Genomic DNA, 49,646 nt, shown 5'->3' on the forward strand with positions numbered 1-49,646 from the left:
CGGCGATGCTCTTGATCACGTCGAGCACGCGGCTGATGGACTGGCTGTCGTTGGCCAGTTGATTGATCACCCGCACCGATTGATCGATCTCGCTGGCCAGCGCGGCAATGCTGCCTTGCTGCGACTCCACCAAGCCGCGACCACTGATGGTTTCGTCGTTGACACTGTGGGCACTGCTCACCGCCGCGGCGGCACTGCGCGCGACCTCCTGGGAAGTGGCCGACATCTGGTTCATCGCCGCGGCAACTTGCTCGATTTGCGTGCGCTGCCCGGCGACGGCCTGGTTGCTTTGCGCGGAAACATTTTCCACTTGCCCGGCCTGACGCTCGACTTCGCTGACGGTCTGCCCCACCCGCTCGATCAGGTCATGGATTTTCTTCACGGTGCCGTTGAACACCTCGCCCAACTCCCCCAGCTCATCGCGGCTGTGGGCGCTGAAGGTCACGGTCATGTCGCCGGCCGCCACCTTGTCCATCACCGCCCCCAGGCGCTTGAGCGTGGTGCGGGTCGAGACATAGAAAGCGCCGTAGAGATAAAAGATCAATACAAATACGACTGACAACGCCATGGCCTGCAAGACCATGTGCGTACGGTTCTGGTCCAGGCGTTGCTGCAACTGCGGGCCCATATACTTCAGGGTCGCCTCGTTGAGTTGGTAGGTCTGGTCCATCAGGGCGCTGACCTGATCGTAAAAGCCCTGCCACGGCGCGTCGAGGGTATCGGCCATGACCACTTGTTCTTCAAACAGCTCGCTGGCTTTCTTCAAGGATGCCCGGCTGCTATCGGCCTGAGCGGCCAAGGTATCGCGTGCGGCTTTGCTGGAACCCAGGGCATCCTGCAGTTTCAGGCCATACTCGGCCTGGAGCTTTTCAATCTGCACCAGCAATTCATCGAAACGGGTACTCGAAGCCGAGTTGATGAAACCCTGCCCCAACGAATAGGAACCCATTGCCCGACCTTCGCCCAGGATCTGGGTAACACGTGGCGTGACGAGGGTGACCAGCTCGCTCAACTGGCGCATGTCGCTCTGATTGTCGCGACTGAGGCCGGCCTGGCTGGTGATGAGCTGGCTGAAAATCTGCGCGCTGCCGACCAGTTTGCCAATCAGGGCACTTTTGCTTTGCAGGGAGTTTTCCGTTTGCTGGGCCTTGAACGCGGCGATCATTTCATCGCGTTTGCCATCAAACACCGCGACCTGCTCCGGGTCGCTGGTCATTGCCGTCAGCCCTTGCAGGCGAGTCAGAATATTCTGCTCAAGGGCGCTGATTTTCGATTCGACATTGCTGGCCTTGCCGGACTGGCCGAGGCTGACATCGATCTGCACCAGGTTGTTCAGGGTTTCCAGATCGCGCCGCAACGTCAGGCTGCTGCCCAACAGGTCGAGACTTTGCAGTTCGATGCGCGTGCCCTGGAACTCGCGGTAGGAGTCACGTACCAGATAGAAGTTGGTCACCAGCATCGGCACCAGGAACAGTACGCTGATCAGGCTGAACTTCATGCCGAAGCTCAGGCGGTTCATCAGTGCGACAGCGGGATAGAGCAAGCTCTTCACTGGATGTCTCCCTTCGATTTCTTATTTTTTTTATTGGCAGGCGCAGACGGGCGGCAGATAGCCACTATTCAGCGCTATCTCTGTATAACTTAAATCGGCAGGGGGTTTTGTAACTTAAGGTTAACGACAGGGCGAAGCACTTCGGACAAGTGATCGCCCTGTGGCGAGGGAGCTTGCTCTGATTTCTGACTACAGCGCTAAGGCAGGACCGTCCACAGCGCAAACCCGGCATACCAGAGCACTGCGGCACGCAGCAGCAGTTCCCAGATGCGGTCCAGGTTGTTGATACCTTCTGCGCCAGCCACCGGCGCCGGAATTTCACCGGCCACCAGCCCGACTTTCACGATCAATTGCGCGGCGCTGATGTTCCAGTTCAGCAGCTCATGCAGCATGACCCGGCTGACCGCGACAAAATTGCCGACCAATGCCAGGCTCGCCGCCAGCAGACGCACCGGCACCCAGTCGAAGGCGTGACGCAGTTGCCCGGCGCGTTCGACCACCGCCGGGTTTTTTCCGTGTTCTTCGGCCAGCGCCAGCAACCGATAGCTCAGCGCGGCGACCGGACCCAACAGGAAGTACCAGAAAATCACCGCGAAAAAACTATGGTAGGCCTCCCACAGCAAATGCCCTTCGACCTGTTCCAGCAGTTGCTCGCCATTGTCGGCGCAAATGTCCAGATCGCGCTTGGCGACATGGGCTGCTGCTTGCAGGTCCTCCCGACGCCAGGCATCGCGGAACGGCCCGAGATCGCCCAGCAGATCACCGCGCCCCAGGCTGTAAATCACCACCAGCAAATGAATCGGCAACGCCAGCAACCCGTAGGCCACCGGCTCGATGATGACCAGCAGCAAACCCAGCAACGCCACCGGCAACAAGACCAGTACCGACAACACCAGCCAGGGCCGGCCCGAAAGTCGCGGGCTGGCCTCAAGCTTGTTCAGCTCCTGTGTCCAGCCACTGTCACGCTGAACCCGATGACGCAAGGCCGAGAACTTCTCGATCCACACCGCCAACAGCAACACCAGAAAACTCATCGTCCTTCCTCTTGTGCCAGGGCGGCACGATAGCGTGCCCAGTCGAACGCCGGCCCTGGATCGGTTTTGCGCCCCGGTGCAATGTCGCTGTGCCCGCAGATGCGCTCTGTGGTGATTGCCGTGAACGCCTGCTGCAACTGGCGGGTCAGGGCTGTCAACGCGCTGTATTGCGCGTCGGTGAACGGCTGATCATCCGTGCCTTCCAGTTCGATGCCCACGGAAAAATCGTTACAGGTTTCCCGTCCCTCGAAGCTCGAAACACCCGCATGCCAAGCACGCTCAAGGCATGAAACGAACTGGGTGACGGTACCGTCACGCTCAATCAGAAAGTGCGCGGACACCCGCAAATCCGCGATCCCTTCAAAATAGGGATGTTCGGTGACATCCAGACGATTCTGGAAAAACTCCTGCACCTTACCGGTGGCGAACTGCGCCGGTGGCAGGCTGATGTTGTGGATCACCAGCAGGGAAATTTCGCCTGTGGGGCGCGCATTGAAGTTGGGTGAGGGGCAGACATGCACACCCTGAATCCAACCGCTCGCGGGGTCCAACTGCATACATATTCCTTCGACATCGACTGAGTAGACACAGTATGCCGTGATAATCCCCCGGGGCGCGATCACTTGCCGCGATTGACGCGCTGGAGGTTGCCGATCTCAAACTGGCGTTTGTTCGGAATCGACGGCCTACGCCGACAACGACAGGGATTCGACCAAATGCAGGCGCCAGCACCAATGTAACGCGCTGATGCCTTGGGTTGGTCGCTGCCATGGCCCTATAATCGAGCCACTTTGTTTGTGGAGTCCGTTATGCCGAATCTACGTCTCGCCGATCTGACCGCCGAAATCGAAGCCAACGTGCGCCGTGCGTTGCGCGAAGACATTGGCAGCGGCGACATCACCGCGCAGTTGATCCCGGCTGAACGCCTGGCCAAAGCCACCATCATTACCCGCGACGCGGCCGTCATCAGCGGCACCGCCTGGGTAGATGCCGTGTTTCGGCAACTGGATCCACGGGTGGCGGTGCACTGGCAGGTTGCCGACGGTGAACGGGTGACGCCCAACCAGGTGCTGTTCCACCTCGAAGGCCCTGCACGCTCACTGCTGACTGGCGAACGCAGCGCCCTGAACTTCCTGCAATTGCTCTCCGGCGTGGCGACCCGCGCGCAATACCTGGCGGACTTCGTGGCCGAGACTCAGGTCAAACTGCTCGACACTCGTAAAACGCTACCGGGGCTGCGCCTGGCGCAAAAGTACGCCGTGACCTGCGGCGGTTGCCATAACCACCGCATCGGCCTTTATGACGCCTTCCTGATCAAGGAAAACCACATCGCCGCCAGCGGCGGCATCGCCCAGGCCATAGCCGCCGCGCACAAGATTGCCCCGGGAAAACCGGTCGAGATTGAAGTGGAAAGCCTGACTGAGCTCAAAGAGGCGCTGGCGGCCGGTGCCGACATCATCATGCTCGACGAACTGAGCCTGGACGATATGCGCGAAGCCGTGCGCCTGAATGCCGGTAAGGCCAAACTGGAGGCCAGCGGCGGGATCAACGAAAGTACGTTGCTGCCGATTGCACAGACCGGGGTGGATTACATTTCGATCGGTGCTATGACCAAGGATGTGAAGGCGGTCGATCTGTCGATGCGCTTGAGTCTCTGATCGCACGTATGTGAGTTGCCGAAACTGTAGGAGCGAGCTTGCTCGCGATGGTCGTTAACGATAACGCTTGTTTACTGGTTAAACATGGCGCTCTCGGGAACATCGCGAGCAAGCTCGCTCCTACATGAGTATCAGACCACCAGATTGTTCATCTCGCAGTACTCTTCCCACTCGACACCTAGCACCTCGGCCGCTTCTTTATGCAGCTTCAGGCGTTCTGTCTCGTACTCTTCTGGTGTCGAGGTGTATTTGAGGCTCAACTCCCACGGCTGCAAGCCCTGGGCTTCGGCTTCATCCTCAAACGCCCACTGAATCTGGTCCTTCTGATCATCGGCACTCAGGTCCTTGATCTCTTCCATCAGATCCGGCACATCCAGCACGTACTTTTTCAGTGCTTCTTCGTGTCTGGCTTCTTGGGTCAATTCTTTTATTGTCATGGCGTTCTCGTTGATCTGGGGAATGGAAGATGGATATGGATCATCAAGGATCTCTCTGACGCAAAAAAACCGTATGAAGCGCGGTTTGTCTGGCCTTCAGAACCATTCGGGATCATCTGAAAACAAGTCTTGCTGGTGCCCGAGACAGGAATCGAACCTGCGACCTTCGCGTTACGAGTGCGCTGCTCTACCGGCTGAGCTACACGGGCGGTGGGCTAAACCTAGCACTGACTTCAGGGGCAGGCAACTTCTGGAACGTCTCAATTTCCTACAGACAAAAAAATGCCCCTTCGTTTTCACGGCGGGGCATTTTTTACAACGTTGAAGCGGTCAGGCGTGAGGCGCGATTAAACGCCCGAAGCCTTGGCTGCTGCCACGTCTTTGATGGACAGCTTGATACGGCCGCGGTTGTCCACGTCCAGTACCAGCACTTCCACTTCCTGGCCTTCTTTCAGGATGTCGGTCACTTTCTCGACGCGAGCGTCGCTCAGCATGGAGATGTGAACCAGACCGTCCTTGCCTGGCAGGATGTTGACGAATGCGCCGAAGTCGACGATGCGTTCAACCTTGCCCACGTAGATCTTGCCGATTTCGGCTTCAGCGGTGATGCCCAGAACGCGCTGACGAGCAGCTTCTGCCGCTTCCTTGGTTTCGCCGAAGATCTTGATCGAGCCGTCGTCTTCGATGTCGATCGAAGCCTTGGTCTCTTCGCAGATCGCACGAATGGTCGCGCCGCCTTTACCGATAACGTCACGGATCTTGTCGGTGTCGATCTTCATCGCGATCATGGTCGGAGCGTTGGCCGACAGTTCGGTACGCGACTGGCCAATGATCTGGTTCATCTGGCCGAGGATGTTCAGGCGCGCTTCCAGGGCTTGGCCCAGAGCGATCTCCATGATTTCTTCGGTGATGCCCTTGATCTTGATGTCCATCTGCAGCGCGGTGACGCCTTTGGCGGTACCGGCTACCTTGAAGTCCATGTCGCCCAGGTGGTCTTCGTCACCCAGGATGTCGGTCAGGACGGCGAATTTCTCGCCTTCTTTAACCAGACCCATGGCGATACCGGCAACCGGCGCCTTCATCGGCACACCAGCGTCCATCAGGGCCAGGGAAGCGCCGCAAACGGAAGCCATCGAGCTCGAACCGTTGGATTCGGTGATTTCCGAAACCACGCGGATGGTGTACGGGAACACGTCAGCGGCAGGCAGCATGGCCGAAACCGAACGACGGGCCAGACGGCCGTGACCGATTTCACGACGACCAGCGCCACCCATGCGACCACACTCGCCCACCGAGAACGGAGGGAAGTTGTAGTGCAGCATGAACGGGTCTTTTTTCTCGCCTTCCAGGGTGTCCAGCAGCTGTGCGTCACGGGCGGTGCCCAGAGTCGCGACTACCAGGGCCTGGGTTTCACCACGGGTGAACAGGGCCGAACCGTGAGTCTTCGGCAGAACACCGACTTCGATGTTCAGCGGACGTACAGTCTTGGTGTCGCGCCCGTCGATACGTGGCTTGCCGTTAACGATGTTTTCGCGAACGGTGCGGTATTCGATTTCGCCGAAAGCGGCTTTGACTTCGCTGGAAGAAGGCTGGCCTTCTTCACCGGACAGCTTGGCAACGACCTGGTCCTTCAACTCGCCCAGGCGAGCGTAACGGTCGGCCTTGACGGTGATGGTGTAGGCCTGGGAGATCGCTTCGCCGAACTCGGCACGAATAGCGCCCAGCAGTTCGGTGGCTTCTGGCGCAGGAGCCCAGGTCCAGGTTGGCTTGGCAGCTTCGGCAGCCAGTTCTTTAACAGCGTTGATCACAACCTGGAACTCGTCGTGAGCAAACAGTACCGCGCCCAGCATCTGGTCTTCGGTCAGCTCTTTGGCTTCCGATTCAACCATCAGCACAGCGTCCGAAGTACCGGCAACGACCATGTCCAGGCTCGAAGCAGCCTGTTGCTCGTAAGTCGGGTTCAGCAGGTAGCCGGTGCTTTCGTGGAACGCAACGCGGGCAGCGCCGATCGGGCCATCGAAAGGAATGCCGGAGATCGCCAGGGCAGCCGAGGTACCGATCATCGCAGCGATGTCCGGATCGGTCTTCTTGCTGGTGGAAACGACGGTGCAGACAACCTGCACTTCGTTCATGAAGCCTTCCGGGAACAGCGGACGGATCGGACGGTCGATCAGTCGGGAAGTCAGGGTTTCTTTCTCGGAAGGACGGCCTTCGCGCTTGAAGAAACCGCCAGGGATCTTACCGGCAGCGTAAGTCTTTTCCTGGTAGTGAACAGACAGAGGGAAGAAGCCCTTGCCTGGATCGGCTTGTTTTGCACCGACTACGGTCACCAATACGCTGACGTCGTCGTCAACGGTGACCAATACTGCGCCGGAGGCCTGACGGGCGATACGGCCAGTCTCGAGGGTAACGGTCGACTGACCGAACTGGAATTTTTTGATTACCGGGTTCACGGTGTCCTACCTTCTTTGTGGCTCTTGGGGGAACTGGTTTCTTGCGAAATTCTTGGGCAACGCCGGGAATCGGCCCGACTGGTTTGTCCAGGTGTTACTCAGGCAAAGCAGGTATCCAGATAAAACTTGAGGCTGGGAGCCTGCCATGCACCGGCGGGAAACCCACTGGTGCACGACAGACAACCAACCTCTAGCGCAATCGCTTATTAGCGACGCAGACCCAGGCGACCGATCAGAGTCTGATAGCGACCCAGATCCTTGCCTTTCAGGTAGTCCAGCAGCTTACGACGCTGGTTAACCATGCGGATCAGACCACGACGGGAGTGGTGGTCTTTACCGTTGGCCTTGAAGTGACCTTGCAGCTTGTTGATGTTGGCGGTCAGCAGTGCAACTTGCACTTCTGGCGAACCGGTGTCACCAACAGCTTGCTGGTAGTCAGTTACGATTTGAGCTTTTTCTTGAACGTCGAGAGCCATGAGGCAATCCTTTTATCAGGAAACTGTTTCAGAAAAACAGTTTCAACAGGCCAGGGACAAATCCCTGTATCTAAAAATGAGTAGTGACCGTGCCTGTTGACAGCCACCCTCGCCAGCCTGCTTTGACACAAGCTGGTTTCCGGTCATTCTGACCGAATCAGTCGACGCGGCGCGATGCGCCCGTCTTCGCTCACTTCACCGATACCGATGAAGCGACCATTGTGATCCTGTACCCGCACCATGCCGAACTTCGGAGCATCCGGGGCACGTACCGGTTGGCCGTTGAGCCAGTAGAACGCACTCGCTTCCGAGAACTGCAACAGTGGCCAATCCAGCAGGCCGCTGTCCGATGGCATCAGGAAGCGATCGACCGCTTCGTTGCCGCCTTCGGCATGTACCGCTTCCAGCTCTTCGAGGGTAACCGTCTGCGCCAGGGTGAATGGCCCGGCCTGGATACGTCGCAGTTCTGCAACGTAAGCACCACAACCGAGTTGCTCACCGATATCCTCCACCAGGGTGCGGATATAGGTGCCTTTAGTGCAATCCACCGCCAGCCGCGCAGTATCACCTTCGAAGGCCAGCAATTCCAAGCGCGTAATAGTAACAGAACGCGGTTCGCGCTCCACTACTTCGCCTGCACGCGCCAGCTTGTACAGCGGCTGGCCATCACGCTTGAGCGCCGAGTACATCGGCGGTATCTGACTGATTTGCCCACGAAATTTCGGCAGTACCGCCTCGACATCGGGGCGACCAACGGTCACCGGGCGCTCCTGCAAAACTTCACCTTCGGCATCCGCCGTGGTGGTGGTCTTGCCCAGTTGCGCCAGGGTTTCATAACCCTTGTCGGAGTCGAGCAGGTATTGCGAGAACTTGGTGGCTTCGCCGAAGCACAGTGGCAACACGCCGGTGGCCAAGGGATCGAGACTGCCGGTATGACCGGCCTTTTCGGCGTTCAGCAACCAGCGAACCTTCTGCAAGGCCGCGTTGGAGGTGAACCCCAGCGGCTTGTCGAGAAGGATAATGCCGCTGACGTTACGACGGATACGTTTGACCTGAGCCACCGATTACTCCTTGGTGTCTTCGGCTTCTGCCGCAACCGGATGCTGATTGTCTTCAGCCACTGCGCGCTCGATCAATGCCGACAGATGCGCACCACGCACGACGCTTTCGTCGTAGTGGAAGTGCAGCTGTGGAACGCTGCGCAGCTTCATCTCGCGAGCCAGCTGCATGCGCAGGAAACCGGCGGCGGAGTTGAGCACCTTGATGCTTTGTGCGATTTCTTCGGCGCTGTCCTGCCCCATCACGGTGATGAAGATCTTGGCGTGACCGACGTCACGGCTGACTTCCACTGCGGTAATGGTGACCAGGCCGACGCGCGGGTCTTTGACTTCACGACGGATCAGTTGTGCCAGCTCACGCTGCATCTGATCGCCGATGCGTTGGGTACGGCTATATTCTTTTGCCATGTCTTGTTACCTGTTACTGCCCCACGGTGAAACCCGTGAGGTCTGAAAGCGGCAAACGCCCGGCCTGACAAAAGCCAGACCGGGCGTTGCGTTTAGAGTCCTGGTGACGAACTGCGCATTTGCATGCGACGACCCGTCACGGCTCCTGAAGTGCGCGAATTAGAGGCTGCGAGCAACCTGCACCTTCTCGAAGACTTCGATCTTGTCACCGACTTTAACGTCGTTGTAGCTCTTCACGCCGATACCGCATTCCATGCCGGCACGTACTTCGGAAGCGTCATCCTTGAAGCGGCGCAGGGATTCCAGCTCGCCTTCGAAGATAACGATGTCTTCACGCAGTACACGGATTGGACGGTTACGGTGCACAACACCTTCGATAACCATGCAACCGGCGATCGCGCCAAACTTCGGCGAACGGAACACGTCACGCACTTCGGCGATACCCAGGATGTTCTCGCGAACATCGCTGCCGAGCATACCGGTCAGGGCTTTCTTGACGTCTTCGATGATGTCGTAGATCACGTTGTAGTAACGCATGTCCAGACCTTCCTGCTCAACGATCTTGCGCGCGCCGGCATCGGCACGCACGTTGAAGCCGAACAGTACAGCGTTGGAGGCCAGTGCCAGGTTGGCATCGGATTCGGTGATACCACCGACGCCGCCACCGACCACGCGCACTTGCACTTCGTCGTTACCCAGGCCGTTCAAGGCACCGTTCAACGCTTCGAGCGAACCACGGACGTCGGATTTGAGGACGATGTTGAGCGTCTTCTTCTCTTCCTGACCCATGTTTTCGAAGATGTTTTCCAGCTTGCCGGCGTGAGCGCGAGCCAGTTTGACTTCGCGGAACTTGCCTTGACGGAACAGAGCCACTTCACGGGCTTTCTTCTCGTCGGCAACCACGCTCATCTCGTCGCCAGCATCCGGGGTACCGTCCAGGCCGAGGATCTCGACAGGGATGGCCGGACCGGCTTCCTTGATTGGCTTGCCGTTCTCGTCGAGCATGGCGCGAACGCGGCCATAGTTCGAACCGACCAGGACCATGTCGCCCTGACGCAGGGTACCGTCTTGAACCAGAACGGTAGCCACCGGGCCACGGCCCTTGTCCAGACGGGATTCAACCACGACGCCACGGCCAGGAGCCGACGGAGTTGCGGTCAGTTCCAGGACTTCGGCTTGCAGCAGAACAGCTTCGAGCAGTTCGTCGACGCCAGTACCCATCTTCGCCGAGACCGGTACGAACGGCGTGTCACCACCCCACTCTTCCGACGTCACGCCGTGAACCGACAATTCGCTACGGATGCGATCGAGATCGGCGCCCGGCTTGTCGATCTTGTTCACCGCGACGACCAGCGGAACACCCGCGGCCTTGGCATGCTGAACAGCTTCGATGGTCTGCGGCATCACGCCGTCGTCCGCCGCCACCACCAGGATCACGATGTCGGTCGCCTTGGCACCACGGGCACGCATTGCGGTAAACGCGGCGTGACCAGGGGTGTCGAGGAACGTCACCATGCCACGGTCGGTTTCAACGTGGTACGCACCGATGTGCTGGGTGATACCGCCGGCTTCGCCAGCAGCTACCTTGGCACGACGGATGTAGTCGAGCAGGGAAGTCTTACCGTGGTCAACGTGGCCCATTACGGTCACGACTGGTGCACGGGAAACTGCCTCGCCTTCAAACTTCAGGGACTCGGCCAGGGAATCTTCCAGGGCGGTGTCGCTGACCAGGGTCACTTTGTGGCCCAGCTCTTCGGCAACCAGTTGAGCAGTTTCCTGATCCAGTACCTGGTTGATGGTCGCTGGAGTACCCAGTTTGAACATGAACTTGATGATTTCAGCAGCCTTCACCGACATCTGCTGGGCGAGATCGCCAACAGTGATGGTCTCGCCGATCTTCACTTCGCGCACGACAGGGCCGGTCGGGCTCTGGAAACCGTGGGCGTTGCGCTTCTTCAGCTTGGCCTTGCCACGACCACCACGACGGAAGCCATCGCTTTCTTCGTCGGTAGTACGTGGGGCGACGCGTGGAGCCGGCGCCTTTTCCTTGACCGAAGCACGATGCGGAGCGTTTTTGCGCTCGCCATCGCCGCTACCGCGACGACTGTTATCGTCGGCACGTGGCTTGTCCGGACGACGCTGTTCGTCACGCTTGCGGGTATCGGCCGCAGGAGCTGGAGCGGCTGCCACAACCGGTGCGCTTTCGCGAACTGGCTCGGCCACCACAGCAGGCGCTGCAACAGGTACGGCTTGAGCGTTCGGCGCAGCAGCAGGCTGGCGACGCGCTTCTTCTTCGGCGCGACGCTTGGCTTCTTCTTCAGCCTTCTGACGAGCAGCATTTTCTACTGCGCGACGTTCATCCAGTTCACGCTTGCGCTCGGCTTCGATTTCTTCCGGGCTGCGCTGTACGAAGACTTTCTTCTTGCGTACTTCAACGCTGATGCTTTTACTGCCAGCAACACGCAGGGTGCTGGTGGTTTTACGCTGCAGCGTAATCTTGCGTGGTTCTTCCACTTTCGCCTTGTGGCTGCTTTTCAAGTGAGTCAGCAACGATTGCTTCTCACTGTCAGTCACATGTTCTTCGGCGGCGGTGTGCGGCAGACCTGCCTCACGCATCTGCTGCAACAGGCGCTCTACCGGTGTTTTGACCTCATCGGCCAGTTGTTTCACCGTGACTTGCGTCATGCACTTCTCTCCTCAGGCCGCGCCTAATTACTCGAACCAGTGGGCTCGGGCGGCCATGATCAACTTGCCGGCACGATCATCGTCAATGCCGTCGATGTCGAGCAGGTCGTCAATAGACTGCTCGGCCAGGTCTTCGCGGGTAATTACGCCGCGCACCGCCAGTTCCATCGCCAAATCCTTGTCCATACCCTCAAGCGAGAGCAGGTCTTCGGCCGGATGGGCGTCTGCCAGCTTTTCCTCAGTAGCGATGGCTTTAGTCAACAAGCGATCCTTGGCCCGAGCGCGAAGCTCGTTGACGGTGTCTTCGTCAAAGCCGTCGATGTTGAGCATTTCTTCCAACGGTACGTAGGCAATCTCTTCCAGGCTGGTAAAGCCTTCGTCCACCAGCACCTGCGCCAGATCTTCGTCGACTTCCAGCTCGTCGATGAAGTTGCGCAGGATGTCGCCGGTTTCTGCTTGCTGTTTAGCCTGGATGTCCGATTCGGTCATCACGTTCAGGGTCCAGCCAGTCAACTGGCTAGCCAGACGCACGTTCTGACCACCGCGACCGATGGCCTGAGCCAGATTGTCTGCGCCAACGGCGATGTCCATTGCGTGGGCATCTTCGTCAACGATAATTGCCGCAACCTCGGCCGGGGACATGGCGTTGATCACGAACTGAGCCGGGTTGTCGTCCCACAGAACGATGTCAACACGCTCACCGCCCAACTCACCCGACACTGCCTGGACGCGCGAACCGCGCATACCGATGCAAGCGCCCTGCGGGTCGATGCGTTTGTCCTTGGAGCGAACGGCGATCTTGGCGCGCGAACCCGGATCACGGGATGCAGCCATCACTTCGATCAGGCCTTCGGCAATTTCCGGCACTTCGATGCGGAACAACTCGATCAGCATTTCCGGCGCGGTGCGCGACAGGATCAACTGCGGGCCGCGGTTCTCGGTGCGGATTTCCTTGAGCAGCGCACGCAGACGCACGCCAACCCGGAAAGTTTCGCGAGAAATGATGTCTTCACGAGCCAGCAACGCTTCAGCGTTGTTACCCAGATCAACGATCACGTTGTCGCGGGTGACTTTTTTCACGGTGCCGGAGATGATTTCACCCAGGCGCTCGCGGTAAGCGTCAACCACCTGAGCGCGCTCGGCTTCGCGAACTTTCTGCACAATGACTTGCTTGGCAGTCTGTGCAGCAATGCGGCCGAACTCGATGGACTCGATTTTCTCTTCTACGACATCACCGACCTTGGCGCCAGGATGCGTTTCGGCAACCTTGCTCGGCCAGGTTTCGATGGCCGGATCGTCCAGGTCTGCTTCTTCGACGACCGTCCAGCGACGGAATGTCTCGTATGCACCCGTGTGGCGATTGATTTCCACACGCAAATCAACTTCGTCTTCGAAACGCTTTTTGGTAGCAGTGGCCAGAGCCAGCTCCAGCGCTTCAAAAATAACGTTTGCCGGTACGCCCTTTTCATTGGATACCGACTCAACAACCAGCAGTACTTCTTTGCTCATCGTACGCCTCGCCTTTCGCAAGCCATTGGATCCGCGGGATCCGCAGTATCTGGCACGCCTCAGTCAAAACTGGGAATAATGTTGGCCTTGTCGATCATATCGATCGGCAACAGGAACTCATGGTCTTCTACCTGCACCACGACATCCTGCTCTTCTACGCCGCGCAGAAGGCCCTGAAAGTTGCGTCGTCCTTCAAAAGGCGAGCGCAGCTTGATCTTCACTTGTTCACCGGCAAATTTTGCAAACTGCTCAAGAGTGAACAGCGGGCGTTCCATGCCAGGCGAGGAAACTTCAAGGGTGTATTCAACGGAAATTGGATCTTCAACATCCAGCACACCGCTGATCTGACGGCTGACGATGGCGCAATCGTCCACCAACACGCCGCCTTCTTTATCGATATAAACGCGCAACATCGAGTGACGACCCTGAGCCGAAAACTCGATACCCCAGCATTCATAGCCTAGGGCCACGACCACCGGGGCCAGCAAGGCCTGCAACTCTTCTAGCTTGCTCGACACCTGAACCCCCTAGTGCATGTATGTGCATGCTATGCAAAATAAAAAAATGGGCGAAACGCCCATCCTTGAAACGCCGTCGAACAGCGGCGTTGAAAGTGTCCAGCTAACAAAAAGCCCCTTAAAAGGGGCTCCTTAAACTGGTTGCGGGGGCCGGATTTGAACCGACGACCTTCGGGTTATGAGCCCGACGAGCTACCAGACTGCTCCACCCCGCGACAAAGCTGGGGCGGAAGTATACGACCGATCCCCTACAGGGTCAATGTAACCTTCCACCTGCAAGAAAGCCCGCAACAGCGGGCTCTCCTGACTAATTGGTACCGAGAAGGGGACTCGAACCCCTACACCCTATGGGCACAACCACCTCAAGGTTGCGTGTCTACCAATTCCACCACCTCGGCAATACTACGTTTGGAACCCTTCTTACTTCTGCTCTTGAGCTGGAGGCACGTCAGTCGCTGGGGTAGCCGACTTTTGCTCTTGAAGCACCGGGACATCATCAGAAGCCGGTTGTTGCTTTGGAACTTCCAGTACCGCTGGATTTGAGAGACCTACTTGAGTCAGCTGGTGAGCCTTCTCTTTAGCAAAGTAACCTAACCCCAAGCTGGTTATGAAAAAACCTGCGGCAAGTATAGCAGTAAACTTACTAAGAAAGGTAGAGGAACCTTGGCTTCCGAACACAGTATTTGAAGCACCTGCTCCGAAAGACGCGCCAGCATCCGCACCTTTACCCTGCTGCAGCAAAACCAGAGCTACTACGCCCAATGCACCCAGCAGATGAAAAACGACTACGACTGTTTCCAGCATTTTTTCAGTTTCCCGCGGCGCGACAAATCGCACCGAACTCATCTGCATTCAGGGAAGCCCCACCAATCAGGCCCCCATCGATATCCGGCATGCCGAACAGTTCGACCGCATTGGCCGCCTTCACGCTGCCGCCGTATAGAAGCCGCACACCTTGTGCGACCTCAGAATTCTCTGCCGCCAACTGGGCGCGAATGGCTGCGTGCACATCCTGCGCCTGTTGTGGCGTTGCAGTCAGCCCGGTGCCAATGGCCCAGACCGGCTCGTAAGCGATCACTGCCTTGGCAAAGGCACCGACACCCAGCTCCTCGATGATACTGCCCAGCTGACGCGAGACAACCTCAAGAGTCTTTCCGGCTTCACGCTGCTCAAGGGTTTCCCCTATGCACAACACCGGAATCAAGCCACATGCCTGTGCCGCTGCGAACTTGCGGATCAGCACTGCGTCCTGCTCGCCCATGATCTGGCGGCGTTCGGAGTGCCCGACAAGCGCCAGGGAACAACCTGCATCCACTAACTGACTCGGTGCAACTTCACCAGTCAACGCACCTTGTCCGGATTCCACCGCAGAATTCTGCGCGCCGACCGAAATCGACTTTCCTTCCAGGCCATCAATCACTTGATTGATATGCAGGAAAGGCGGGAATACCGCGACATCAACATCGCTCGGCAAGGCCAAGTCACGAAGGCCGTTGATCAGCTCAGCGACGCTGGCGCGGGTACCGTGCATCTTCCAGTTACCAGCTACCATAGGGCGACGCATGCTGTACCTCGTCGGTCAAAGTGGGCGCAGATGTTACCCAACACAATCATGGCTGGCAAGCCGAATTCAGGCAGAAACTTCAGTAACCAGTTTTGCCAGCTCTTCGGCATAGCCACGAACCTGCGTTTCGTCTTCGCCTTCGACCATCACACGCACCAGCGGTTCGGTTCCGGACTTGCGCAACAGCACGCGCCCCCGACCCGCCATGGCCTTGGTCACACGCTCGCTGGCTTCCTTGACCGACGGATGGTCGAGTGGGTTTGCGCCGCCACCGAATCGCACATTGATCAGCACCTGAGGGCATTTGCGCAGCGCCTGACGCGCTTCAGCCAAACCTTGCGCACGGGCTTTCAACGCCTTCAGCACCTGCAACGCGGCGATAATCGCATCACCAGTGGTGGTGTAATTGAAGCAAACGATATGACCCGAATTTTCGCCACCGACCAGCCAGTTGCGCTCCAGCAGATCAGCAATCACATAACGGTCACCAACATTGGCGCGGACAAATGGAATCCCCAGGTCGGCCAAGGCCAACTCCAGTCCCAGGTTGCTCATCAGTGTACCGACTACACCACCTTGCAGCTTGTCTCGCTCATGCAGGTCGCGAGCAATGATGAACAGCAACTCATCACCATCGACGATGGCCCCCGTGTGATCCACCATCAACACCCGGTCGCCATCACCATCGAAGGCGATACCCAGATCGGCGTGTTCAGCCAGCACAGCGGCCTGCAGTTGCCCCATATGGGTCGAGCCGCAGTTGTCATTGATATTCAAACCGTTGGGCTGCGCGGACAAGACCACGACTTCGGCACCCAACTCACGAAACACACTCGGCGCCACTTTATAGGTCGCACCATGGGCGCAGTCGATCACAATCTTGAGGCCGGTAAAGCTGGTACCGGTCGGCACACTGCTCTTGCAGAATTCGATATACCGACCCGACGCGTCATTGATTCGCGACACTTTGCCGATCTTGCTCGACTCAACCACAGTCATTGGGGTATCGAGCAGCTCTTCGATCATGTGCTCGACCTCATCCGGCAGCTTGGTGCCATTGCCGGAGAAGAACTTGATGCCATTGTCATCATGCGGATTGTGCGACGCACTGATCACGATGCCAGCTTCGGCATGAAAGGTACGCGTCAGGTAAGCAATCGCCGGGGTCGGCATAGGCCCCAGAAGCATCACATCAGCACCTGCCGACGTCAGTCCCGCTTCAAGCGCGGACTCGAACATGTAGCCGGAGATCCGGGTGTCCTTACCTACCAATACCTTGCAGGCTCCCATCTTGCGGAACGCCATACCTGCAGCCCAGCCGAGCTTGAGCATGAAATCAGGAGTAATCGGGTATTCACCGACACGCCCACGAATACCATCGGTGCCAAAATATTTTTTGCTCATAAGTGCTCCATCATTCTTATTCGGCTGATTCCACTGCGGCGATCATCCGCACCACATCCATTGTTTCGGCTACATCATGGACGCGCAATATACGCGCACCTTTCGCCGAAGCCAGCGCCGCGAGCGCCAAACCACCATACAGCCGGTCTCCCACCGGACGATTCAACGCCTGACCAATCATGCTCTTTCGCGAAACCCCGACCAACAGGGGTCGCCCCAAGGCATGCAGGGCTTCCATATGTTTGAACAAACTCAGATTGTGCTGCAAGGTTTTGGCGAAGCCAAAGCCGGGGTCAAGAATGATCCGCTCAGCCGCAATTCCCACCAATGAACACTGATGCATGCGTTCGGCGAGAAACTCACCGACTTCCCTTGTAACGTCCTGATACTGCGGATTGTCCTGCATATCGCCTGGCTCTCCAAGCATATGCATCAGGCAAACCGGTAACCCGGTGGCCGCCGCAGCATCCAGGGCACCATCGCGACGCAACGAACGTACGTCATTGATCAGCCCGGCACCCAGGCGCGCAGTTTCACGCATGACCGCTGGCGTGGAGGTGTCGACCGAGATGATGACGTCCAGTTCGCGACTGATGCGCTCGACAATGGGCGCTACGCGCTCCAGCTCTTCCAGTGGCGACACCGCCCTGGCACCAGGACGGGTGGATTCGCCACCGACATCGATCAGCGTCGCGCCGGCCACAACCATGGCTTCGGCGTGGCGCATGGCCGCGTCGAGCTGGCTGTATTGACCACCATCGGAGAAAGAATCAGGAGTGACATTGAGAATGCCCATGACATGCGTCTGGGCCAAATCAAGAACCCGGTTGCCGCAAGGCAACCGGGTCGAGGACTGAACAGAAGTCATTTCAAACCTTATACGTCAGCAGCAGGACCGCCAATCGGTGTTTCCGGACGCTCATCCTGCACCACCGGAGGGGTGCCGGAAGTACCCGTGCCACCCGACCAATCGCGCGGCTCGCGAGGCGTACGACCCGCCATGATGTCGTCGATCTGCTCGGCATCGATTGTCTCGTACTTCATCAAGGCATCGGCCATCGCATCGAGCTTGTCACGGTTGTCCGTGAGAATCTGCTTCGCCGTGCCATAGCACTGATCGATGATGCTGCGCACTTCGGAGTCGATCAGCTTGGCCGTCTCACCGGAGAAGCTTGCATTCTGACCACCGCCGCCGCGACCGAGGAATACCTCACCCTCTTCTTCGGCATACATCAACGGACCGAGTTTTTCCGAAAGACCCCACTTGGTCACCATATTCCGCGCAATCTGGCTGGCGCGCATGATGTCGTTGGAGGCACCGGTGGTCACGCCATCGAAGCCCAGGGTCATTTCTTCAGCGATACGACCGCCGTACAGCGAGCAGATCTGGCTGATCAACGCACGCTTGGACAGGCTGTAACGATCTTCTTCCGGCAGGAACATGGTTACACCCAGCGCACGACCGCGCGGGATGATCGACACCTTGTACACCGGATCATGCTCAGGTACGACGCGACCAACAATGGCGTGGCCGGCTTCGTGATAAGCGGTGTTCTGCTTTTCTTTCTCGGACATGACCATGGATTTGCGCTCGGCGCCCATCATGATCTTGTCTTTGGCCAGTTCGAACTCTTTCATTTCGACGATGCGCTTGCCGGCACGAGCAGCGAACAACGATGCCTCGTTCACCAGATTGGCCAGGTCAGCACCGGAGAAGCCTGGAGTACCACGAGCGATCACGGCCGGAGCAACGTCGTCGCCCATTGGCACTTTGCGCATGTGAACCTTGAGAATCTGTTCGCGACCACGGATGTCCGGCAGCCCCACAACAACCTGACGGTCGAAACGGCCTGGACGCAGCAACGCAGGGTCCAGTACATCAGGACGGTTGGTTGCGGCGATCACGATGATGCCGTCATTCATTTCAAAGCCGTCCATCTCGACCAGCAACTGGTTGAGAGTCTGCTCGCGCTCGTCGTGACCACCACCCATGCCAGCACCACGATGGCGACCGACCGCATCGATTTCGTCGATGAAGATGATGCATGGAGCGTGCTTCTTGGCCTGTTCGAACATGTCGCGAACACGGCTGGCACCGACACCGACGAACATTTCGACGAAGTCGGAACCGGAAATGGTGAAGAACGGCACTTTGGCTTCGCCGGCAATCGCCTTGGCAATCAAGGTTTTACCGGTACCTGGAGGACCAACCATCAGCACGCCGCGAGGAATGCGGCCACCCAGGCGCTGGAACTTGCCCGGATCGCGCAGGAACTCGACCAACTCACCGACTTCTTCCTTGGCTTCGTCGCAACCGGCAACGTCAGCCAGGGTAGTTTTCACCTGATCCTCGGAGAGCAGGCGCGCCTTGCTTTTACCGAAGCTCATCGGCCCGCCCTTGCCACCGGCACCGCCCTGCATCTGCCGCATGAAGAACATGAACACAGCGATGATCACAAGGATCGGGAAGCTGGCGACCAGAAGTTGAGTCCAGATGCTTTGCTGTTCAGGCTGTTTGCCTTCAACCACGACGTGGTTATCCACCAGGTCACCGATCAGGCCGTTGTCCTGGATCGCCGGGCGAATGGTCTTGAAGCTGTCGCCATCGTTGCGCTTGCCGGTAATCACGTAGCCATCAACCGCCACGCGTTCGACCTTGCCATCCTTGACCTGCTGGATGAAGTCGGAATAGTTGAGGGTCTGCGGCTCGTTAGGGCTGGAGAAGTTGTTCATCACCGTCACCAGGACAGCCGCGATGATCAACCACAGGATCAGATTCTTTGCCATATCGTTCAATTAACTACCCTCTGAAGCAAGCTCCGCTACTGGCGCGCGCTTCGCATGATATTCACCGGCCTAACTTACTACATTACCTACAACTTGGCAGGCGCCGTCTGTAACCCTTTGTGAAACACTTCCTACACAATATTCGCTAATTCTGACAAGGCGTAATACAAAAATCCTATCACCCCGATCGGAAATTCACTCATTCCTCACTGCGTCCGCGGAAACCGCGGCCCAGCAGGTACTGCTCGCGAGAACGGTCGCGCGACGAGTTCGGCTTGCGCATCTGCACCTTCTCGAACTGCTGGCGAACGCTCTTGTGGAATTCGTCGAAGCCTTCGCCCTGGAAGATCTTGATCAAAAAATCACCACCGGGCTTGAGCACCCGCGTCGAAAGATCCAGTGCCAACTCGCACAGGAACATCGCTCGCGGCATGTCCACGGCCGGTAATCCACTCATATTGGGGGCCATGTCGGAAATCACAAGGTCTACTTCCTTATTTCCGACGGCATCGAGGATCTGAGCCAGCACGGCATCCTCGGTAAAGTCGCCCTGAATGAAGGTCACGTCCGGGATACTGTCCATTTCCAGAATGTCAGAAGCGATCAGTGTCCCCTGCCCACCAATCAGACGACTGGTCACCTGGGACCACCCACCGGGGGCCGCACCAAGGTCGATTACGCTCATGCCCGGGCGGATCAGACGGTCCTTTTCCTGGATCTCCAGCAGTTTGTAGCTGGCGCGGGAACGGTACCCGTCTTTTTGTGCCATTTTGACGAATGGGTCGTTGAAATGTTCTTTCAGCCAGTTAAGGCTTGTCTTGGAACGGGCCACGGGATACCTCGGAAATAAAACGGGTCGTGATTAACTGGGCGGTCCCGGACTCGCTCGGGTAAACTGGCCGCCGCTTTTTACAAGATCAGACGCAGGGGTCAGATTATGCCGCTCACTCAAGAGCAGAAGAAACAGTACAAATCCATTGGCCACCATCTGAAACCGGTTTTGATTGTGGCAGACAATGGTTTGACTGAAGGTGTGTTAGCCGAACTCGAACGCGCTTTGGCGGATCACGAGCTGATCAAAATCAAGCTCAACATCCTCGATCGCGAATCGCGCCTGGCGTCCATTGCAGAGCTCTGCAAGGTCGGCAAAGCGGATCTGGTTCAGGTCATCGGCAAGATGGCACTGATCTACCGCAAGAACTTCAGCGTCAACAAGCAGCTGTCGAACGTCCATCGCTTCAAGTGATGACAAGGGTCAAGGGTGTGCTTCGCGCACCCTGCCACTCCCTCCCGGCACCGGCTCCAACACCAGCACCAGTCCGGAAAAACCCAGAACAAGATAGCTGAACGCCTGCCAACGCACGGCATCCGGCCAGCCGAAACGCACCGCGAAGTACATCGCGCACGCATACAGCGCCATCAACAGCAGTTTCCCGCGAATATCCCGCCATAGACTGACAAGGCCCTCGGTCTTTATCAGCACCAAAGCCTGAAAAATCAAACACGCCGTGGCGAATCCCACTACCAACGTATTGAGCGTGCCTGCGATTTCGTCGATCAGCAGCGGCGCCAGGCCAATTCGCCCCAGCACCGGCAACAGACCAATTTGCAACAGCCACAAGCCGCCGACCCACAACACCTGGGTCAGCTGCCAAAGCATGGCGCCCGCACGAAACGGGCGCCGATCTTCAGATGTGGCGAACTTCGACAATCTCGTACTCGATAACGCCGCCAGGCGTTTTGACTGCAACCACATCACCCTCTTCCTTGGCAATCAAGGCGCGAGCCAGTGGCGAGCCGACCGAAATCTTGCCGAGTTTGAAGTCAGCCTCATCCTCACCCACGATGTGGTAAGTGACGCGCTCATCCGTCTCGACGTTGGCGATTTCAACGGTGGTGCCGAAAATCACTTTGCCGGTGTGCGGAATGCTCGTGACATCAATGATGACCTGATTCTGAATCCGGCCTTCGATATCACGGATCCGCGCCTCGACCATACCCTGCTGCTCGCGGGCAGCGTGGTATTCGGCGTTTTCCTTCAAGTCACCCAACTCGCGGGCCGTACCGATGTCCTGGCTGAGCTTCGGACGAACGACCTTGGTCAGGTGAGTGTGCTCTTCTTCCAGGGCGCGAGCGCCCTGAACGGTCATTGGGTACTTCGTTATGCTCATGCCTTCAATCCTGCGTGTAGATCCTGCAAGCGGCGCACGGTCTTTTCGGGACCGAACTTCAGCGCTTCACAGATGGCTTCGCCAGCAGCAATGGTGGTGGTGCAGTAAATCTTGTGCTGCAGGGCATTACGACGAATGGAGTACGAATCAGCGATCGACTGACGACCTTCGGTGGTGTTGATGATCAGCGTGACTTCGTCATTCTTGATCATGTCGACCACGTGCGGACGACCTTCGGTCACCTTGTTCACGCGGCGCACTTTCAGGCCTGCCGCTTCAATCAGCTTGGCAGTACCGGCGGTGGCGACCACTTCGAAGCCCAAGTTGATCAGATCACGGGCCACGCCCGCAACCAGTGGCTTGTCGTCGTCACGTACGCTGATGAACGCAGTACCACCGGTCGGCAGCACTTCGCTGGCACCCATCTGGGCCTTGGCGAACGCTTCACCGAAGGTGTCGCCCACGCCCATCACTTCACCGGTGGACTTCATCTCTGGGCCAAGGATCGGGTCAACGCCAGGGAATTTGGCGAACGGGAACACCGCCTCTTTCACGCTGTAGAAGTTCGGGATGATTTCCTTGGTGAAGCCGATTTCCTTCAAGGTCTTACCGGCCATGACGCGAGCCGCGATCATTGCCAGGGAAACACCGATGCACTTGGACACGAACGGCACAGTACGGGAAGCACGCGGATTGACTTCGATGACGTAGATGTCGTCGCCTTGCAGCGCCAACTGTACGTTCATCAGGCCGATCACGCCGAGTTCCAGGGCCATTTTCTTGACCTGTTCGCGCATCTCGTCCTGGATGTGCGCCGGCAGCGAGTACGGCGGCAGCGAGCATGCGGAGTCACCGGAGTGAACGCCAGCCTGCTCGATGTGCTGCATGATCGCGCCGATCACCACATCTTTACCGTCGCAGACCGCATCCACGTCCATTTCGATGGCGCAGTTGAGGAAGTGGTCCAGCAGCACCGGGCTGTCGTTGGACACTTGAACCGCTTCACGCAGGTAGCGCTTGAGTTCTTCTTCTTCGTAGACGATTTCCATCGCACGACCGCCCAGTACGTAGGACGGGCGCACCACCAGCGGGTAACCGATCTTGGCGGCGGCACGAATCGCTTCGTCTTCGCTGCGCACGGTGGCGTTTGGCGGCTGACGCAGGTTCAGGCGCTGGACCATCTGCTGGAAGCGCTCACGGTCTTCGGCGCGGTCGATTGCATCAGGGCTGGTGCCGATGATCGGCACGCCGGCGGCTTCCAGGGCACGCGCCAGTTTCAGCGGAGTCTGGCCGCCGTACTGGACGATCACGCCTTTCGGCTTCTCGACGCGGACGATTTCCAGCACGTCTTCCAGGGTCACTGGTTCGAAGTACAGGCGATCGGAAGTGTCGTAGTCAGTAGAAACGGTTTCCGGGTTGCAGTTGACCATGATGGTCTCGTAGCCGTCATCGCGCAGGGCCAGTGCCGCGTGTACGCAGCAGTAGTCGAACTCGATGCCTTGGCCGATGCGGTTAGGACCGCCACCCAGGATCATGATCTTGTCACGACCCGATGGCGCCGCTTCGCACTCTTCCTCGTACGTCGAGTACAGGTAAGCAGTATCGGTGGCGAACTCGGCAGCGCAGGTGTCGACGCGCTTGTAGACCGGGAAGATTTCCAGCTTGTGACGGTGAGCACGCAGGCTCTTCTCGGTCACACCCAGCAATTTGGCCAGGCGCATATCGGAGAAGCCTTTACGCTTGAGGCGGAACATCAGATCGCGGTCGATGCTGGTCAGACCCAGGGTCTTGACCTTCTCTTCTTCCTTGATCAGGTCTTCCATCTGCACCAGGAACCAAGGGTCGATCATGGTCATGCCGAAGATGTCTTCGACGGTCATGCCGGCGCGCATTGCGTCCGCCACGTACCAGATACGCTCGGCACCCGGCACGGTCAGCTCGCGCTTGAGTACGCTCATGCTTTCCGGGTTGGCCAGATCAACCTTCTCGTCCAGACCGCAAACGCCCACTTCCAGACCGCGCAGGGCTTTCTGCAGGGATTCCTGGAAGGTACGGCCGATGGCCATGACTTCACCCACCGACTTCATCTGAGTGGTCAGGCGCGCGTCAGCCTTGGGGAACTTCTCGAAAGCGAAACGTGGCAGCTTGGTGACAACGTAGTCGATGGACGGCTCGAAGGACGCCGGTGTCTTGCCGCCGGTGATGTCGTTCGACAGTTCGTCGAGGGTGTAGCCTACAGCCAGCTTGGCCGCGACCTTGGCGATCGGGAAGCCGGTGGCTTTCGAAGCCAGTGCCGAGGAACGGGATACACGCGGGTTCATCTCGATCACGACCATGCGGCCGGTGTTCGGGCAGATACCGAACTGAACGTTGGAACCGCCGGTTTCCACGCCGATCTCGCGCAGTACCGCCAGGGAGGCGTTACGCAGGATCTGGTATTCCTTGTCGGTCAGGGTCTGTGCCGGAGCCACGGTGATCGAGTCACCGGTGTGCACGCCCATCGGGTCGAAGTTTTCGATGGAGCAGACGATGATGCAGTTGTCCTTCTTATCGCGGACAACCTCCATCTCATACTCTTTCCAGCCGATCAGCGATTCGTCGATCAGCAGCTCTTTGGTTGGCGACAGGTCCAGACCACGGGCGCAGATTTCTTCGAACTCTTCACGGTTGTAAGCGATACCGCCACCGGTGCCGCCCATGGTGAAGGACGGACGGATGATGCACGGGAAGCCAAGCTTCTCGAGGACCGCATTGGCCTCTTCCATGCTGTGGGCGATACCGGAACGCGGGCACGCCAGGCCGATGGACTTCATCGCCTTGTCGAAACGCGAACGGTCTTCAGCCTTGTCGATGGTGTCGGCGTTGGCACCGATCATCTCTACGCCGAACTTCTCCAGAACGCCTTCGCGCTCCAGGTCCAGGGCGCAGTTCAGGGCGGTCTGGCCACCCATGGTCGGCAGCAGCGCGTCCGGACGCTCTTTCTCGATGATCTTGGCAACGGTCTGCCACTTGATCGGCTCGATGTAGGTGGCGTCGGCCATGGCCGGGTCGGTCATGATGGTGGCCGGGTTGGAGTTCACCAGGATGACGCGGTAACCCTCCTCGCGCAGGGCTTTACAGGCCTGGGCGCCGGAGTAGTCGAATTCACAGGCCTGGCCGATCACGATCGGGCCAGCGCCAAGAATCAGGATGCTTTTAATGTCTGTACGTTTTGGCATGGGTTTGTCACTCAAATCCGCAGGTCAGTCGGCAAGCCGTCTTGTTCAATCTCTGAAGCCTTGAGGGGGCCGCCGGTGTCGGGACCACCCTCAAGCTTCGCTACATCAGGGCCAGCGATCAGCGTCGCTTTGCCATCTCGGTGATGAAGCGATCGAACAATGGCGCTACGTCGTTCGGGCCAGGGCTGGCTTCCGGGTGACCCTGGAAGCTGAAGGCGCTCTTGTCGGTACGCTCGATACCTTGCAGGGTGCCGTCGAACAGCGATTTGTGAATCGCGCGGACGTTGGCTGGCAGGGTCGCTTCGTCTACCGCAAAACCGTGGTTCTGGCTGGTGATCATCACTACGCCGCTGTCCAGGTCCTGGACGGGGTGGTTGGCACCGTGGTGGCCGTGACCCATTTTCAGGGTCTTGGCGCCGGAGGCCAGGGCCAGCAGTTGGTGACCGAGGCAGATACCGAAGACCGGAATCTCGGTTTCCAGCACGTCCTTGATCGCCTGGATCGCGTAGTCGCAAGGCTCCGGATCACCAGGGCCGTTGGACAGGAACACGCCGTCCGGCTTCAGTGCCAGCACATCGGCAGCAGGCGTTTGTGCAGGCACGACGGTCACGCGGCAACCGCGCTCGACCAGCATGCGCAGGATGTTCACCTTGACGCCGTAGTCGTAGGCAACCACGTGGTACGGCAGCTCGGAGGCTTCGATGGTTGCGTGGCTGTCGGTTTTCAGATCCCAGACAGTCGAGCGCCACTCGTAGCTTTCCTTGGTGCTGACGACTTTCGCCAGGTCCATGCCCTTGAGGCCAGGGAAACCCTGGGCGGCGGCGATGGCGGCGGCTTCGGAAATGTTGTCGCCAGCCATGATGCAGCCGTTCTGCGCGCCTTTTTCACGCAGGATGCGTGTCAGGCGGCGGGTGTCGATACCGGCGATGGCCACAACGTTGTTGGCCTTCAGGTAGTCGGACAGGGACATCGTGTTACGCCAGTTGCTCGCCACCAGTGGCAGGTCACGGATGACCAGGCCGGCAGACCAGACGCGATTCGACTCGGCGTCTTCCGGCGTGGTGCCGGTGTTGCCGATGTGCGGGTAAGTCAGGGTAACGATTTGTTGGGCGTAGGAAGGATCGGTAAGGATTTCCTGATAGCCGGTCATTGCGGTGTTGAACACCACCTCACCAACGGTTTGACCGTCGGCTCCAATGGCTTCGCCGCGAAAAATGCTGCCATCAGCAAGGGCGAGTATGGCTGGCTTAGTCAAGAAGACCTCCCGTAAATAAAGCCTGAAAGGGCGATCGCAGGTTGTAAAAAAGCGGAGTGACGTATGGACACGTCACCCCGCTTCTTCACTGAATTATTCTGCGCGCTTTTAGTGGACACACTAAAGCTGTAGCTTACAGAAAAAGGCCTTTTTGGTCTACCGCAAATGAGCCTTAAAGGCTGGAGAATGCGACAGGACGTCGCTTGGCAGAACAAAACCGGGCTCAAACGCTGTGCGCGAGCCCGATTTCGGGTGCATCTTAACGCAGATCGAGCACGTCTTGCATGTCGTAAAGGCCAGGCTCGCGCCCGTCCAGCCACAATGCAGCACGCACCGCACCCTTGGCGAACGTCATGCGACTGGACGCCTTGTGAGTGATCTCGACACGCTCGCCGTCGGCGGCGAACAGCACAGTGTGATCACCGACGATGTCGCCGGCACGCACCGTGGCGAAACCGATGGTTTCACGATCACGAGCGCCGGTCTGACCTTCACGACCATACACCGCCACCTTTTTCAGATCGCGGCCCAACGCATCGGCAATCACCTCGCCCATGCGCACGGCAGTGCCGGACGGCGCATCGACTTTATGCCGATGGTGAGCTTCGGTGATTTCGATGTCGACATCGTCGCCCAATACGCGAGCTGCCGTGTCGAGCAACTTCAGGCACAGGTTGACCCCGACACTGAAGTTGGCCGCGAAGACAATCGGAATGTCCTTGCCCGCTTCCGCCAGCAACTGCTTTTCTTCAACGCTGAAACCGGTGGTACCGATGATCATGGCCTTGCCGTGCTTACGGCAGAAAGCCAGGTTCTTCAAGGTCACCGTCGGGTGAGTGAAGTCGATCAGCACGTCGAACTCGTCGACCACCCGATCCAGATCACCGGACAGAGGCACACCGATACGACCCAGTGCAGCCAGCTCACCGGCATCCGCACCGACCAACGTGCTGTCGGGACGATCCACCGCCGCCGTCAGACCGGCGCCCGGAGTTTGCTGCACGGCTTCAATCAGGGTCTTGCCCATGCGCCCGGCGGCGCCCATCACTGCAATACGTCGCATGCCTGTCTCCTTACAAATCGCCGAAGAAGCGCTTCACGCCTTCGAACCAACCGGTGGTTTTTGGCGAATGGCTGTTGTCATCCGCCAGCGAACTACGGAATTCCTCGAGCATTTCACGCTGGCGACGGCTCAGGTTGACCGGAGTCTCGACCGCCACGCGGCACATCAAGTCGCCAGCACCACCGCCACGCACAGGCGCAACGCCCTTGCCACGCACACGGAACTGCTTGCCGGTCTGAGTCCCCTCAGGGATCTTCAGCTTGACCCTGCCATCAAGGGTCGGAATCTCCAGCTCGCCACCCAGCGCCGCATCGACGAAGCTGATCGGCACTTCGCAGAACAGGTGTTTGCCATCGCGCTGGAAAATCGAGTGCTCGCGCACATTGATCACCACGTACAGGTCGCCCGTCGGGCCACCATGAGCGCCCGCCTCGCCTTCGCCGGACAGACGAATGCGGTCACCGGTATCGACACCGGCCGGCACTTTCACCGACAGGGTCTTGTACTCTTCGACACGACCTTCGCCGTGGCAGGAATCGCACGGATCGGAAATGATCTTGCCCTGGCCATGGCAGCGCGGGCAGGTCTGCTGCACCGAGAAGAAGCCTTGCTGCATGCGCACCTGACCGATACCGCCGCAAGTCGGGCAGGTCACCGGCGCAGAACCTTTCTTGGCGCCGGAGCCGTCGCAAGGCTTGCAGTTGACCAGCGTCGGAACACGGATATTCACGGTCGTACCGCGCACCGCCTCTTCGAGGTCCAGCTCCAGGGTGTAGCGCAAGTCACTGCCGCGCTGAGCGCCGCCACGGGAACCGCCGCGACCGCCACCGAAGAAGTCACTGAAGACATCGCCAAAGATGTCGGAGAAGTTCTGACCACCGAAACCGGCACCGCCGCCACCCATGCTCGGGTCGACACCGGCATGGCCATACTGGTCGTATGCCGCGCGCTTGCCGGAATCGGACAGCACTTCGTAGGCCTCGTTGGCCTCCTTGAACATCTCTTCCGACGCCTTGTCATCGGGATTACGGTCCGGGTGGTGCTTCATCGCCAGGCGACGGTAAGCCTTCTTCAGGTCCGCTTCGCTTGAGCCACGCTCAACACCCAACACTTCGTAATAGTCACGCTTTGCCATAAGTCTTTGCACTCTTGAGGACGTCCGACAAAACCCTCCTGAGTTTGCCGAACTCGTTGAGCCCCAATACAGGCCCGGACCCAACTCACGTCAATTCAACGATCCTGGTCTTTGTTTCAAATTGGCACTTACAGCTCGGAAAGCAGGAGCATTCCCGGCCATGCCAGCAGCACGCGAACGCTGTCGCATGCTGTAAAAATTCGCGTATTCCAGATACGCCAACGCGGGAGCAAGCTCCCGCGCGGCGACATCCTACCAGTCACCGCCTGAAGGCAGTCAACCGGCCGACCAACAACTTACTTGTGGTCTTTGACTTCTTCGAACTCGGCGTCGACAACGTCGTCAGCCTTTTCCGCCTTGTCGTCGTGCGGTGCCGCGCCTTCAGCAGGCTGAGCCTGTTCGGCGTACATCTTCTGCGCCACTGGAGCGGAGACTTTCGACAGCTCTTCAACCTTGGCGTCGATAGCAGCCTTGTCGTCGCCTTTGACGGCGGCTTCCAGGGCAACTACGGCAGCTTCGATTGCAGTCTTCTCTTCAGCGGTCACTTTATCGCCGGCATCGGTAACCATTTTGCGCGTCGAGTGAACCAGTGCATCACCCTGGTTGCGGGCAGCGGCCAGCTCTTCGAACTTGCGGTCTTCCTCGGCGTTCGCCTCGGCATCACGCACCATGCGCTCGATTTCTTCGTCGGACAGACCGGAGTTAGCCTTGATCACGATCGACTGAGTCTTGCCGGTAGCCTTGTCCTTCGCACCTACGTGCAGGATGCCGTTGGCGTCGATGTCGAAGGTCACTTCGATCTGCGGCACACCACGTGGAGCTGGTGGAATCTCGGCCAGGTCGAACTTGCCCAAGGACTTGTTCTGCGCCGCTTGCTTACGCTCACCTTGCAGCACGTGAATGGTCACGGCACCCTGGTTGTCGTCGGCAGTCGAGAACACTTGCGATTTCTTGGTAGGAATCGTGGTGTTTTTCTCGATCAGCGCGGTCATCACGCCACCCATGGTTTCGATACCCAGGGTCAGCGGGCTAACGTCCAACAGCAGAACGTCTTTCACGTCGCCAGCCAGTACGGCGCCCTGGATAGCAGCACCCATGGCAACAGCTTCGTCCGGGTTAACGTCTTTACGAGCTTCTTTACCGAAGAACTCGGTTACCAGCTTCTGCACCAGTGGCATACGGGTCTGACCGCCTACCAGGATCACGTCGTTGATCGCGCCAACGTCGATACCGGAGTCTTTCAGAGCGATGCGGCAAGGTTCGATGGTGCGCTGAACCAGGTCTTCCACCAGCGCTTCGAGCTTGGCGCGGGAGATCTTCACGTTCAAGTGCTTAGGACCGGTGGCGTCTGCAGTGATGTACGGCAGGTTCACGTCGGTCGACTGAGCGGAAGACAGCTCGATCTTGGCTTTTTCAGCGGCTTCTTTCAGGCGCTGCATGGCCAGCGGATCACCCTTGAGGTTCATGCCGCTTTCTTTCTTGAATTCGTCGACGAGGTAGTCGATCAGACGAATGTCAAAGTCTTCACCACCCAGGAACGTGTCACCGTTGGTGGCCAATACTTCGAACTGGTGCTCGCCATCGACTTCAGCGATCTCGATCACGGAAACGTCGAAAGTACCACCGCCCAAGTCGTAAACGATCACGGTGTGATCGCCCTTCGCCTTGTCCATACCGTAAGCCAGAGCAGCTGCGGTTGGTTCGTTGATGATACGTTTTACGTCCAGACCGGCGATGCGGCCGGCGTCCTTGGTGGCTTGACGCTGGCTGTCGTTGAAGTAGGCCGGAACGGTGATCACCGCTTCAGTCACAGTCTCGCCGAGGTAGTCTTCGGCGGTCTTCTTCATTTTCTTCAGGATTTCAGCCGAGATTTGTGGCGGTGCCATTTTCTGGCCGTTCACTTCAACCCAGGCGTCGCTGTTGTCAGCCTTGACGATCTTGTAAGGGACCATCTGAATGTCTTTCTGCACGACTTCTTCGTCGAAACGACGACCGATCAGACGCTTCACCGCATACAGGGTGTTATGCGGATTGGTCACAGCCTGACGCTTGGCCGATTGGCCAACCAGAATTTCGCCATCGTTGGCGTAAGCGATGATCGACGGCGTGGTACGCGCGCCTTCAGCGTTTTCAATAACTTTTGCCTTGCCGTTTTCCAGCACGGAGACGCAGGAGTTGGTAGTCCCCAGGTCGATACCGATAATTTTGCCCATGTTCACTCTCCCGAAACTTTGGATTTGGTTGCCGCAGCAGTGGTGGCTAACTGCGGTAGCACTTAAACGCTTGACTTATAAATGGGGGCCTTGCGGCGGATTTCAAGCCTGCTCGTCAATCGAAGGCGAAACCGGCGCAGGCGCCTTGCTGACTACGACCATCGCCGGGCGCAGCAGGCGACCATTGAGCTGATAGCCCTTCTGGAACACCTTCAGAACGCTGTTAGGCTCGACATCGGCGCTTTCCTGCATGGCCATTGCCTGATGCTGAACGGCATTGAACGGTTCGCCATGCGGATCGATCGCTTCAAGCTGATAACGCTTGAGGGTGTCGTGGAACATTTTCAGGGTCAGCTCGATACCTTCGCGCATCGGACGGATGCTTTCGTCATCCGGGCTGGACAATTCCAGGCCACGCTCCAGGCTGTCGACGATCGGCAGCAGGTCGCTGGCGAATTTTTCCAGCGCGAACTTGTGAGCCTTTTCCACATCCTGCTCGGCGCGACGGCGGACGTTCTGCAGATCGGCGGCTACACGCAAAGCCTGATCCTGAGCGCCTGCCAGTTGCTCTTCGAGCACTTGTACACGAGCCGCCAGGTCATCACCCGAAGCCTCGGGCGCCTGGTTGGCGTCTGGGTTTTGCGTATCCACTGTCTGTTCGTCAGCCATAGATTTCTCCTTTCAATTTCGTCCGCGAACTCAACTCGCGCTTCTGCCCAGCTATATGGGGCCGCAAAATCCGGCTTCAAGGGGCGCCGACGATTAACCCTACAAAAAATAACTGCTTTGTCATTCCCGGTCGCAATAAGGCTTTCGTCGGACCGAGCGAATCGAGCTAACGAGGGGCATTGTCAGCCAGAAACAAAACACTGTATAAATAACCAGACCTAACACCTGGGAGCGGCCCATATGCTGGTGCACCTGTCCGTACACAACTACGCCATCGTTGAACATCTCGATCTCGAACTCGATCGCGGGATGAGCGTGATCACCGGGGAAACCGGCGCGGGCAAGTCGATCATGCTCGACGCGCTGGGCCTGACCCTGGGTGATCGCGCCGACAGCGGCGTGGTCCGCCCCGGCGCCGACAAGGCCGACATCCTGGCCACCTTCGATCTGGTCGACATTCCGGAAGCAAGCGCCTGGCTGGCCGAACGCGACCTCGAAAACGACGGCCCGTGCATCCTGCGCCGGGTCATCACATCCGAAGGACGCTCGCGCGGCTACATCAACGGCACACCCTGCCCGCTTGGCGACCTCAAGGCGCTGGGCGAGCTGCTGATCGACATCCACAGCCAGCACGAACACCAATCCCTGCTCAAGACCGACACCCATCGCCGCCTGCTCGACGAGTACGCCGGGGCCACGGACCTTGCCCGCCAGGTGCAGCTTGCCGCACAGCGCTGGCGCCAGACTCGCCAGGAGCTGGAGCGACTCTCCAACTCCGGCGACGAACAACGCGCTCGCCATCAGCTGCTCAGCTATCAACTCGAAGAACTGGAAAACCTCGGCCTTGGCGACAACGAACTGGAGCAGCTAGAGCAGGAACACAAAAACCTGACCAACGCCGAAACCCTGCTGGGCATCTGCCGGCAAGTCGTCGAGCAATGCAGTGAAAGTGATTCCGGGAATGTACTGAACGCCCTCACCGCCAGCCTCAACCGCCTGTCCAGCGTGAACAGTTCGATTGGTGCGCTGGGAGAAGCCAGCAGCTTGTTGACCAGTGCACAGATCCAGGTTGAAGAGGCCGTGGGTGAACTGAACCGCTTCCTTGACAACTTCGACGCCGATCCGTCGCGCCTTCAATACCTCGAAGAACGCCTCGACGCGATCTACACCCTGGCGCGCAAACACCGCATCCAGCCGACCGAAGTTGCCGAGATGCAACAGAAACTGCTGGATGAAATCGAAACCCTCAACGCCAACGACGAATCCATCGAGCGGCTGAGCGGTGAGCTGTCTTCATACGCTCGCCATTATCAGGAAAAGGCTCGCGAACTGAGCGATCTGCGTCATCAAGCCTCGAGCAGCCTGGCCAGCGCCGTGGAACTGGAGATCCAGCGCCTGGGCATGCCTGGCGGGCGCTTCACCATCGAGTTGCGCCCAAACAGCAGTGATGAACTGCTGCCTAATGGACTTGAACAGGTTGAATTACTGGTCAGCGCCAACCCTGGCCAACCATTGAAAGCCTTGGCAAAAGTCGCATCCGGTGGCGAGCTGTCGCGGATCAGCCTGGCGATTCAGGTCATCACCGCGCAGACCTCCCGTGTACCAACCCTGGTGTTCGACGAAGTCGATGTCGGCATTGGCGGTCCAACCGCGGAAATCGTCGGCCAGTTGCTGCGCAGGCTCGGTGAGCGCGGGCAGGTACTGACCGTGACCCACTTGCCGCAAGTGGCGGCGCAAGGTCATCAACATCTATTTGTGCATAAAGTGCGCGGCGAAGATGCCACCCGCACGGCCGTTTCAAAATTGAGCAAAAACGACCGCGTCGAAGAAGTCGCACGGATGCTGGGCGGCATCGATCTCACCAAGGAATCCTTGGCGCATGCCAAAAAAATGGTGGTGGCCGCAAAAGCCTGACTAAAGGCAGAAAGCACGAAGGCGACCCTGGGGTCGCCTTCGTTCGTTTCGCGAACGTCAAGTTCGCGCGACATGCTTACTTTTTCTTGCGCACGTACAGCACCAGATTGTGATCAACCATCTCGAAGCCATACTTGTCGACGATTGCTTTCTGAAGCCGCTCGATTTCTTCGTCGAAGAATTCGATCACTTCGCTGGTTTCGACGTTGACCATATGGTCGTGATGCTTTCCGTCGTCCAGTTCGAAGACCGCATGGCCTCCGTCGAAGTTGTGCCGCACCACAAGGCCAGCTGCCTCGAACTGGGTCAGAACACGGTAAACCGTGGCCAGACCGACGTCCTCACCAGCCTCCATAAGGGCCTTGTAGACATCCTCGGCACTCATGTGGCGCTGCTCGGCGGAATCGAGCATTTGCAGAATTTTGACCCGTGGCAGGGTCACTTTGAGGCCGGCTTTGCGTAGTTCGCTATTTTCAACCATGGTCAGCTTTCTCGCGATGCTGCTTCGCAGCTTCTCTTAATGCGGGTATGATCGGCGTTTACGTTGTCCCAGCCAAGATAGTGGAAGTCGCCCACCGATGCAAAACACCAAGCTCTTGCTAACCAGTTTCACCTTTGTGGGACTGCTCGCACTCGCCGGTTGTTCATTCCCCGGGGTTTACAAAATCGACATCCAGCAGGGCAATGTCGTCACGCAGGACATGATAGACCAGTTGCGCCCGGGAATGACCCGTAAGCAAGTACGATTTATCATGGGCAACCCTCTGCTGACCGACACATTCCATGCCGATCGCTGGGATTATCTGTACAGCCTGCAACCCGGTGGCGGTGAACGCCAACAGGAACGCATCAGCGTTATCTTCAACCCAAATGACCAGCTTGTCAGCCTCTCTGGTGATTTCATGCCAGGCGTGAGCCGTGACGAAGCCATCCTTGGCAAGGACAGCGGCACGACAGTGGCTGCCCCGGCACAAAACGTCGAAAAACCAAAACCGGAAAAACCGGTCAAGCCAGGTTCGTTGCTGGATCAGATCCAGAAGGACGTCGACGGTGTAGAAACCGCTCCAGTCCCGACGCCTGAACCGCTGGACACCTCGCCGCAGTAATTGGCGAATGATGCCGCTTGCCTGGGCATTCAAGCTCCAGCAAGGCCGCTCTGAAAATCCGCCGCCAGACCTCTGGCGGCGGATTTTTTTATGTACCGGCAATAGTGATCGATCCGGATCGCTTGCCGGAATCACTATCGATGATTCCCGCTTATTTAATACACATCAGCATAAAGTCTTGGGAACCATCACCGGAAGGGCCCTTCATTCCTGCCAGTTGAGTGATCACACTCAAATTATCCTGCTTGGGTGTAGACCCAAGTCGCGCCCGCCCATAATAAATATCATCTTCGGAACGGCTGTTCGTAAGGGATACAGAGCAGAACCGTGGAGCCTGGATGAAGACATCCGGCTTGAAGTTAACCTTATAGTTCGCAAAATAATCAGGCTGGGAGAAGTACTCTACCGCAGAGATCCACTCGGGTGCCTGAGCCACCACCCTGCCTTGTGCGCTTATCGTGGCGGTTAACACATTGGAGGCTGCACTGGCCGGCATGACAGTGAAAGCCGCACCCATTGCTGCCAGCACACTTATATGCTTCAACGACTTGATCAAGTCCATTTCAGATTTATCCCTAAATGAGTTTATTTGCCCCTCACATAACGAGGGCAAGACTTGATTTAGGCTTAATCGGAACCACATTCAATCAAGATTGAAGCAAAGAGAAAATTCTCTTCAATACTCAAACCAATCCTACATTCCCCCGATAAAAAGCCTACAAAGCATATTTACACTCAGGGATTGAACCACCTGTGGGCGGAAATTTTAGTGCCTGGCGCGCAATTCAATCATTGATTCCGCGCCTTGGCCTCGGCCGCTTTTGCTGCACGCAGGCGACGGACCTCTTTCGGATCCGCCAGCAGCGGCCGGTAGATTTCGATTCGGTCCCCCGCCTGAATCGTTCGAGTGTCCGGGTCGGTGATCACCTTGCCAAAGATACCCACCGGGCAGGCGGCAAGATCCAGCTCAGGAAACTCTGCCCCTACACCAGACTTGAGCACGGCCGCCCGAACCGTAGTGCCGACCGGCACCGCGAGTGAAAGTAGCACCTGCCTGTCCACAGCGGCGTACACCACTTCGATATCGATCACGGCTTCAACCATGAATCTGCTTGGCGCGCTGACAGAACGCATCCACCAGCGTATTGGCGGCCTGATTGAACAATGGCCCCAATGTGGCGCGAACCAGTGGCCCGGCATAATCGAACGAAAGATCAAGACTGATCTTGCAGGCCTTCTCGCCCAGCGGCTTGAACACCCACACACCATGCAATTGATTGAACGGGCCTTCTTCAAGATTCATTTCGATCGATTGACCGGGAACCAGAGCGTTGCGCGTCACGAAGTGCTGACTGAGGCCGCCCTTCGCCACGCCAACGCTCGCCCTCATATGCTCAGGCGAGCTTTCCAGGACTTCGGCCGACGAACACCACGGCAGAAACTCCGGATAGCGCGCCACGTCGTTGACCAGGTCATACAGCGCTTGTGCCGGGTACGGCAGCAAGGCCGAACGTGAAATATGTGTCGTCATGTCAGCGTCACTTCCACAGCTGGGCGGCAAACACTACGAGAATGCCGATGGGCGCCACATAGCGCATCAAGAACAAGGACAGGCCAAACAGCGCAGGGTTGCGGATCGACAACTCGTCGCGCACCGCTTCACGCCCCATGATCCAGCCCGCAAACACCACGAAACACAAACCGCCAAGCGGCAACATGAGTCGCGAGGTGAAGAAATCGATCACGCCAAAGAAGTCGAGACCACCGGCGGCTCCCCATTGGTAGAGGTGGAACATCCCGCCTTCGTTCACGAAGAACTTGGCCTCCTTCCAGATATTGAAGGAGAACACAGTGCCCAGACCGACAAACCAGCAGCTGAAAGCCAGCCAGAAAGTAACCCATGCACGACTCACCTTAGTGCGCTCGACCAGGTAGGCCACCATCGGTTCGAGCAGGGAAATCGCCGAACTCCAGGCAGCGACCGCCACCAGCACGAAGAACACCACCCCCATCAATTGCCCGAACGCCACGTTACCGAAGGCAAACGGCAGGCTGACGAACATCAGCCCCGGCCCTTCGCTCGGATTCAGGCCCGCCGCGAAAACAATCGGAAACAATGCCAGTCCGGCAACCAGGGAAACGAAGGTATCGAGCAGCGCCACGCCGACGACCGTCCCTGAGATCGACGAGTTCTTCGGCATGTAGGCGCCATAGATCATGATCGAGCCGACGCCCACGCTCAGGGAAAAGAACGCATGCCCCATCGCGGGCAACAAGCCGTCCAGAACCTTTTCCGGGTGGAAGTCGAACATGAAATGCACGCCCTCCATGAAATGACCGGTGGTCATGCTGTAGCCCAGCAGCACCAGGATCATCACGAACAACAACGGCATCATGATGCGCAAACTGCGCTCAAGCCCGGCAACCACGCCCTTGGCGATCACCACCGCGGACAACAGCATGAAAATCGTGTGCCAAAGTGTCAGGCGCCAGGGATCGGCGATCACATTGCCGAAGTAAGCCCCCACCTGATCAGGCGTCGCGCCCTGAAAATCGCCACGCCCCATGTCGATGATGTAATCCAGCGACCAGCCGCCAACCACACTGTAGAAAGACAGGATCAGCAATGCCGTGATCATCCCGGCAAATGCGCCCCAGGACCATTTCGTCGAGTGCCCCGCCTCGACCGCCAGCGTCTTCAAGGCATTGGCCGGGCTCTGCCGGGCACGCCGGCCGATCAGGGTTTCGGCCAGCATGACCGGTACGCCAATCAGCGCGATGCAGGCCAGAAACATCAGCACGAAGGCGCCGCCGCCATAGACGCCGACCATGTACGGGAATTTCCAGATACTACCCAGCCCCACGGCCGAACCGGTCGCGGCGAGTATGAAGACCCAGCGGCTAGCCCAACTGCCGTGGACAGAAACCTTGTCTGTCGACATCGTTATCACGCCCAAGCGTTCAAAAAAGAGGCCGCATTGTCCGGGATTCAATCAACCTGCTCAAGCACGTAGCAACACCGTAGCCGACTCGCGTGCAACTCCCTATAATGCCGCCCCTATGGCTAAACAGAAGAAACACCCAACAGGGACCATCGCGCAAAATAAAAAGGCGCGACACGATTACTTCATCGAACATCGGTTCGAGGCTGGTCTGGTCCTGGCCGGCTGGGAAGTAAAAAGTCTGCGGGCAAGCAAGCTGCAGCTGGTTGACAGCTACGTACTGCTCAAGGATGGCGAAGCCTGGCTGCTCGGCAGCCACATTACGCCCCTGACGACCGCCAGTACCCACGTCATCGCTGACCCGGTGCGCACCCGTAAATTGCTGCTCAATCGGCGCGAGCTGGAAAAGCTGGCCGCTGCCGTGCAGCAAAAGGGTTACGCCTGCGTGTGCCTGTCCTGGTACTGGAGCAAGCACATGGTCAAGTGCGAGATCGCGCTGGGCAAGGGCAAGAAGGAATACGACAAGCGCGATACCGAGCGCGAACGCGACGCCGGTCGCGAGTTGCAGCGTGCGGTGCGCAACAAGGGCAAGGAAGATTAATTCTTCTGCCTGCGAATTGCGGCGCGAATAAAAAGATCGCAGCCTCCGGCAGCTCCTACAGGGAATGCGTTCCAAAGTAGGAGCTGCCGAAGGCTGCGATCTTTGCGTTAAACGGTCACATCCCCTTGCGCCGCTCCGCCCGGGCCATGCGCTGCACTTCCTGACGCACTTCTTCCAGCACCTCCTGTACATACAGAATGTGTCGACTGGAAACTTCACGCGCCTGCTCCGCCCGCCCTTCGATGATCGCCTGATACAACTCCCGATGCTGCGCGATCAACATGTCGCGGGTTTCGGTGCGCTGCTTGTACATGCCACCGATGTTGGTCACCACGTTGCGCTTGAGCAGGTCGAACAGCCCGCGAATGGTGTGCAGCAACACGGCATTGTGGCTGGCCTCGGCGATCGCCAGGTGAAAACTTGCGTCTGCAGCCCCCTCTTCGGCACGACTCACTTCTTCGTGACGGGAATAGCAGTCCTGCAGTTCGTTGAACGCAGCGGTCAGCCGTTCGCGATCCACCTCCGTGGCACGCAGCGCCGCGTAGTAGGCGCAAGACGCTTCCAGCGTATGGCGAAACTCCAGCAGATCGCGTTGCGCCTCAGGATTGCTTTCCAGCAGATGCAACAAGGGATCACTGAAGGTGCTACCCAGTGATTCCACCACATAGTTGCCGCCACCCTGGCGACTGACCAGCAGGCCCTTGGCGGTCAGCTTCTGAATGGCTTCGCGCAACGAAGGGCGTGACACGCCAAATTGCTCGGCCAGCGCGCGCTCGGCCGGCAAGCGCTCACCCGCTTTCAGCGTGCCCTCGAGGATCATGCCCTCAAGCTGCTCGACAATATCGTCAGACAAACGGCGCTGACGAATCTGATCAAACCCCATAACTCGATTACTCCACGATCCGACGGCTCGCCGGGGCTCTATTCTGGCCTATCGGCGCCGCGCCAGCACCTGCCACAGCGCATTTGGTCATACCAGACAGACGACCTGCGCACTTCGCATTCGACAAAAGTTTTAGGGCGGCAAATTGACACACCGCCTACAAGGCTTTTACCCTAGCCAACAGCGATTGTAAATTGGTCTTACCAATTAACCAAGAACGCTGATCAGTGCCTGACCAACAACAATTAGGGGCCACCCCATATGCAAACCTGGCAACAGCTCTATACCCCGCTCGGCAGCCTCGGCCTGTCCGCACTCGCAGCCGTTATCCCCATCGTGTTTTTCTTCCTGGCTTTGGCCGTGTTCCGCCTCAAAGGGCATGTGGCCGGTAGCATCACCCTGGCGTTGTCGATTCTGGTGGCGATCTTTGCTTTCCAGATGCCGGTCGATATGGCGTTCGCCGCCGCCGGGTATGGCTTCGCTTATGGCCTGTGGCCGATTGCCTGGATCATTGTGGCAGCGGTGTTCCTCTACAAACTGACGGTCAAGAGTGGCCAGTTTGAAGTCATCCGCAGTTCGGTCCTGTCGATCACCGATGACCAGCGCCTGCAGGTCCTGCTGATCGGCTTCTGCTTCGGTGCCTTCCTCGAAGGTGCGGCCGGTTTCGGCGCACCGGTGGCGATTACCGCCGCCCTGCTGGTAGGACTGGGCTTCAACCCGTTGTACGCAGCCGGTTTGTGCCTGATTGCCAATACTGCGCCGGTAGCCTTCGGTGCCTTGGGCATTCCGATCATCGTTGCCGGGCAAGTGACCGGCATCGACGCCTTCAAGATCGGCGCCATGACCGGCCGCCAATTGCCGCTGCTGTCGCTGTTCGTGCCGTTCTGGCTGGTGTTCATGATGGACGGCCTGCGCGGCGTGCGGGAAACCTGGCCGGCAGCCCTGGTGGCCGGCTTGAGCTTTGCCGTCACCCAGTACTTCACCTCGAACTTCATCGGCCCGGAACTGCCGGACATCACCTCGGCCCTGGTCAGCCTGATTGCCCTGACCCTGTTCCTGAAAGTCTGGCAACCAAAACGCGCCGCCGGCCAACACATCGTCGGCGCCGTCTCGGCCTCCGTGGTGAGCGCCAGCGTCGGTGGTTTCGGCCAGAAACGCACAACCGTGGCTTCGCCTTACAGCTTTGGGGAAATCTTCAGGGCCTGGTCTCCGTTTCTGATTCTCACCGTACTGGTCACGATCTGGACCCTGAAGCCGTTCAAGGCCATGTTCGCCGCCGGCGGTTCGATGTACAGCTTCGTATTCAACTTCGCCATCCCGCACCTGGACCAGATGGTGATCAAGGTCGCACCGATCGTGGCCGCGCCAACCGCCCTTCCGGCAGTGTTCAAACTGGACCCGATTTCCGCCACCGGCACGGCGATTTTCTTCTCGGCGCTGATCTCGATGCTGGTCCTGAAGGTCAATTTCAAAACTGGTCTGACCACTTTGAAAGAGACCTTCTACGAACTGCGCTGGCCGATCCTGTCCATCGGCATGGTGCTGGCGTTTGCCTTCGTGACCAACTACTCGGGCATGTCCTCGACCATGGCTCTGGTACTGGCGGCGACGGGTGCAGCCTTTCCGTTCTTCTCGCCGTTCCTCGGCTGGCTGGGCGTGTTCCTCACCGGTTCCGATACCTCGTCCAACGCCCTGTTCAGTTCGCTGCAAGCGACCACCGCGCACCAGATCGGTGTCAACGACACCTTGCTGGTGGCGGCGAACACCAGTGGCGGTGTGACCGGCAAGATGATCTCGCCACAATCGATCGCCGTGGCCTGTGCCGCGACCGGCCTGGTGGGCAAGGAATCGGATCTGTTCCGCTTCACCCTCAAGCACAGCCTATTCTTTGCAACGATTGTCGGCTTGATCACATTGGCCCAGGCCTACTGGTTCACCGGCATGCTGGTGCACTAAGGGCTACAGGCAACACGATAAAAACCGACGCCGGGCCACGCCCCCGGCGTCCGCTATTCACACCCCGGTCTGTAAGGCTGCTGAAAGCTTCCGGTTTTATATTCAGCAGCCTCAACAGACGAATAACCGGGACCACCCGGAGACCGCCTGATGAGCGAGCTTTTTTACAACGCCGTGCCGAATGCGACCCGTGTCGCCCCGCCACTGCCCGAGCCTCGGCAGTACCCCAGCGAGAAACCGTCACGGGTCTACCTGTTCGGGACCTGCGTGGTCGATTTGTTCTACCCCGAAGCCGGGATGGACGCGATCCACCTGCTTGAACGCGAAGGCATTCGTGTCGAATACCCGCAAGGGCAAAGCTGCTGCGGCCAACCGGCCTACACCTCCGGTTACACCGAACAGGCACGGACCGTGGCGCGCTCGCAACTGGCGCTGTTTGCCGGCGACTATCCGGTGGTGGTGCCGTCAGGTTCTTGCGCGGGCATGCTGCGCGAACATTACGCCGACTTGTTCAAGGACGAGCCGGACACGTTGAAACAGGTTCAGGCCCTGGCGGCCAGAACCTACGAACTGGCCGAGTTTCTGTTATTTGTCTGCAAGGTGCAGCTCAAGGACAGCGGCGAACCGGTAAAAGTGGCGCTGCACACCTCGTGCTCGGCACGCCGTGAAATGAACACCCACCTGCACGGCCGCGAATTATTGGCGCAGTTGAGCAACGTGGAACGGGTCAACCACGACCACGAAAGCGAATGCTGTGGCTTCGGCGGGACATTCAGCGTCCGTATGCCAGACATTTCCGGCGCGATGGTGGCTGACAAGACCCGGGCGTTAAAGGAATCCGGCGCGCACAAGATATTGAGTGCCGACTGCGGCTGCTTGATGAACATCAACGGCTCGCTGGAAAAACAGCAGGAAGCGTTGCGCGGTCAGCATCTGGCCAGTTTCCTCTGGCAGCGTACCGGAGGTGCCCGATGAGCACTTCCGCGATTATTCCTACGGTTGCCGTAGAAGAAGATTTTCGCACCCGCGCCCACAAGGCGTTGGGTGACGCGCAATTGCGAGGCAACTTTCGCAAGGCGATGGATTCATTGATGAGCAAACGGGCAGCGGCGTTCAGCGATGCCCATGAAAGAGAACACTTGCGCGCACTGGGCAATGCCGTCCGTGCCCGCGCGCTCTCCAAGTTGCCCGAGCTGCTCGAGCAACTGGAACAGAACCTGACCCGCAACGGTGTGACAGTGCACTGGGCGGAAACGGTGGACGAGGCCAATGGCATCGTCCTCTCGATCATCCGCGCTCACGAGGGGCGGCAAGTGATCAAGGGCAAATCGATGGTCAGCGAAGAGATGGAGATGAACCATTTCCTCGCTGAACAGGGCATTGAATGCCTGGAATCGGACATGGGCGAGTACATCGTCCAGCTCGACCACGAGAAGCCTTCACACATAATCATGCCGGCGATCCACAAGAATGCCGGTCAGGTCGCGTCCTTGTTCCACGACAAACTTGGGGTGGAATACACCAAGGACGTTGACCAACTCATTCAGATCGGTCGCAAGGTCTTGCGGCAGAAATTCTTCGAAGCGGACATCGGTGTCTCCGGTGTCAACTTCGCCGTAGCCGAAACCGGCACCCTGCTGCTGGTAGAAAACGAAGGCAACGGCCGCATGACCACCACGGTGCCGCCCGTGCATATCGCCGTCACCGGCATCGAAAAAGTCGTCGAGAACCTGCGCGATGTGGTGCCGTTGCTGTCATTGCTGACCCGCTCGGCCCTGGGCATTCCGATCACCACTTACGTCAACATGATCTCCGGCCCGCGCAAGGAACATGAACTCGACGGCCCGCAGGAAGTGCACCTGGTACTGCTAGACAACGGCCGTAGCCAGGCCTTTGCCGACAGCGAACTGCGCCAGACCCTGAACTGCATTCGCTGTGGCGCCTGTATGAATCATTGCCCGGTCTACACCCGAATCGGTGGTCACGCCTATGGGGAGGTTTACCCCGGGCCTATCGGAAAAATCATCACCCCGCACATGGTTGGCCTGGCGAAAGTGCCGGATCACCCGAGCGCCTCGTCGCTGTGCGGCGCCTGCGGTGAAGTCTGCCCGGTGAAAATTCCGATCCCTGCTCTGTTGCGTCGCCTGCGGGAAGAAAACGTCAAGGCCCCCGACAGCCCCCATCAAGTGATGCGCGGTCAGGGCAGCAAGTATTCGCGCAAGGAGCGGTTCATCTGGAATGCCTGGGCGAAGCTCAACAGCTCGCCGACGCTGTATCGCCTGTTCGGATTCTTCGCCACCCGTTTGCGCGCCCTCACGCCGAGCAATGTCGGTCCGTGGACGCAAAACCACAGCGCACCCAAACCCGCCGCCCGCTCACTGCATGACATGGCCCGCGAGCATTTGGCCAAACAGGGAGACCGTTGATGAGCGCCAAGCAAAATATCCTCGCCAAACTGCGTAAAAGTCTGACAGGCACCACGCCAGTGGCCGATAACTTCGATATCGATCTGGTGACCCAGCCTTACACCTACGCGCCTGAGCAACGCATTGCGCAACTGCGCAAACTGATGGAAGCGGTGCACACGGAAATTCATCTGACGTCCGGCCAAGAATGGCCGACGCTACTCGCGCAATTGCTGCGCGAGCGCCAATTGCCGAGTCTGCTGATCGCACCGACAACGCCCCACGGTCAACGGATCACACAGCACTGGGCGAACAATCCCGATTTACCGAAGCTCAAGGCCTACGACCGCCCGGTTGAAGAATGGAAGGCCGAACTGTTCAACGACACCCCGGCGAGCCTGACCGCCAGCCTCGGCGCCATCGCGGCGACCGGTAGCCTGATTCTCTGGCCGACGCGGGAAGAACCGCGCCTGATGAGCCTCGCACCACCGGTGCATTTCGCCCTGCTCAAGGCCAGTGAAATCCGCGACAACTTCTATCAGGTGCAGCAGGAGTTCGAATGGGCCCAGGGCATGCCGACCAATGCGTTGCTGGTGTCCGGCCCGTCGAAGACTGCCGATATCGAGCAAGTGCTGGCGTACGGCGCCCACGGTCCGAAAGACCTGGTGGTATTGATCCTGGAGGACCAATGAGTCTACCGGCTGCTTTCCTGCGTGATGCACAGCAACTGATTCCACAAGAGCGACGCTTCGACGACCCGCTGTCGACCCTGGCCTTCGGCACCGATGCCAGTTTCTATCGGTTGATTCCGCAACTGGTAATCCGCGTCGAGTCCGAAGACGAAGTGGTGGCGCTACTGAAACTGGCGCAGCGCGATCACGTCCCGGTAACTTTCCGCGCCGCTGGCACCAGCCTCTCTGGTCAGGCCATCAGCGATTCGGTTTTGATCGTGCTTGGGGATAACTGGAACGCGCGTGAGATTCGCGGGCAAGGCACACAGATTCGTCTGCAACCGGGCGTGATTGGTGCCCAGGCCAACGCCTGGCTGGCACCGTTCGGACGCAAGATCGGCCCGGACCCGGCCTCGATCAACGCCTGCAAGATCGGCGGTATCGTCGCCAACAATGCCAGCGGCATGTGCTGCGGCACGGCGCAAAACACCTATCACACCCTGGCCGGCATTCGTCTGGTGCTGGCTGACGGCAGTCGTCTCGACACTGAAGATGCCACCAGCGTCGCAGCGTTTCGCCAAAGCCACGCCGCTCTGTTGGAGCGTTTGACAACCCTGGGACGCGAGACCCGCGCCAACGCCGAACTGGCTGCGAGAATTCGCCACAAATACCGTCTGAAAAATACCACCGGCCTGTCGCTCAATGCCTTGGTGGATTTCGACGAGCCTGTGGATATCTTGAGCCACTTGCTGGTGGGCTCCGAGGGCACGCTAGGGTTCATCAGCGCGGTGACCTACGACACGGTGATCGACCATCCGAACAAGGCCTCGGCCCTGATTGTGTTCCCGGATGTCGAGACCTGCTGCAACGCGGTCACCGTACTGAAAAGCCAACCGGTGTCGGCCGTGGAACTGCTGGACCGGCGCAGCCTGCGTTCAGTGCAGGACAAACCCGGCATGCCGCCTTTCGTACAACAGCTGTCGAACAATGCCTGCGCCTTGCTGATCGAATCCCGCGCTGCATCGTCCACCTTGCTGCACGAACAACTGGCGCAGATCATGGCGTCGCTGAAAACGTTCCCCGTGGAAAAGCAGGTCGATTTCACTGAGGATCCACAGGAAAACGCCCGTCTCTGGGCCATCCGCAAAGACACCTTCCCTGCCGTCGGCGCAGTGCGCAAGACCGGCACCACGGTGATCATCGAAGACGTCACCTTCCCGGTCGAACAACTGGCCAGCGGCGTTAACCGCCTGATCGAACTGTTCGACAAACATCACTACGACGAAGCGATCCTTTTCGGACACGCTCTGGAAGGCAATCTGCACTTTGTCTTCACCCAGGGCTTCAACAGCCTGGAAGAAGTCGCACGCTATCAGGCGTTCATGGACGACGTGGCGCAACTGGTGGCGGTGGAGTTTGGCGGTTCGCTGAAAGCCGAACACGGCACCGGGCGCAACATGGCGCCGTTCGTCGAACTGGAATGGGGCAGCGATGCCTACCAATTGATGTGGCAGCTCAAGCGTCTGCTGGATCCCAACGGCATTCTCAACCCGGACGTGGTACTCAGCGAAGATCCGCAGATCCACCTCAAGCACCTCAAGCCCTTGCCGGCCGCCGACGAGATTGTGGATAAGTGCATCGAATGCGGCTTTTGCGAACCGGTCTGCCCGTCGAAAGGCCTGACCCTGAGCCCACGCCAACGCATCGTGATCTGGCGTGACATTCAGGCGAGAAAACGCGCCGGCATCGACACCACCGAACTCGAAGCCGCGTACGAATACCAGGGCATCGATACCTGTGCCGCCACCGGCCTGTGCGCGCAACGTTGCCCTGTAGGCATCAATACCGGCGAACTGGTGAAAAAGCTGCGTAGCCGGAAGGCGACGCATACGATAACCGCCAACTGGCTTGAAGGAAATTTCGCCACGGCACTGCAAGGTGCGCGCTTCACCCTGCACGTGGCCAATGGTGCGCGGATGTTGCTGGGGGCGCCAAGACTGACAAAACTTTCCGCTGCCGTCAGCAAGCTGTCCAAGGGGCAGGTCCCGCTGTGGACCAATGCCATGCCTCAGCCTGAACGGCCGATCCGCTTCAGCCCGGCGATCAACGATGAGCGTCCGCGTGTGGTGTACCTCGCCGCCTGCGTATCAAGGGCTATGGGGCCGGCGGCGGGCGACACGGAACAAATGTCGCTGCACGACAAGACCCGAGGCCTGCTGGAAAAGGCCGGTTATCAGGTGGTTTTCCCGGACAACCTCGACAACCTGTGCTGCGGTCAGCCGTTCGCGTCCAAAGGCTACGCCGAGCAAGCCGAACACAAACGCCAGGAGCTGATTGGCGCGTTGCTGCACGCCAGCCGCGGCGGGCTCGACCCGATCTACTGCGACACCAGCCCCTGCACCTTGCGTCTGGTTCAGGACATGAGCGAAAACCGTCTGGACCTGTACGACCCGGTGCGCTTCATTCGCACGCACTTGATGGATCGCCTCGACTTCACACCGCAGGATGCGCCGATTGCGGTGCACGTCACTTGCAGCACTCAGCACCTTGGCGAAAGTCAGGCGCTGATCGATCTGGCGCGCAAATGCAGCAAAAACGTGGTCATTCCCGAAGGCATTCACTGCTGCGGCTTCGCCGGCGACAAGGGTTTCACCACGCCGGAGTTGAACGCCCATTCCCTGCGCACGCTCAAGGACGCGGTGCAACAATGCAGCGAGGGGATATCGACCAGCCGCACCTGTGAGATCGGTCTGACGCAACATGGCGGCATTGACTACCACGGACTAGTCTATCTGGTGGACCGCGTTACCCAGGCTAGGGTGCCCTGATAGCAGGATCTACAGGAAGGTGCATAGACGTGCATTCCTTAACGCTACTTGCCGGAATCGACAGCTCTACAGTAGAAAAGCAGAACCCTGACGTGCCGCCGCAGTCCACTGATCAAGTCCCGCTAATGCGGGACTTCCTAAAACTCGGTAGACCGTTTTGATGGCCAGCAATGACTGGTCCTTCAGTCCAAGGAGATACACATGAATCGTTCTGTGCTGTTAGGTTTGTTCGTTGTTGCTTCCATGATGGCTTCCACTTCGTTTGCGGCCGAAAAAGACCAGTGCGCGGTCAACCTGCAAACCATCGAAAACGGCAAGGCACAGATTCCCGGGGAAATGCTTGACCAGGTGGAGGCCTCCGTCAAGAAAGCCAAAGCCGACCAGGCAAAAGGCACCAAGGCAGGTATTGATGATTGCATCGCCGAGACCAACCAAACCATCATGGACGTCACGAACGCGCACAAAGGCGCGAAGTAACTCAGTTCAAGGCCAACCTTCGGGTGGGCCTTGTTGGTGTACATCAACAACGGAGTACTGGCAGCCGGGAGTTCAAAGCCCGGCTGCGTCCGATACGAAGCAAACCAAAACCCGCCAGTTGCGGGTTTTGTTGCATCTGGGGTCTGGAAATGTGTAACCGTCCGCATCGCTGGAAAAAGCTCGACACGTTTTCTGAAAAACCGAATTCTTGCGTTGAATCGTAGTCTTTGAGGTAAGCCCCATCAGATCGTGGCTGATTTTTCGGGCTCGGCTTGGCCGTCCACTCATACGGCAGCACCGAGACCATCAGCTCAAGGAGATACCCATGAAACGCACCACACTCGCTGGCCTGTTCATTGCTGCTGCAATGCTGGCCTCTCCTGTATTTGCTGCGGACAACAACCTTTGTACGAGCAAGTTGCAAGAGCTCAAAGGCAAAGTGAATGCGCTGCCGGCGAACGCCACAAACACCTCAATGGAGATCAAAAGACTGATGTCCAGCGCCGAAGCCTCACAAGCCTCCGGAGACGACAGAAAATGCGTCACCGAGGCCACCCAGGCATTGGCACTCGCTGACAGTCAGGGCAACCAACCAAACCCATGATCTGTGGTGGTCAACCTTCGGGTTGGCCTTCCGGGTCGCGTTGGCGTACACTGTACAGGCTTGCTGCTCACTTGATTCACAGAGCATCAGGCTCGGGGCCGTTTAGGATTCGACGCCGGTTGCGAAACTTTAGGTGCATGCCGAGTTGGTAACAGAACTCGTAAATCCACTGTTGCAACTACTTATAGTTGCCAATGACGAAAACTACGGCCAGGAATTCGCTCTCGCTGCGTAAGCAGCCTTAGCCCTGAGCTTCTGGTACCTTCGGGTCCAGCAATCACCAGGGGATGTCTGTAAACCCAAAGTGATTGTCATATAGAACAGAATCGCCGTGCAGTACGTTGTGGACGAAGCGGCTAAAACTTACACAACTCGCCCAAAGCACCCTGCCCGTCGGGTCGCTGAGGGTTAACTTAATAGACACGGCTACGCATGTAGTACCGACAGCGGAGTACTGGCGGACGGGGGTTCAAATCCCCCCGGCTCCACCAATCGAAGCTAACAAGGCCCGCCCAGTGCGGGCTTTGTTGCATCTGGGGTTTCTCATGCCCCACACCGCCCCCTGTGTCGCTGCCATCCTGCCCGGAAAAGCCCATGCGCCAAGCCCTCCTGATCATCGACGTACAACCCGGCTTCGCCCCGCCGCAGTGGCTGATCGACGGTATTCACGCGCTCATCGGCACCTTACCCAGTGTCGCCACGGTCGAGCGCCATGACGAATCCATAACCCCCTTCGAAAAACAGCTCGGCTGGCACCCCGCGCCGGACGATGACAGCCTGATCCCGGCCGACCGCACCTTTATCAAGCACGGCTACGCGCCCACACCGGAAACCATCGACTACCTGAAAAGCCTCAACGTCGAACGCGTGCTGGTGTGCGGCCTGCAGACCGAAACCTGCTGCCTGGCGGCGGGGTTTGCGCTGTTTGATGCGGGTTTGCGGCCGACGTTGATCACGGATTTGACGGTGGGGTCTTCGCTGGACCGGACGGGTAGGTTGGGGGTCAGGCTTTGGGAGCATCATTTCAAGCACACGGTGAGTTCCAAGCAACTTTGATCTGCAATTAGCACCACATCATTGAGCCAATCAACCGATGTTAAGCAAGGCAAAAACTCACTTCCAGGAAATTTCCCTCAAGCCGTGTCCCCCTCATGGACTTGAGCTTGATATGCGGCCATGTACGCTGACTTTTCAATCGAATTCACCGCCTCAGCTGTTTCACCTTTGATGCGCTTCTGCTGATCTAGCACATAGACAATTCGGGACGTCTTTACAAAGCTGGGGTCGATGAAATTGACTACCATATCCCTGAGCAATACACGCGGGCTGATTTAATGGCCAGGCTCGGGTTAGGATCAGGAGTACATCAATGATTTCGTTCAAGCCAGGCCTGTCCCACGGCGCCAAAAGCTCCTTTGCTGACTTTATTCGCAACGCCAAGTCGAAACAGAAAAAGCGTGTCTATAGCGAAGTGTTGACCGAAGCTACGAAGCAGCAAAATCTTGTGATGATGGAAGTCGAAGCGAAACGAAGCTAACTGACCGCGCCAAGATGAAGCCCGACAAATTTTCGGGCTTTTTCGTTGTGCTCTTTGAATATTAAATGGTGTGCTTCGCACTCGATTGGCACGTAGTCACCGTCCTAGGACATTTCCCGCAAAACGCATCGCCTTTCATGAACTGGCGGGGGCTGCTTCTCGACGATAGCCTTCAGGGGTCGCTGTAAACCGGCGATCGGCTTTGACAGGCTGAAAAGTGTACTCTTCACACCTCCCAGATCAGGCAGCATGCATTCGCGCATGTAGTCACGATTATGGCGGCTGTGCGCGGGGCACCTTCGGGTGCACCGGGTTCGTGCGCCCAGCATGGGCGCAATCTTGTGGGTGCAAGTCCCACCGTAAGTTGACCACAGCAAACGAAGTGAAGCGCAACTGCATGAGGGTGACCGAGTGTGGGGAGGAAGCGTGGAGCGAAGCCGCGAGCTGATGTACAA

45 protein-coding genes, 3 tRNA genes, 1 other RNA gene and 1 pseudogene (1 of these 50 cut by a window edge) are annotated in these 49,646 nt (G+C 58.3%); 15 read left to right on the forward strand and 35 right to left on the reverse strand.

Annotated features, from left to right (window positions below; all coding sequences use genetic code 11):
* The 4 genes and pseudogenes from AC1DKH_RS09465 to ampD all read right to left on the reverse strand — a co-directional run.
* Positions 1 to 451, reverse strand: the start of a protein-coding gene (locus tag AC1DKH_RS09465; RefSeq protein ID WP_477798051.1) for a methyl-accepting chemotaxis protein. 479 nt of this gene lie to the left of the window's left edge; 451 of the gene's 930 nt are visible here — the first part of the coding sequence; it begins with the start codon at positions 449 to 451; its stop codon lies off the left edge, out of view.
* Positions 428 to 1,519 (reverse strand): annotated as a pseudogene (locus AC1DKH_RS09470) (methyl-accepting chemotaxis protein); the annotation flags it as partial. The gene AC1DKH_RS09465 and the pseudogene AC1DKH_RS09470, both read right to left, overlap by 24 nt.
* 230 nt (positions 1,520 to 1,749) lie before the next feature.
* The gene (gene ampE, locus AC1DKH_RS09475; RefSeq protein WP_477798031.1) at positions 1,750 to 2,586 is read right to left on the reverse strand and encodes a regulatory signaling modulator protein AmpE; all 837 of its coding nucleotides are present in this window, start codon (positions 2,584 to 2,586) and stop codon (positions 1,750 to 1,752) included.
* Positions 2,583 to 3,143, reverse strand: coding sequence for a 1,6-anhydro-N-acetylmuramyl-L-alanine amidase AmpD (ampD, locus tag AC1DKH_RS09480; RefSeq protein ID WP_477752809.1), 561 nt, complete (start codon positions 3,141 to 3,143; stop codon positions 2,583 to 2,585). The genes ampE and ampD overlap by 4 nt, the downstream gene beginning before the upstream one ends.
* Before the next feature lie 252 nt (positions 3,144 to 3,395).
* On the opposite strand from ampD, the gene nadC reads away from it, so the two are divergent.
* The gene (gene nadC / locus AC1DKH_RS09485; RefSeq protein ID WP_477798032.1) at positions 3,396 to 4,244 is read left to right on the forward strand and encodes a carboxylating nicotinate-nucleotide diphosphorylase; all 849 of its coding nucleotides are present in this window, start codon (positions 3,396 to 3,398) and stop codon (positions 4,242 to 4,244) included.
* Positions 4,245 to 4,375: 131 nt separating this feature from the next.
* Here nadC and AC1DKH_RS09490 read toward each other — a convergent pair whose 3' ends face one another.
* From AC1DKH_RS09490 to rlmE, 17 genes are all read right to left on the reverse strand, one after another.
* Positions 4,376 to 4,681: a DUF6388 family protein gene (locus AC1DKH_RS09490; protein WP_223448135.1), complete on the reverse strand. Its 306-nt coding sequence runs from the start codon at positions 4,679 to 4,681 to the stop codon at positions 4,376 to 4,378.
* Between the two features lie 133 nt (positions 4,682 to 4,814).
* Positions 4,815 to 4,890: transfer RNA gene (locus AC1DKH_RS09495), tRNA-Thr, on the reverse strand.
* 138 nt (positions 4,891 to 5,028) lie between these two features.
* Positions 5,029 to 7,134: a polyribonucleotide nucleotidyltransferase gene (pnp, locus tag AC1DKH_RS09500; protein ID WP_007915263.1), complete on the reverse strand. Its 2,106-nt coding sequence runs from the start codon at positions 7,132 to 7,134 to the stop codon at positions 5,029 to 5,031.
* A gap of 206 nt (positions 7,135 to 7,340) precedes the next feature.
* On the reverse strand, positions 7,341 to 7,610 hold the full coding sequence (gene rpsO / locus AC1DKH_RS09505) for a 30S ribosomal protein S15 (RefSeq protein ID WP_347910535.1): 270 nt from the start codon (positions 7,608 to 7,610) through the stop codon (positions 7,341 to 7,343).
* Positions 7,611 to 7,753: 143 nt separating this feature from the next.
* Entirely contained in the window at positions 7,754 to 8,671 is a 918-nt protein-coding gene (truB, locus tag AC1DKH_RS09510) for a tRNA pseudouridine(55) synthase TruB (protein ID WP_477798033.1), read from the reverse strand.
* Positions 8,672 to 8,674: 3 nt separating this feature from the next.
* A complete protein-coding gene (gene rbfA / locus AC1DKH_RS09515; RefSeq protein ID WP_007973108.1) occupies positions 8,675 to 9,076 on the reverse strand; it encodes a 30S ribosome-binding factor RbfA in 402 nt (133 codons plus the stop codon).
* 159 nt (positions 9,077 to 9,235) lie between these two features.
* Complete coding sequence (gene infB / locus AC1DKH_RS09520) at positions 9,236 to 11,761, reverse strand: translation initiation factor IF-2 (RefSeq protein WP_477798034.1); 2,526 nt, start codon at positions 11,759 to 11,761, stop codon at positions 9,236 to 9,238.
* Between the two features lie 27 nt (positions 11,762 to 11,788).
* A complete protein-coding gene (gene nusA, locus AC1DKH_RS09525; RefSeq protein ID WP_008057419.1) occupies positions 11,789 to 13,270 on the reverse strand; it encodes a transcription termination factor NusA in 1,482 nt (493 codons plus the stop codon).
* A 59-nt stretch (positions 13,271 to 13,329) separates the two neighbouring features.
* Positions 13,330 to 13,788, reverse strand: coding sequence for a ribosome maturation factor RimP (rimP, locus tag AC1DKH_RS09530; protein ID WP_007973115.1), 459 nt, complete (start codon positions 13,786 to 13,788; stop codon positions 13,330 to 13,332).
* Between the two features lie 138 nt (positions 13,789 to 13,926).
* Positions 13,927 to 14,003: transfer RNA gene (locus AC1DKH_RS09535), tRNA-Met, on the reverse strand.
* Positions 14,004 to 14,100: 97 nt separating this feature from the next.
* Positions 14,101 to 14,186 (reverse strand) — tRNA-Leu (locus AC1DKH_RS09540).
* A gap of 22 nt (positions 14,187 to 14,208) precedes the next feature.
* Positions 14,209 to 14,592 (reverse strand): preprotein translocase subunit SecG, encoded by a 384-nt coding sequence (gene secG / locus AC1DKH_RS09545; protein ID WP_477798035.1) that lies wholly within the window; start codon positions 14,590 to 14,592, stop codon positions 14,209 to 14,211.
* A gap of 4 nt (positions 14,593 to 14,596) precedes the next feature.
* A complete protein-coding gene (tpiA, locus tag AC1DKH_RS09550) occupies positions 14,597 to 15,352 on the reverse strand; it encodes a triose-phosphate isomerase (RefSeq protein WP_477798036.1) in 756 nt (251 codons plus the stop codon).
* A 66-nt stretch (positions 15,353 to 15,418) separates the two neighbouring features.
* Positions 15,419 to 16,756, reverse strand: coding sequence for a phosphoglucosamine mutase (gene glmM / locus AC1DKH_RS09555; protein ID WP_477752813.1), 1,338 nt, complete (start codon positions 16,754 to 16,756; stop codon positions 15,419 to 15,421).
* 16 nt (positions 16,757 to 16,772) lie between these two features.
* A complete protein-coding gene (folP, locus tag AC1DKH_RS09560; protein ID WP_477759858.1) occupies positions 16,773 to 17,624 on the reverse strand; it encodes a dihydropteroate synthase in 852 nt (283 codons plus the stop codon).
* Between the two features lie 8 nt (positions 17,625 to 17,632).
* Complete coding sequence (gene ftsH / locus AC1DKH_RS09565) at positions 17,633 to 19,543, reverse strand: ATP-dependent zinc metalloprotease FtsH (RefSeq protein ID WP_057398827.1); 1,911 nt, start codon at positions 19,541 to 19,543, stop codon at positions 17,633 to 17,635.
* A gap of 199 nt (positions 19,544 to 19,742) precedes the next feature.
* Complete coding sequence (gene rlmE, locus AC1DKH_RS09570) at positions 19,743 to 20,375, reverse strand: 23S rRNA (uridine(2552)-2'-O)-methyltransferase RlmE (RefSeq protein ID WP_477798037.1); 633 nt, start codon at positions 20,373 to 20,375, stop codon at positions 19,743 to 19,745.
* A gap of 105 nt (positions 20,376 to 20,480) precedes the next feature.
* Between rlmE and AC1DKH_RS09575 the strand changes: the two genes are divergently transcribed.
* Entirely contained in the window at positions 20,481 to 20,789 is a 309-nt protein-coding gene (locus AC1DKH_RS09575; RefSeq protein ID WP_007942889.1) for a YhbY family RNA-binding protein, read from the forward strand.
* A 9-nt stretch (positions 20,790 to 20,798) separates the two neighbouring features.
* On the opposite strand, the gene AC1DKH_RS09580 is transcribed toward AC1DKH_RS09575, so the two are convergent.
* The 8 genes from AC1DKH_RS09580 to grpE form a co-directional block, all read right to left on the reverse strand.
* Entirely contained in the window at positions 20,799 to 21,203 is a 405-nt protein-coding gene (locus AC1DKH_RS09580; protein WP_477752822.1) for an MFS transporter, read from the reverse strand.
* Between the two features lie 28 nt (positions 21,204 to 21,231).
* Entirely contained in the window at positions 21,232 to 21,708 is a 477-nt protein-coding gene (gene greA / locus AC1DKH_RS09585) for a transcription elongation factor GreA (protein WP_108218328.1), read from the reverse strand.
* Between the two features lie 2 nt (positions 21,709 to 21,710).
* Positions 21,711 to 24,932, reverse strand: coding sequence for a carbamoyl-phosphate synthase large subunit (gene carB, locus AC1DKH_RS09590; protein ID WP_477752815.1), 3,222 nt, complete (start codon positions 24,930 to 24,932; stop codon positions 21,711 to 21,713).
* Positions 24,933 to 25,050: 118 nt separating this feature from the next.
* A complete protein-coding gene (gene carA, locus AC1DKH_RS09595; RefSeq protein ID WP_046038697.1) occupies positions 25,051 to 26,187 on the reverse strand; it encodes a glutamine-hydrolyzing carbamoyl-phosphate synthase small subunit in 1,137 nt (378 codons plus the stop codon).
* Positions 26,188 to 26,446: 259 nt separating this feature from the next.
* The gene (dapB, locus tag AC1DKH_RS09600) at positions 26,447 to 27,250 is read right to left on the reverse strand and encodes a 4-hydroxy-tetrahydrodipicolinate reductase (RefSeq protein ID WP_057716481.1); all 804 of its coding nucleotides are present in this window, start codon (positions 27,248 to 27,250) and stop codon (positions 26,447 to 26,449) included.
* Between the two features lie 10 nt (positions 27,251 to 27,260).
* On the reverse strand, positions 27,261 to 28,385 hold the full coding sequence (dnaJ, locus tag AC1DKH_RS09605) for a molecular chaperone DnaJ (protein ID WP_477752816.1): 1,125 nt from the start codon (positions 28,383 to 28,385) through the stop codon (positions 27,261 to 27,263).
* Positions 28,386 to 28,681: 296 nt separating this feature from the next.
* Positions 28,682 to 30,598 (reverse strand): molecular chaperone DnaK, encoded by a 1,917-nt coding sequence (gene dnaK, locus AC1DKH_RS09610; RefSeq protein WP_477752817.1) that lies wholly within the window; start codon positions 30,596 to 30,598, stop codon positions 28,682 to 28,684.
* Positions 30,599 to 30,700: 102 nt separating this feature from the next.
* On the reverse strand, positions 30,701 to 31,267 hold the full coding sequence (gene grpE, locus AC1DKH_RS09615) for a nucleotide exchange factor GrpE (RefSeq protein ID WP_347910512.1): 567 nt from the start codon (positions 31,265 to 31,267) through the stop codon (positions 30,701 to 30,703).
* Between the two features lie 240 nt (positions 31,268 to 31,507).
* On the opposite strand from grpE, the gene recN reads away from it, so the two are divergent.
* Entirely contained in the window at positions 31,508 to 33,181 is a 1,674-nt protein-coding gene (recN, locus tag AC1DKH_RS09620) for a DNA repair protein RecN (RefSeq protein WP_477798038.1), read from the forward strand.
* A 76-nt stretch (positions 33,182 to 33,257) separates the two neighbouring features.
* Here recN and fur read toward each other — a convergent pair whose 3' ends face one another.
* Entirely contained in the window at positions 33,258 to 33,662 is a 405-nt protein-coding gene (gene fur / locus AC1DKH_RS09625; RefSeq protein ID WP_003197684.1) for a ferric iron uptake transcriptional regulator, read from the reverse strand.
* A 97-nt stretch (positions 33,663 to 33,759) separates the two neighbouring features.
* Between fur and AC1DKH_RS09630 the strand changes: the two genes are divergently transcribed.
* On the forward strand, positions 33,760 to 34,287 hold the full coding sequence (locus AC1DKH_RS09630; RefSeq protein WP_477798039.1) for an outer membrane protein assembly factor BamE: 528 nt from the start codon (positions 33,760 to 33,762) through the stop codon (positions 34,285 to 34,287).
* A gap of 151 nt (positions 34,288 to 34,438) precedes the next feature.
* Here the strand turns inward: AC1DKH_RS09630 and AC1DKH_RS09635 are convergent, their stop codons facing one another.
* From AC1DKH_RS09635 to AC1DKH_RS09650, 4 genes are all read right to left on the reverse strand, one after another.
* Complete coding sequence (locus tag AC1DKH_RS09635; protein ID WP_477798040.1) at positions 34,439 to 34,849, reverse strand: hypothetical protein; 411 nt, start codon at positions 34,847 to 34,849, stop codon at positions 34,439 to 34,441.
* Between the two features lie 227 nt (positions 34,850 to 35,076).
* Positions 35,077 to 35,391 (reverse strand): RnfH family protein, encoded by a 315-nt coding sequence (locus AC1DKH_RS09640; RefSeq protein WP_108218129.1) that lies wholly within the window; start codon positions 35,389 to 35,391, stop codon positions 35,077 to 35,079.
* Positions 35,384 to 35,818 carry a type II toxin-antitoxin system RatA family toxin gene (locus tag AC1DKH_RS09645; RefSeq protein WP_108218128.1) on the reverse strand — a complete coding sequence of 145 codons (435 nt, stop codon included), beginning with the start codon at positions 35,816 to 35,818 and terminating at the stop codon, positions 35,384 to 35,386. Before AC1DKH_RS09645 ends, AC1DKH_RS09640 begins: the two co-directional genes overlap by 8 nt.
* 7 nt (positions 35,819 to 35,825) lie before the next feature.
* The gene (locus tag AC1DKH_RS09650) at positions 35,826 to 37,229 is read right to left on the reverse strand and encodes a sodium-dependent transporter (RefSeq protein WP_477760715.1); all 1,404 of its coding nucleotides are present in this window, start codon (positions 37,227 to 37,229) and stop codon (positions 35,826 to 35,828) included.
* A gap of 118 nt (positions 37,230 to 37,347) precedes the next feature.
* Here AC1DKH_RS09650 and smpB point away from each other — a divergent pair, with 118 nt between their 5' ends.
* Positions 37,348 to 37,830, forward strand: coding sequence for an SsrA-binding protein SmpB (smpB, locus tag AC1DKH_RS09655; protein WP_008057382.1), 483 nt, complete (start codon positions 37,348 to 37,350; stop codon positions 37,828 to 37,830).
* A gap of 115 nt (positions 37,831 to 37,945) precedes the next feature.
* Here the strand turns inward: smpB and AC1DKH_RS09660 are convergent, their stop codons facing one another.
* Complete coding sequence (locus tag AC1DKH_RS09660) at positions 37,946 to 38,713, reverse strand: GntR family transcriptional regulator (protein WP_477760714.1); 768 nt, start codon at positions 38,711 to 38,713, stop codon at positions 37,946 to 37,948.
* Positions 38,714 to 38,974: 261 nt separating this feature from the next.
* Between AC1DKH_RS09660 and AC1DKH_RS09665 the strand changes: the two genes are divergently transcribed.
* The 10 genes from AC1DKH_RS09665 (at position 38,975) to AC1DKH_RS09710 (ending at position 49,191) form a co-directional block, all read left to right on the forward strand.
* On the forward strand, positions 38,975 to 40,669 hold the full coding sequence (locus AC1DKH_RS09665) for a lactate permease LctP family transporter (protein WP_477798041.1): 1,695 nt from the start codon (positions 38,975 to 38,977) through the stop codon (positions 40,667 to 40,669).
* 150 nt (positions 40,670 to 40,819) lie between these two features.
* Positions 40,820 to 41,644, forward strand: a complete 825-nt coding sequence (locus AC1DKH_RS09670) for a (Fe-S)-binding protein (protein WP_477763175.1) — start codon at positions 40,820 to 40,822, stop codon at positions 41,642 to 41,644.
* Positions 41,641 to 43,095 carry a LutB/LldF family L-lactate oxidation iron-sulfur protein gene (locus AC1DKH_RS09675; RefSeq protein WP_477763174.1) on the forward strand — a complete coding sequence of 485 codons (1,455 nt, stop codon included), beginning with the start codon at positions 41,641 to 41,643 and terminating at the stop codon, positions 43,093 to 43,095. Before AC1DKH_RS09670 ends, AC1DKH_RS09675 begins: the two co-directional genes overlap by 4 nt.
* Complete coding sequence (locus AC1DKH_RS09680) at positions 43,095 to 43,766, forward strand: LutC/YkgG family protein (protein WP_477755800.1); 672 nt, start codon at positions 43,095 to 43,097, stop codon at positions 43,764 to 43,766. The genes AC1DKH_RS09675 and AC1DKH_RS09680 overlap by 1 nt, the downstream gene beginning before the upstream one ends.
* Positions 43,763 to 46,573, forward strand: a complete 2,811-nt coding sequence (locus AC1DKH_RS09685) for an FAD-binding and (Fe-S)-binding domain-containing protein (RefSeq protein ID WP_477798042.1) — start codon at positions 43,763 to 43,765, stop codon at positions 46,571 to 46,573. The genes AC1DKH_RS09680 and AC1DKH_RS09685 overlap by 4 nt, the downstream gene beginning before the upstream one ends.
* Positions 46,574 to 46,774: 201 nt before the next feature.
* Complete coding sequence (locus AC1DKH_RS09690) at positions 46,775 to 47,050, forward strand: hypothetical protein (protein WP_477756288.1); 276 nt, start codon at positions 46,775 to 46,777, stop codon at positions 47,048 to 47,050.
* Positions 47,051 to 47,375: 325 nt separating this feature from the next.
* On the forward strand, positions 47,376 to 47,654 hold the full coding sequence (locus AC1DKH_RS09695) for a hypothetical protein (RefSeq protein ID WP_477798043.1): 279 nt from the start codon (positions 47,376 to 47,378) through the stop codon (positions 47,652 to 47,654).
* A 94-nt stretch (positions 47,655 to 47,748) separates the two neighbouring features.
* Positions 47,749 to 48,145, forward strand: a transfer-messenger RNA (tmRNA) gene (gene ssrA, locus AC1DKH_RS09700).
* A gap of 103 nt (positions 48,146 to 48,248) precedes the next feature.
* Complete coding sequence (locus tag AC1DKH_RS09705; RefSeq protein WP_477798044.1) at positions 48,249 to 48,710, forward strand: cysteine hydrolase family protein; 462 nt, start codon at positions 48,249 to 48,251, stop codon at positions 48,708 to 48,710.
* Positions 48,711 to 49,023: 313 nt separating this feature from the next.
* Positions 49,024 to 49,191, forward strand: a complete 168-nt coding sequence (locus AC1DKH_RS09710) for a hypothetical protein (protein ID WP_477798045.1) — start codon at positions 49,024 to 49,026, stop codon at positions 49,189 to 49,191.
* The last annotated feature ends 455 nt before the right edge of the window (positions 49,192 to 49,646 follow it).

It is taken from the genome of Pseudomonas sp. 05L36, assembly GCF_056398125.1.

Coding starts and splice junctions, on each gene's coding strand:
- ampE (WP_477798031.1), bottom strand. CDS start 2,586: ATGAGTTTTCTGGTGTTGCTGTTGGCGGTGTGGATCGAGAAGTTCTCG.
- ampD (WP_477752809.1), bottom strand. CDS start 3,143: ATGCAGTTGGACCCCGCGAGCGGTTGGATTCAGGGTGTGCATGTCTGC.
- nadC (WP_477798032.1), top strand. CDS start 3,396: ATGCCGAATCTACGTCTCGCCGATCTGACCGCCGAAATCGAAGCCAAC.
- AC1DKH_RS09490 (WP_223448135.1), bottom strand. CDS start 4,681: ATGACAATAAAAGAATTGACCCAAGAAGCCAGACACGAAGAAGCACTG.
- rpsO (WP_347910535.1), bottom strand. CDS start 7,610: ATGGCTCTCGACGTTCAAGAAAAAGCTCAAATCGTAACTGACTACCAG.
- rbfA (WP_007973108.1), bottom strand. CDS start 9,076: ATGGCAAAAGAATATAGCCGTACCCAACGCATCGGCGATCAGATGCAG.
- infB (WP_477798034.1), bottom strand. CDS start 11,761: ATGACGCAAGTCACGGTGAAACAACTGGCCGATGAGGTCAAAACACCG.
- nusA (WP_008057419.1), bottom strand. CDS start 13,270: ATGAGCAAAGAAGTACTGCTGGTTGTTGAGTCGGTATCCAATGAAAAG.
- secG (WP_477798035.1), bottom strand. CDS start 14,592: ATGCTGGAAACAGTCGTAGTCGTTTTTCATCTGCTGGGTGCATTGGGC.
- tpiA (WP_477798036.1), bottom strand. CDS start 15,352: ATGCGTCGCCCTATGGTAGCTGGTAACTGGAAGATGCACGGTACCCGC.
- glmM (WP_477752813.1), bottom strand. CDS start 16,756: ATGAGCAAAAAATATTTTGGCACCGATGGTATTCGTGGGCGTGTCGGT.
- folP (WP_477759858.1), bottom strand. CDS start 17,624: ATGACTTCTGTTCAGTCCTCGACCCGGTTGCCTTGCGGCAACCGGGTT.
- ftsH (WP_057398827.1), bottom strand. CDS start 19,543: ATGGCAAAGAATCTGATCCTGTGGTTGATCATCGCGGCTGTCCTGGTG.
- AC1DKH_RS09575 (WP_007942889.1), top strand. CDS start 20,481: ATGCCGCTCACTCAAGAGCAGAAGAAACAGTACAAATCCATTGGCCAC.
- AC1DKH_RS09580 (WP_477752822.1), bottom strand. CDS start 21,203: ATGCTTTGGCAGCTGACCCAGGTGTTGTGGGTCGGCGGCTTGTGGCTG.
- carB (WP_477752815.1), bottom strand. CDS start 24,932: ATGCCAAAACGTACAGACATTAAAAGCATCCTGATTCTTGGCGCTGGC.
- dapB (WP_057716481.1), bottom strand. CDS start 27,250: ATGCGACGTATTGCAGTGATGGGCGCCGCCGGGCGCATGGGCAAGACC.
- dnaJ (WP_477752816.1), bottom strand. CDS start 28,385: ATGGCAAAGCGTGACTATTACGAAGTGTTGGGTGTTGAGCGTGGCTCA.
- dnaK (WP_477752817.1), bottom strand. CDS start 30,598: ATGGGCAAAATTATCGGTATCGACCTGGGGACTACCAACTCCTGCGTC.
- grpE (WP_347910512.1), bottom strand. CDS start 31,267: ATGGCTGACGAACAGACAGTGGATACGCAAAACCCAGACGCCAACCAG.
- recN (WP_477798038.1), top strand. CDS start 31,508: ATGCTGGTGCACCTGTCCGTACACAACTACGCCATCGTTGAACATCTC.
- fur (WP_003197684.1), bottom strand. CDS start 33,662: ATGGTTGAAAATAGCGAACTACGCAAAGCCGGCCTCAAAGTGACCCTG.
- AC1DKH_RS09630 (WP_477798039.1), top strand. CDS start 33,760: ATGCAAAACACCAAGCTCTTGCTAACCAGTTTCACCTTTGTGGGACTG.
- AC1DKH_RS09635 (WP_477798040.1), bottom strand. CDS start 34,849: ATGGACTTGATCAAGTCGTTGAAGCATATAAGTGTGCTGGCAGCAATG.
- AC1DKH_RS09640 (WP_108218129.1), bottom strand. CDS start 35,391: ATGGTTGAAGCCGTGATCGATATCGAAGTGGTGTACGCCGCTGTGGAC.
- AC1DKH_RS09645 (WP_108218128.1), bottom strand. CDS start 35,818: ATGACGACACATATTTCACGTTCGGCCTTGCTGCCGTACCCGGCACAA.
- AC1DKH_RS09650 (WP_477760715.1), bottom strand. CDS start 37,229: ATGTCGACAGACAAGGTTTCTGTCCACGGCAGTTGGGCTAGCCGCTGG.
- smpB (WP_008057382.1), top strand. CDS start 37,348: ATGGCTAAACAGAAGAAACACCCAACAGGGACCATCGCGCAAAATAAA.
- AC1DKH_RS09660 (WP_477760714.1), bottom strand. CDS start 38,713: ATGGGGTTTGATCAGATTCGTCAGCGCCGTTTGTCTGACGATATTGTC.
- AC1DKH_RS09665 (WP_477798041.1), top strand. CDS start 38,975: ATGCAAACCTGGCAACAGCTCTATACCCCGCTCGGCAGCCTCGGCCTG.
- AC1DKH_RS09670 (WP_477763175.1), top strand. CDS start 40,820: ATGAGCGAGCTTTTTTACAACGCCGTGCCGAATGCGACCCGTGTCGCC.
- AC1DKH_RS09675 (WP_477763174.1), top strand. CDS start 41,641: ATGAGCACTTCCGCGATTATTCCTACGGTTGCCGTAGAAGAAGATTTT.
- AC1DKH_RS09680 (WP_477755800.1), top strand. CDS start 43,095: ATGAGCGCCAAGCAAAATATCCTCGCCAAACTGCGTAAAAGTCTGACA.
- AC1DKH_RS09685 (WP_477798042.1), top strand. CDS start 43,763: ATGAGTCTACCGGCTGCTTTCCTGCGTGATGCACAGCAACTGATTCCA.
- AC1DKH_RS09690 (WP_477756288.1), top strand. CDS start 46,775: ATGAATCGTTCTGTGCTGTTAGGTTTGTTCGTTGTTGCTTCCATGATG.
- AC1DKH_RS09695 (WP_477798043.1), top strand. CDS start 47,376: ATGAAACGCACCACACTCGCTGGCCTGTTCATTGCTGCTGCAATGCTG.
- AC1DKH_RS09705 (WP_477798044.1), top strand. CDS start 48,249: ATGCGCCAAGCCCTCCTGATCATCGACGTACAACCCGGCTTCGCCCCG.
- AC1DKH_RS09710 (WP_477798045.1), top strand. CDS start 49,024: ATGATTTCGTTCAAGCCAGGCCTGTCCCACGGCGCCAAAAGCTCCTTT.